Here is a 57,095-nt window from a genome sequence, read left to right as displayed (position 1 = left end):
GCAGCGTGATGTTGATGAGCGGATTGGCGACGACGGCCACGCCGCTCTGCGCGATCAGCGGCAGCAGCTTGCTCACGTAGTAGTTGTCCATCGAGTGCATGGAGGTGCAGTGCGAGCCCGTCACGCGGCCCTGCATGCCGAGGCGCTGCGCCTCGAAGGCCAGCGTCTCGATGTGGCGCGAGAGCGGGTCGTCCGACTCGTCGCAATGCATGTCGACCAGCTTGCCGCGTTGGGCGGCGATCTCGCACAGAAGCTTCACGCTGGCCGCGCCATCGGCCATGGTGCGCTCGAAATGCGGAATGCCGCCGACCACGTCCACGCCCTTGTCGAGCGCGCGCTCCAGGTTCTCGACGCCGCTGCGCGAGCGCAGCACTCCGTCCTGCGGGAAGGCGACCAGCTGCAGGTCGAGGTAGGGCGCGACCTTGCGCTTGACTTCGAGCAGCGCATCGACCGCGAGCAGGCTCGGGTCGCTGGTGTCGACGTGAGAGCGAACGGCCAGCAGCCCCTTGGCCACGGCCCAGTCGCAATAGGCCAGGGCGCGCTCGATGAGCGCGTCGGCCGTGAGCAGCGGCTTCAGCTCGCCCCACAGTGCGATGCCTTCGAGCAGCGTGCCGCTTTCGTTGACGCGCGGCAGGCCGTAGCTCAGCGTGGCGTCCATGTGGAAATGCGGGTCGACGAAATGGGGCGCGAGCAGCAGGCCCTGCGCATCGAGCTTCTCGTGCGCCGGTGCATCGAGGCCTGCGGTGACTTCGGCGATGCGCCCGCCCTGCACGGCGATCGACATGCCGGTGCGGCCGTCGGGGAGCGTGGCGTTGGTGATGAGGAGGTCGAGCATCGTGGTGGGTCTCTGGCAGCCGGGCGACGAAGGCCCGATGGATATCGGATTGCCGCTATTTTCCTTCGGCATTGCGTCGCAGTGTCAGCGATGTCAACGCAGCGAGCGCGCCGAGCGCGGCAGTGGCCAGAAATGCCGCCCGGCAGCCCTGCAGCTGGCGTGGACCGTAGCCCACCATCTGCTGGAGCACGATAGAGATGAAGAAGGTCGATGCCGTCATATTGCCGATGTGCTCGGCGTATGCCACGCCGAGCAACTTCATCGCGATGTGCAAGCGCAGCTTCGGGGATTCGCCGGCGCGCTATTTCGCGCAGCGCGGCGAATCGTGCTAACTGGCGAGCCGGGAAGTCAGCGCATGCGCTGTCCCCGATAGCGGTACTGTCCCGCCGCCGGCCCGACCTCGATGGTCACGCGGCGCAGCTTGTCGTCATGCCCGGACGTCGCCTTCGCCGTCACCACGATGCCGCGCGGCGTGGCGCGGCAGGTGAGGTCGGTGAGCGCGATCTCGGCATGGTCGTTGTCGAGTTCGGCAATCGCTACCGTGTGTTCGGCATGCAGGCCGCCATTGGCATCGCGCGCCATCCACTGCACATAGAGGAAGGACTGCGCGTACTGGTCGGCATGGATGACGCGGTACGTGCCCTGATGGGTCTTGCCCCAGGTGCCGCACAGCTGTACCCAGCTGACCGAATCGGGCGTCTTGAAGGTGTCGTAGCTGTAGTCGCTGCCCAGTGCGTTCGCGCCTGTGCCGGCAAACGTCAACAGCGCGCCAAGCAGCGTTGCAGCGGTTGTTTTCACCATCAGCGTTCCCCTTTGCGATAGGGCTTCATCAGCGCCTGCGGATAGCTGGCCTTGCGCGCCACCAGCACCAGCGCCAGGATCGACAGCAGGTACGGCAGCATCAGGTACAGCTGGTAGGGCAGCATGGCATCGCCCGATTGTTGCAGCCGCAGCTGCAGCGCGTCGAAGAAGGCGAACAGCAGCGCGCCGACCAGCGCCTTGCCCGGACGCCACGAGGCGAACACCACCAGCGCCACGCAGATCCAGCCGCGGCCGTTCACCATGTTGAAGAAGAAGGCATTGAAGGCAGACAGCGTGAGGAACGAGCCGGCCACGCCCATCAGCGCCGAGCCCGCGACGATGGCGCCCGTGCGCGTGGCCGCAACCGACACGCCCTGGCTCTCGGCCGCCTGCGGGTTCTCGCCGACCATGCGCAGCGCGAGGCCGAGCGGCGTGCGGTACAGCACCCAGCCGATGATGGGCACCAGCAGCAGCGCGAACAGCGTGAGCGCGGTCTGGGCATTGAGGATCGGAATGGGCAGCCAGTCCATCGGCGCAAAGGGCGTGATGGTCGGCGGTGTGTTCACCTTTGGAAAACTCACGCGGTAGCCGAAGTAGCTGAGCGCGGTCGCCAGCAGCGTGATGCCCAGCCCCGAGACATGCTGCGAGAGCGCCAGGCCTACGGTAAGAAAGGCGTGCAGCAGCCCGAACACCAGGCCCGTCAGCGCGGCCACGCCCACGCCGACCCACAGCGGCGCGCCTGCATACACCGCGAGCCAGCCGGTGAAAGCGCCCGCGACCATGATTCCTTCGATGCCGAGGTTGAGCACGCCCGCGCGCTCGCACAGCAGCACGCCGAGCGTGCCCAGAATCAGCGGCGTGGCGATGCGCAGCACCGCGACCCAGAAAGCCGGGTTGGCGAGGATGTCGAGCAGGTCGGTCATGCTGTATTCCTCGCTCCCCTTCCGGGGGAGGACTGGGGTGGGGGCAAGATCGGGAAGGGACATGCTGTCATTTGAATCGCACCCGGTATTGCGTCAGCAGCGTTGCCACGAGCACCGCGATCAGCGAGGCGGCGACGATCACGTCCGCAATGTAGGTCGGCACGCCGACCGCGCGGCTCATGGTGTCGGCGCCGACCAGCACGCCCGCCACGAACACGCCGGCCGCGATCACGCCCAGCGGATGCAGCCCCGCCAGCATCGCGATCACGATGCCCGTGTAGCCGTAGCCCGGCGACATGTCGAGCGTGACGTAGCTCGTGCGGCCCGCCACCTCGATCGCGCCCGCCAGCCCGGCCAGCGCGCCCGAGAGCAGCGCCACCATCACCACGGTGCGCGTCACCGGCACGCCGGCGAAGGCCGCGGCGCGCGCATTCGCGCCCACGGCGCGAATGTCGAAACCCAGCACCGTGTACTTGAAGACAGCCCACACCGTCACGGCGAGCGACACGGCCCACAGCAGTCCAGTGTGCACGCGCGTCTGCGCGATGAGCTTGCCCAGTTCGAGGTCGGACTGCAGCGACACGCTCTGCGGCCAGCCCATGGCGCTCGGGTCTTTCATCGGCCCGTCGAGCAGCGCCGAGACGCCGAGCAGAACGATGAAGTTGATCAGCAACGTGGTGACGACCTCGTCCACGCCCAGCCGGTTCTTCATGAGCGCCGGGCCCAGCAGCATCAGTGCGCCCGCGATGGCGGCAGCCAGCATCATCAGCGGAAACAGCAGCCAAGGCGACAGCTCGAAACCGGTGCCGCCATGCATACCGCCCACCGCCACGGCGGCCAGCGCGCCAGCGTAAAGCTGGCCCTCGGCGCCGATGTTGAACAGCCGCGCCTTGAATGCGACCGTGGCCGCCAGCCCGGTGAGGATCAGCGGGATCGCGCGCGTCAGCGTTTCGCTCCACGCGAACACCGAGCCGAAGCCGCCCTGCAGAAGCAGCGCATAGGTGCGACCGACCGGAGCGCCGGCCCACAGCACCAGCAGCGCACTGACCGCCATGGTGAAGACGACCGCGCCGATGGGGGCAAGCACCAATGCGGCGCGCGAGGTCTCGTGGCGTCGTTCGAGCCGCATCATGTTGCGGCTCCTTTGGATCGAGGCGCCGTCGCGCCGGCCATGGCCAGCCCGATGGCTTCACGCGTCCACGCGGTGGCCGGGCGGGCTTCGCCCAGGCGGCCGCCATGCATCACGGCCACGCGGTCGCCGAGCGCGAGCACTTCGTCGAGGTCATCGGAGATCAGCAGCACGGCCGCGCCTGCGTCGCGTGCTGCAATCAGTTGCTGCTGCACATAGGCCACCGCGCCGATGTCGAGGCCCCAGGTCGGCTGGTGCGCGACGATCAGGCGCGGCGCGCGGTTCGGGTGCTTCCTGTTGTCGTCGCCTTTGGCCGCTTCGGGCTGCTCAGGCGCGAGCAGTGCACGCCCCAGGATCAGTTTCTGCATGTTCCCGCCGGAGAGAGAACGGGCCGGGGCCATCAGGCCGGCGCCGCGCACGTCGAATGCCTTCTCGATGCGCCGCGCATGCAGCCGGGTGGCGGTGCGTTTCACGAGCCACGACCAGTGCGAGAACACCGGGCTGCGCAGCCGTTCCGACACCGCGTTCTCCCACACCGGCAGATCACCGACCACGCCGACGGCATGCCGGTCTTCCGGAATGCGCGCGACGCCGCGCTGCACCAGCCGGGCCGGCGAGGGCGGCAATGCGCGGCCCATGAATTGGGCGGTGCCAGAGATGGCGCGGCGCGTGCCGCTCAGCAACTCGGCGAGCGCGACCTGGCCGTTGCCGGAGACCCCCGCAATGGCGGTGATCTCGCCCGCGCGCAGCGTCAGCGATACCTCGCGAAGGCCGGCCGAATGGTCCTGCCCGCCGTCCTTGTCCGATACGGTGCTCACGTGATCGAGCACACAGACCGCATCGCCCACTGATCTGGCCGGCCGCCGCTGCGGCGCCTCGACCGCATGCCCGACCATCCACAGCGCGAGCTGCGCCTGCGTGGTGTCGGCGGTGCGCGCCTCGGCTACCAGCTTGCCGCCGCGCAGCACGGCCACGCGGTGCGACACGCGCAGCACCTCGCCGAGCTTGTGGCTGATGAAGATGACCGACAAGCCCTGCGCCACCATCTGCGCGAGCGTGGCGAACAACGCCTCGCTTTCCTGCGGCGTGAGCACGGCGGTCGGCTCGTCGAGGATCAGGATGCGCGCGCCGCGGTACAGCGCCTTGAGGATTTCCACGCGCTGGCGCTCGCCGACCGAGAGGCTGCCGATCTGCACATCAGGCTGCACCGGCAGGCCGAAGCGCCGGGCCACCTCGAGCAGCCTGGTGCGTGCGGCGGCGCGGCGCGACACGGGGAGCCACAGCGGCTCGGTGCCCATCATCACGTTGTCGAGCACGCTGAGGTTGTCGGCCAGCGTGAAATGCTGGTGCACCATGCCCACGCCGGCGGCGAGCGCGGCCTTCGGGTTGCCCGGCGGCAGCGGTGCACCGAAGACTTCGATGCTGCCTTCGTCGGCGACGTAGTGGCCGAACAGGATGGACATCAGCGTCGATTTGCCGGCGCCGTTCTCCCCAAGCAGCGCGAGCACCTCGCCGGCCTGCAGGTCGAGGGAGATGGCGTCGTTGGCGACGAGGGAGCCGAAGCGCTTGGTGATGCCTTCGAGGCGGAGAACGGTCGTGGTGTTCATGAAGGCCTTGCTCTTTCCCCCGGGAAGGGAGGGAGAGGACGCGGGATCACTTCCACGCAGCGAGGAACGCGAGCATGACCTTTGCGGAGTTGTCCGCCGCAATGCCCATGAAGGTGCCCATCTCGTTCTCGCCGTCGCCGCCGCCCGCGAGGTCGCTGAGCGAGCGGAAGGCGATGTAGGGCACGCCATTGGCATAGGCGACCATGCCCACGGCCGCAGTTTCCATGTCGAGCACGTTGGCCTGGAAGGTCTTGTAGGTGTATTCGCGGTAGGCCTTGTTGTCCATGAAGGCCTGGCCCGAGACGCCGTTGCCGCCGACCACCAGCTGCGGCTTGCGCGGCAGGCACTTGCCGGCGCTGCAGTTGGCAAGGTCTACGCTGCGGATGCCACGCGCCACGTCGAGCATCTTCGGGTCGGCCTCGAACCAGAACTTGCGCTGGATCTCGGGGCGCGCCGCCGATCGCACCTCGACCGGGCGCGGGAACATCATGCCGAAGTTCGGCCGCGTGGCGTCGGTGATGAAGGGCGGCGCCGTGTACTTGCCGGGTGCGGTTTCGCGCGCCATCAGCACCTCGAGGTACTGGCCCCACTGGGCCGGCACCGTGACGTCGCCGACGTGCAACGACGGATTCACGCCGCCCGCGATGCCGCTGAACACGATGTTCGTGACACGGAATCGGTCGAGCACGAGCTGCGTGTTCATCGTCGCGTTCGTCATGCTGATGCCCGACAGGAACAGCACCACGGGCTTGCCTTCGAGCGTGCCGGTGGTGAATTCCACGCCGTTCACGCTGTACTTCACCGGGCCTTGCAGGCGCGTCAGCAGCAGCTTGAGCTCGGGTTCGAAGGCCGAGAGCACCGCGATGCGCGGCGTGCTGTCCAGGCGCGTGCTGCTGTCGGTGCTGACGACAGCGGGCGACCTGTAGACGCCGACGCAACCCGAGAGCACGAGGCCGAGCGTGGCGGCAAGCACCGGACCCCGCAGGCGTTGCAGCAATGAAGTGTGGTGGGTCGTCATGAGTTGGTGGGTGGTAGTGCAGGGCGATGCGCGGCATCGGGCGTGGCGATCCAGGCCTGCAGCGCGGGAGCACGCGGGTGCTTTGGCGCCAGGCCGACGAAGGTGGTGTAGGCGGCGAGCGCCTTGGCGTCGTTGCCGGCCTGCAGCTGCGCATCGCCGAGGTTCAGGTAGGCGAGGGCACGGCTGCCGTCCATGTCGATGGCCTGCTCGAACCAGCGCGCAGCCTCGACCGGCTTGCCGCGCTTGAAGTACAGGAAGCCGAGGTTGTTGGCCGCCAGCGCGAAGCGCGGCTGCTGCTTGAGCGCCTCGGTGAAGGCGGCTTCGGCCTCCTCGTAGCGGCGCTCGCGGTACAGCTGCAGCCCGCGGTCGTTGGCGCGCTGGGCCGCCACGCGCGGCGGCAGCGGCGCGGCGGCCGGCATCGTCAGCCTGGCCTCGGCGCCGTCCAGGTTCTTCACCACCACCTCGATGGCGGCGGCGGCCTTGGGCGTCGCCGCGGCGGCATGCACGGCCTGCTCGTTGGCCTCGTCGATGCGCTTGTTGACCTGGCTGGCCGAGGCATCGAGCTGCACGACGTCGCCGCTGAGGCCTTCGCGCTCGGTCGGCAGTGCGAACACGAACTCGCCGCCCTCCGAGCCCGGCAGGCTGCCGAAGGCAGGCGTCTGCCGCGCGATGGCCGAGACGGCAGGCGCCACGTAGGCTGCGAGCTCGGTGCTGGTGATGACGCCGTCGCCATTGAGGTCGGCCTTGCCCGACAGCGCCTGCAGCACCGTCCAGGTGAAGACCGAATGGCCGCCGGGGCCGTCGTCTGCCACCTGCTGGTCGGCGCCGCCGGCGGTGATCATCTGGCGGCCGATGCGGCGCGCGTTGTCGCTCAGGAAGTTCTTGCTGCCGCGCGGCCCGCCGCCCCGCGTGAGGCCCAGGCCCGAGTAGCAGGCGTCCACCATGAACAACACGTGCTTGGCCGACAGCGCCTCGGCCACTTCCTGCAGCTGCGGCATGGAGATGGCGTCGGCCGCCAGGTCGTCGAGCGACGCATCGACCGGGATGATGTAGCCGACGTCGCGCCCGCTCGCGAGCTTGCGGGTGCTGCCATGGCCGGCGAAGAACACCAGCACGCGGTCGTCGCGTTTCACGCGCTTGCTGTCGGTCAGCTTGTCGTTGAGCGTGCGCAGGATGTTGGCGCGCGTGGCGTCGCCGTCGTACAGCGCCGTGACGTTCTCGGGCTTGAAGCCGAAGCGCGTGACCAGCGCCTGTTCCATGGCCTTGCCGTCGAGCACCGCGTGATGCAGACCGGGCCACCTGGCGTACTTGTCGATGCCGATCACCAGCGCGTAGCTTTCGCGGTAGAGCGTGTCGCCGGCAGCGGCGGCGGCAATGCCGTCGTCCGGTGCCGCGCGCTTGGGCGCATTGACGACGAACTTGCCGTCGCGCCAGGTGGCGAAGCGGTAGCCGTCGGCCACCAGCTGGTCGAGCACCGTCGGCAGCGCCTGCACGGTGCGGCCCTGGATGTCGTGGAACAGGATCACGCCGTGCTTGGCCTTGTCGACCTCGGCCAGCACGCGGTCGGCGATCGACTTGGGCACCGGGTCGGCCCAGTCCATGGAGTCGACGGTCCACATCATCGAGCGCAGCTTGAGCGCCTCGACCGTGCTGAGCTTGTCTTCGTTGCGCGCGCCGTAGGGAAAGCGGAACAGCGTGGATTGCGGGCGGCCGGTGACGTCGAGCAAGGCCTCGGTTTCGGTGGCCTCGGTGCGCACCGCGTCGTCGCTCATCTTCGCCATCATGCCGTGGCTGAAGCTGTGGTTCGCCAGCACATGCCCCGCGGCCAGCACGCGCTTGGCCACAGCGCCGTTGGCGCCGAGCTGGGCCTTGCCCTGGGCATCGAGCTTGCCGAGGTTCTGGCCGAGCTCGAAGAAGATAGCCGGCGCGTCGTAGCGCTTGAGGATCTCGAGGATCTCGTCCGTGTGCTTGGCGTGCGGGCCGTCGTCGAAGGTCAGCACCACGGTCTTCGGGGGCAGCGAGGTGCCGAAGATCTCGCGCGAATCAGCGGCGCTTTCCTTGGCACCACCCGCGGGCTGGGTGTAGGGGACGATGGCGCCGAAGTCCTTGAGGATCTTCTCGCGCGAATAGATGCCCTGGAGCTTGGCCACGTAGTCGGCCCATTTTTCCCGCTTGGGCTCAATGCCGCGCTGCGCGAAGCGGCCGAACACGTCCTTCAGTTCACGGTCGTAGGCCTGCTCGATCTCGGCGAGCACGACCAGGTCTTCGCTCGCGCGGCGGCCGAGCTTGAGGCCGGACAGCGACTGCGCCTGGCCGTAGCGCGTGCTCAGCTCACCGAGGAATTCCTTGAACGCGAGGCGGTCGGCATCGAACCAGCTCGGCTCGCTTTCGATGCGGTCCAGCAGCGCGTTCAATGCGGGCACCGTGGCCGGATCGGATTCCTCGCCGGCCTGGGCGACCAGTGCACGCTGGCGCTCCTGCATGTCATGGAACAGCAGTTGCCCAACCGCGCCGACCGCGCGCTTCTCGGCCGCGTCGAGCGTGCGCTCGCCGGTCATCAGCACGATCATCTGCCGGTGGGCGGCGAGCAGGGCATCGGCACGCTCCTGCAGCTGGGGCGGGATGCCGACCGGCGACGCGGCCACTGGGGGTGCTGCCGCCGATGCGGCCATCGCAGGAGGCGTGGCCGCCGCGGCGGGCGCCGCCGCAGCCACGGGTTGCTCACGCTGGCACGCGGCGAGGCCGAGCGCCAAGGCCACGACAGCCACGGCCTGGCTTGCGGTCTGCCACCGCACACGATTCATTTGCATTCGACGATGCCTACTTTGCGGTGGACTTGGGCTGGCTGTCGTCCACCTTCACCGTGAACTTGCCCGACAGGATGTCGGCCTGCCTGGCCTTCACCTTGGCGACGATGTCTGCCGGCACCTTCTTCTCGAAGGTGCCCAGCGGCGCGAGCTCGGAGCCCTTGTGCTTCATCTGTGCGTACACGCCGTAGTCTTCGGCAGCGAACTTGCCTTCCTTCACGAGCTTGATCGCGCGGTCGGCAGCGGGCTCGAAGTTCCACAGGGCGGAGGCGACCACCGTGTCGGGGTACTGGCCTTGCGTGTCGATCACGTTGCCGATGGCGAGCTTGCCCTTTTCCTTGGCCGCGTCCGAAACGCCGAAGCGCTCGGCGTACATCACGTCCGCGCCCTTGTCGATCATGGCGAAGGCTGCTTCCTTGGCCTTCGGCGGGTCGAACCAGCTGTTGATGAAGCTCACGCTGAACTCCACCTTCGGGTTCGTTTCCCTGGCGCCTGCCATGAAGGCGTTCATCAGGCGGTTGACCTCGGGAATCGGAAAGCCGCCGACCATGCCGATGCGGTTGCTCTTCGTCATGCCGCCCGCGACCATGCCGCTCAGGTAGGCCGGCTCCTGGATGTAGTTGTCGAACACGCTGAAGTTGGGTGCCTGCGGCTTGAGCGACGAGCCCATCAGGAAGGCCACCTTGGGAAAGTCCTTGGCCACCTTGCGCGCAGCCGCCTCCACGCCGAACACCTCGCCCAGGATCAGCTGGTTGCCGCCGGTGGCGTACTCGCGCATCACGCGTTCGTAGTCGGCGTTGCTGACGTTCTCGGTGGCCTTGTATTCGATCTCGCCGCGCGCCTCGGCCGCCTTCAGCGCCTTGTGGATGCGGCCCACCCATTGCTGCTCGAACGGCACGGTGTACACCGCCGCCACCTTGAGCTTGGCCTGTGCGAACGCCAGGCCGGGCGCGCCCGCCGCAAGCGCTGCGGCGATGGCGACGGAACGAATGATCAACTGACGGCGTGCTGTCACGGTGCTTCTCCTCGGTCTATGAAAAAAACGTGGCCTCGATGGCGCATCTGTTCGGGGCACACCGCAGAACCGGCTTTGCCGGGCCGCTGGTGTTGCCCCCGGTAGGGGGAAGGCGAAGCGACACGAAGTGCGCGCAGCCTGGGGGCGAGCCTTACTTCGTGCCGAAGATCCGGTCGCCCGCGTCGCCGAGGCCGGGCAGGATGTAGCCGTGGCTGTTCAGCTCGCGGTCGATCGCGGCCGTGTAGATCGGCACGTCCGGATGGGCCTTCTGCATGGTTGCGACGCCTTCGGGGCAGGTCAACAGGCAGACGAACTTGATCGACTTGGGGTTCAGCTCTTTCAGGCGCTCGACTGCGGCCACGGCCGAGTTGCCGGTGGCCAGCATCGGGTCGACCACGATCACGTCGCGGTTCTCCATCTCGCCCGGCATCTTGAAGTAGTACTCCACGGCCGTCAGCGTCTTGGGGTCGCGATACAGGCCGATGTGGCCGACGCGCGCGCCCGGCACCACGGTCAGCATGCCGTCCAGGATGCCGGTGCCGGCACGCAGGATCGACACCAGCACCAGCTTCTTGCCGTCGATGACCTTGGCCTGCATGGTCTCGAGCGGGGTCTCGACCTCGATGTCCTGCATCGGCATGTCGCGCGTGACCTCGTAGGCCATGAGCATGCTGATTTCATTGAGGAGCCGGCGGAAGCTGTTGGTGGACGCGTCCTTGCGGCGCATCAGGGTGAGCTTGTGCTGGACGAGGGGGTGGTTGACGAGGTGGACGTTGCTCATTGGAATTTTTTCTATCGTTGCTGAAAACCGGGAGTCTAGAAGACAGTGCCGTCGCTCTCGATCAGCAGAGGCGGAGCACCGTCACGCAAGCGCTGTGCCAGAGCCCGGCCCGCCGCCCAGGTGCCGCCTTCCAGAACGCAGGCCAGCGGCAATTCTTCCTCGGTGCGGTCGAGCACCTTGCGCACGCGCGGTGCCACCTCGTCGAGCAGCGCCACCGTGAGAGCGCGCCATTCGACGATGAACTCGTCGCCCACCTTCCAGCGGCGCTCGAGGAAGGCGGGGTCCTTCGGCACGATCACGCCGCTGTCGATCAGCAGGCCGCCGTTGCGGTACTCGGGCAGGGCCGTGAGCGCGTCGAGGTGCCGCACCTTCACTCCGGCCCACTCGAAGGGCTCGAGCAGCGAGTACGTGAGCCACTGCGAAAGCTTGTGGAAGGGCATCCAGCCATTGGTGAGGCCGGGTCCGCGCACCGCGCTGTGCCGCCAGCAGTCGCCCAGCGCCAGCGCCGGGTCGCCCGAGCCGATGCCGCCTGCACTGTCGCTGCCGTCGGCGGCAATGCTGTCGACCGCGTTGGCCGCCGGCCAGATGCGCGAGAGCGTCTCCAGCAGCAGCGAAAGAATCTGGTGCGCGGTGATCTCGGCGGTGGGCGGCGTGGCGGCGCCGAAGGGCGCCACGAGGGCGTCGAACATGCCGGCGGGGCGGCCGTCCTCGCCGAAGGTCTCGGGCTGCTCGCTCATCGCTTCGCCAAGCCGGCGCAGCAGCACCGCGCGGCCCGCGAGGCCCACCAGCGGATTGACTTCGCTGACCTGGAACGCGTCGCCGAGCCGGTCGGTGACGAGGCCGCGCAGGCCGGCCGCATCGGCCTGGCAGGGATGGTCGGGGTTCGACGAGAAAAGTCCGCTGGTGAAGGCGTGGAAGCTCGCCACGCCCAGCCCTTCGGAACGCGTGAAGCGCGCGCCCGTGGCCGGCTCTGTGTAGCCCCAGTCGGGGCCTGCGCCGGCGTCGAGCAGCACGCTCACCAGCACGAGGTCGATGTGCGCGCGGGCGCGCTGCCGTGCATCGATGCGCGGAGCGAGCAACTCGTCCAGCTGCTTCAGCCGGTCGGCGCCCCCCGCCTCGAAATGGCGCCAGCGGCTGTGGTATGGGATGGTGTCCCACGGATAACGCTCGCGCGTGACCTCCGCGACGGTGCGTGCGGCGTCTTCGAGCGTGTCGTCGCCGCCGATGCGGAACCACTGCGATTCGCCCCGGCGCGCGCGCGCCAGCAGGGCGCCCGCGCGCTGCCGGATGGCGGCTGTGGTGCGCAGCAGGCTGGCAGCGCCGGCAGGGTGCGCGGTGTCGGCCGTGAATTCGATGGACGGGTCGATCTCGCCCGCGCCGCCCGGCGGCAAGCTGCCCGATCCGTCGACCGGCATGTTGTCGAATTGGTCGTGACTGTTGCTCATTCGGCGAGTCCCCGGCCTTTGGCCTTCTTGAGTTCGTCGGCGTCCGGCACCGGGCCGGGCGTGAAATAGCCGGCGGCCATCTTCGCGTCCATCTCGACGCGGGCGTCCGCTGGAATCAGCTCGTCGGGAATGTTCACCCGCTCGCCGATCTCGATGCCCGAGCCGGTGATCGCGTCGAACTTCATGTTGCTCATCGACACGAGCCGATGGATCTTCTTGATGCCGAGCCAGTGGAAGACGTCGGGCATCAGCTCCTGGAAGCGCATGTCCTGCACCCCGGCCACGCACTCGGTGCGCGCGAAGTACTGGTCGGCCGTGTCGCCGCCGACCTGACGCTTGCGCGCGTTGTAGACCAGGAACTTGGTGACCTCGCCGAGCGCGCGGCCTTCCTTGCGCGAGTAGGCGATCAGGCCGACACCACCGCGCTGCGCACCCTGGATGCACTCCTCGATGGCGTGCGTGAGGTAGGGCCGGCAGGTGCAGATGTCGGAGCCGAACACGTCGGAGCCGTTGCACTCGTCATGGATGCGCGCGGTGAGCTCAACGTCGGGATTGGCCAGGTCGCGCGGATTGCCGAAGATGTAGAGCGTCTGCCCACCGATGGGCGGCAGGAACACTTCGAGGTCGGAGCGCGTGACCAGCTCGGGGTACATGCCGCCAGTCTCTTCGAACAGCGTGCGGCGCAGGTCGGTCTCGGAGCAGCCGAAGCGCCGCGCCACCTCGGGCAGGTACCACACGGGTTCGATGGCGGCCTTGGTGACCATCGCGGCGCCACCGGCGGTGAGGAACTTGCCATCGGCCTTGAGGCGGCCGCTCTGCAGCGCCTCGATCACCTCGGGCAGGATCACGTGGGCCTTCGTGATCGCGATGGTCGGGCGGATGTCGTAGCCCGCCGCGAGTTCTGCAGAAAACACATCGGCCACCAGTGCGCCCCACGGGTCGAGCGACACGATGCGGCCCGGATCGCTCCACTGCGGATACGGGCCGATCACGTCGGTCGGCGCGGTGTTGGTCAGGTCGGCTTTGTGCTCGCGCTTGAGCGCCCCTGCCGCCACCGCCAACGCGCGGTACACGCTGTATGAACCGCTGTGCGTGCCGATGACGTTGCGGTGCGCGCGCTTGGTGGTGGTGCCGACGACCGGCCCTCGTTCGGTGGCCGTGGCCGCGCCCCACTGGATGGGCAGGGCGCCGAAGCCGCCCGCGTGCGAGGTAAGCCGGATGTGGCCGGTCGACGTCGAGGGATGGAGCGGGGGGAGGGGCGTGACGCCGCCGGGGACGGAAGGGATCGTTGTACTGTCTGCAGACATTGGAGGCCCTCAAAAAACACAATGTACCGATGGCGTGTGGCGCTTGCAAGCGGATGGCTTGGGCACAATCAGCCGGAATCTTTTTTCGACACGGCTGTAACCGGCCGGCCCGATGGCACGAAACACAATAAGCAGCAGGGTGAACCCGAGCGACGCGGAAGCGGCGCTGCGCAGCCTGTTCCTTCGCGGCCTCGACGGCGACGCGAAGGCCTACCGCGACTTCCTGCAGCGACTCAGCGCGCACCTGCGCGCCTTTCTGGGCAAGCGCCTCTTTGGCTGGCCCGATGAAGTGGAAGACCTCGTCCAGGAATGCCTGCTCGCCATGCACAACCAGCGCCACACCTACCAGAGCGACCAGCCGCTGACGGCCTGGGTGCATGCGATTGCGCGCTACAAGATGATCGACCTGCTGCGCGCCAAGTCGGTTCGCGAAGACCTGCATGACCCGCTGGACGACGACCTGGCTGTGTTCACCGAATCGGCCGAGGAGGCCAGCGATGCGAAGCGCGACCTCGGCGGCCTGCTCGAAACCCTGCCCGAGCGCCAGCGCCTGCCGATCGTGCACGTGAAGATCGAAGGCCTGTCGGTGGCGGAAACCGCGAGCCTGACCGGCATGTCGGAGTCGGCCGTGAAGGTCGGTATCCACCGCGGACTCAAGGCGCTGGCGGCGCGGTGCGGCAGCAATTGGGGAAGTGCGGCATGAAGACCGACGATCTCGTCGCGATGCTGGCGAATGGCGAGGTGGCCGCGCCGCGCCGCCGCGCCGGCCGGCGCATCGGGCTGGCGGTGCTGCTGGGCCTGCCGCTCTCGTTCGCGATCCTGTTCGCCGGGTATGGCGTGCGGTACGACATCGTGCAGGCCATGTTCTGGCCGATGTTCTGGGTCAAGGTGCTGTTCCCGCTGTGCATCGCAGCGGCCGGCTTCGTGGCCGTGGAGCGGCTTGCGCGGCCGGGTGTGGCGCCGCGGCGCGCCTGGGTCGGCGCGGCGCTGCCGGTGCTCGGGGTGTGGGTGCTGGCGGTGGTCGCCTGGTTCACCCTGCCGATGGAAGCGCGCATGCCCTCTCTGATGGGGCAGTCATGGCGCATCTGCGCGCTGAGCATCGGGCTGATGGCGCTGCCGGTGTTCGCGGCCACGCTGGTGGCGCTCAAGGGAATGGCGCCCACGCGGCCGGCGCTGGCGGGGGCCGCGGCCGGGGTGCTGGCCGGAGGCGTTGGTGCCGCGATCTATGCGCTGCACTGCATGGAACTCACCGCGCCGTTTCTCGCAGTCTGGTACGTGAGCGGGATCGCGGTGCCGGTGCTGGCTGGCGCCGCGCTGGGGCCGCGCCTGCTGCGCTGGTAGGCGGCCCCCGAGGGGGCATCCTCAGCGCTTCTTGCTGCCGAAGATCCCGCCCAGCACCCCGCGCAGGATCTCCTTGCCTACCGAGGTGCCCATCGTGCGCACCGCCGACTTGGCCATGGTCTGCACCAGCCCGTCGTGCTTCGCGCCGCGCGGTCCGGTGGTGCCGAAGAGCATGTCGTTGAGCATGCCGCCCATGCCGGAGCCGGACGATTCGGCCGCGGGCTTGCCACCCGCGCCAACCGCGGGCGCGTCGGGTGCGCTCTCGGCGCGGCCCTTGAGCTTTTCGTAGGCCGATTCGCGGTCCACCGTCTTCTCGTAGACGCCCGCGACCAGCGAGCCCGCGACCAGCGCCTTGCGCTGGTCGGGCGTGATCGGGCCGAGCTGGCTGCCCGGCGGCAGCACGAATACGCGTTCGGTCACGCTCGGTCGGCCCTTTTCGTCGAGGAAGCTCACGAGCGCCTCGCCGACCGCGAGTTCGGTGATGGCGGTTTCGATGTCGAGGCCCGGCTTCTGGCGCATGGTGCTGGCGGCCGCCTTCACGGCCTTCTGGTCGCGCGGGGTGAAAGCGCGCAGCGCGTGCTGCACGCGGTTGCCCAACTGGGCCAGCACCGTATCGGGAATGTCCAGCGGGTTCTGCGTGACGAAATACACGCCCACGCCCTTGGAGCGCACCAGGCGCACCACCAGCTCGATGCGTTCCACCAGCGCCTTGGGCGCCTCGTTGAACAGCAGGTGGGCCTCGTCGAAGAAGAAGGCCAGCTTGGGCTGCTCGGGATCGCCGATTTCGGGTAGCTGCTCGAACAGCTCCGACAGCATCCACAGCAGGAAGGTGGCGTACAGGCGCGGCGAGTTCATGAGCTTGTCGGCCGTGAGGACGTTGATGACCCCCTTGCCGCCCACGGTCTGCATGAAGTCGGCGATGTTGAGCATCGGCTCCCCGAAGAACTTGTCGCCGCCCTGGGTCTCGATCTGCAGCAGGCCGCGCTGGATGGCACCCACGCTGGCGGCGCTGATGTTGCCGTACTGAGTGGTGAACTGGCTCGCGTTCTCGCCCACGTACTGCAGCATGGCGCGCAGGTCTTTCAGGTCGAGCAGCAGCAGGCCGTTGTCGTCGGCGATCTTGAACACCAGGTTCAGCACGCCGGCCTGTGTTTCGTTCAGGTCGAGCATGCGGGCCAGCAGCAGCGGGCCCATGTCGGAGATGGTGGCGCGCACCGGATGGCCCTGTTCGCCGAACACATCCCACAGCGTGACGGGGCAGGCGGAGGGCTCGGGCAGATCGATGCCGCGTTCTTTCAGCGTGGCGGCCAGCTTGTCGCCGATAGTGCCCTTTTGGCTGACGCCCGTCAGGTCGCCCTTGACGTCGGCCATGAACACCGGCACGCCGATGCTGGACAGCTTCTCCGCGATGGTCTGCAGGGTGACGGTCTTGCCGGTGCCGGTGGCGCCGGTGATCAGGCCGTGGCGGTTGGCCAGGCTGGGGAGAAGATTGCACTCGATGGCTTCATGCCGTGCGATCAGAAGGGGGTCGGCCATGGGGCGCTCCGGGTCGTATCGAAGCGGGTAGTCTAGGGCCTGTGTACCCTGTGCAAGGGGGTCGCGAAGTTCGCCACAGCCAGCCCCTTTTCGAAGCAACGCGACCCCCTTGCACAGGGCGAACAGGCCCTAAGCGGCCCTCCTATAATCCACGACCCGCACGATAGTTCAGGCAAAAGTTTCAGGAGGTTTTTTTGTCATCGACTGCTCAGCCCCCCATTCCCGCCACTGGCGATGCCTCCGAACAGTCGCCGATCGAAAAAGAGCTGGCCGTGCTGCTCGTGAGCGCGCTGAATCTCGAAGTGGCCCCCGAGGACATCGTGCCGACCGAACCGCTCTATGGCGAAGGCCTGGGACTCGACTCCATCGACATCCTCGAAGTGGCGCTCGAAGTCTCGCGCCGCTATGGGTTCCAACTGCGTTCGGACGACGAACGCAACCAGCAGATTTTTCAGTCGCTGCGCACGCTCGCGACCCACGTCGCCCAGCATCGCGTAGCTTCCTGATCCCATGTCGCGATGGCGAATAGCACTCCTGTTGGTGGTGGGGGTTGCATATGCCGGCCTCTCTCACTGGATGACGCTGTTCCACGCCACGGAGCCATGGGCGGTGGTGGTGTTGCTCGGCCCGCTCTGGCTCGCCGCCATGGGCCTGGCCGCCAGCTGGTTCGGCCGCTGGGGCCTTGCCGCCGTGGCCGTGCTGGGCATTGGCGGTTTTTCGCTCGTCTTCCTTGGTGAGGCGGGCGATCCCAACCGGCTGTACGTGCTGCAGCACGTGGCCATCAACGCAGCCCTGTGCGGCTGGTTCGGCTCGACACTGCGCGGCCGCGGCCTGCCGCTGATCACCCAGTTCGCGCAGCGCGTGCATCCGCTCAAGGGCCACATGCTGGCCTACACCACGCAGCTCACGCGCATCTGGACCGGCTTCTTCGCACTGACGGTGCTGGCGTCGATCCTCATCTACCTGACACGGCCGTTCTCCGAGTGGTCGCTGTTCGCCAATGTGCTGTCGCCGGTGATGGTGACGCTGCTGTTCGTCGGCGAACACCTGCTGCGCTACCGGCTGCATCCCGAATTCGAACGCACGCGCCTCGTGGATGCGGTGCGCGCGTTCTACGGCACATCGTCGGTGGACACCAGCCCCGGCGGCCAATGACACAGGCGCTGCCAGCGTGACGACAGACCTTCGCTTCCTGCCACTGCTCGCGAACCGAGACCCCGACGCCCCCCTGGCGTGGCGCGCCGGTGTCCCCGTGAGCGCGCGGCAGTTCCTGGCCGACGTGGCCCGCTTCGCACCTGGGCTTCCGGGCGAGGGGCCGGCCGTCAATCTCTGTGCTGACCGATACGCCTTCGCCGTGAGCCTGGGCGCGGCGCTGGTGCGCGGCCATGCCAGCCTGCTGCCGCCCGACGCGCGGCCCGACACGCTCGCGCGCCTGCTCGAATCCGGCGGCCCGCATCTTTTTGCGCTCACCGATGACCCGAAGCTGCAGGCCCCGGGCATGCAGCGCGTGCTGTTCGAAAACCGCGCGAGTCCTGGCGGCGGTGCCGATGCCGATAGCGCGGTGCCCGCGATCGACGCGGCCATGCACGCAGCCAGCCTGCTCACCTCGGGCTCGACCGGCGTGCCGCAACCGCACGCCAAGACCTGGCGCACGCTGGTGGGCGACGTGGCGGTGGCCGTCAAGCGCCTGTGCCGGGTGCTGGAGCGTCCCTCGCTCGAAGGCCTCACGCTGGTCGCGACCGTGCCAGTGCAGCACAGCTACGGGCTCGAATCGTCGGTGCTGCTCGCAATGCTCGGCGGCGCAGCATTCGAAAGCGGCCGGCCGTTCTTTCCGGCTGATGTCGCGAAAACTCTGGCCTCGGTGCCGCGGCCCCGCGCGCTGGTCACCACGCCGTTCCATCTCAAGACATTGCTGCTCTCGGGGATCGAACTGCCGCCGGTCGACCTTATTTTGTCGGCCACCGCGCCGCTGTCGCCGCAGCTTGCGCAGCAGGCCGAGCAGGCCATGGGTGGCGTGCTGCTCGAAATCTACGGCAGCACCGAGTCGGGCCAGGTTGCCACGCGCCGCACCACCGACAGTGAAATCTGGGAGACCTTCGGCGAGATTCGCGTGCACGCCGAGCCCGCGGCCGACGGCGGCCCCGAGCGCTTCATCTTCAGCGGCGATTTCATGCCCGAGCCCACGCCGATGGCCGACGTGCTCGAACTGCTGGACGAACGCCGCTTCCGCCTGTTCGGCCGCGCCAATGACCTGATCCACGTGGCGGGCCGGCGCAGCTCGCTGGCGCACCTGAACTTTCATCTCAACAGCATCCCCGGCGTGGACGACGGCGCCTTCTGGCTGCCCGACGAGGTGGCCGACGGGGTCGTGCGGCCGGTGGCCTTCGTGGTTGCGCCCGAGCTCTCGGCCGGTGACATCATCGCGGCCCTGCGGCAGCGGCTCGAACCCGTGTTCGTGCCGCGCAGGGTGGTGCAGGTCAAGTCGTTCCCACGCGAAGGCACGGGCAAGCTCACAGTGCGTGCGCTGCGCGAATTTGCGCTGGCGCAACTCGCCGAAGACGACACACCAGTGCAGATGGCGCACATGGTGCCGGTGGATCACCCCGTATTCGCCGGCCATTTTCCCGGCCAGCCCCTGCTGCCTGGCGCACTGGTGCTGGCCGAGGTCATGGAGTCGATCCGGCGCGTGCCGGCGCTGGTGGCGCGGCTGGGCGCACATCCCACGCTCGCCGCGGCGAAGTTCCTGTCGCCGGTGCGACCGGGCGCCGCGCTATCGATCGAATTGCACCCGGAGGCCGGACCCGGCCGCGGCGTACGTTTCGACGTTCGCTGCGACGGCGTGGTGACCGTCACCGGCCGCTGGACGGCCGTGCAAGAGTCCGCGTGATGAAACACGCCGACGTTGAAGCGCGCGCCTTGAAAGAGGCTGCCCGGGCAGGGGAGGCGACCCCGAATGGCGAGCGCGGTGAAAGTGGGGGCTGGGCGCATGCGCCAGAGCGCAGCAACATGCTTGCGCTGCGTTTCATCGTCGGGATGGCGCTGGTGTGCGGGCGCCACGTCACGCGCCTGCTGCTGCCGCCCATCGCGCTCTACTTCCTGCTGTTCGCACCGGCGCAGCGCCGGCACATCAAGCGCTATCTGTTCAGGGCCATCGGCCCGCAGGCGGGTTGGGTCGACGGTTTCCGCCTGCTGTACGCCTTCGCTTCGACAGTGCTCGACCGCGTCTACTTCCTGCGCGGGCGCATGGACCTGTTCAAGGTCAGCATCGAGGGCAACGTGTCGATCGAGTCGGAGATCGCACAAGGGCGGGGCGCCTTCCTGCTCGGCGCCCACGTCGGCAGCTTCGAGGCGCTGGGCGCCTGCAAGCAGCAGACGCACCAGCGCAACCTGCGCCTGGCGATGCTGATGTACCCGGACAACGCGCAGCGCATCACGGCCATCCTCAACGCCATTGCGGTGCCTGAACTGCGGCCGCACGTCATCGCGCTGGGCCGGCCGCATTCGATGCTCGAACTGCGCGACTGGCTCGACGGCGGCGGCCTGGGCGGCATGCTGGCCGACCGTACGCTGCCGGGCAGCGAAGACCAGCCCGCGCACCAGCGCGGCAACAACATCGTGCTGCCATTCCTCGGGCAGCCGGCGGTTTTCAACGACGGACCCTTCCGGCTGGCGGCTCTGCTGCGCCGCAAGGTGTTCTTCATGGCCGGGCTCTACGGCGGTGGTGCCCGCTACGATGTCCGGTTCGACCCGCTGGCCGACTTCGGCGAGGCGGTCTGTAGCCCCGCGGAGCGCGAAATGCGCATCCGCGCGGCCGTCGAAGCCTATGTGGCACGCCTGGAAGCGCTGTGCCGCGCGTATCCCTACAACTGGTTCAATTTCCATGATTTCTGGCTCGAAGATGCGGCTTGACTGGCTTTGCAGGGCATGCGTGCTCGCGCTGGCCTTCTGCGCCGTGCCGGCCTGGGCGGCGTTCGACCTGCCCGAGCTGATGACGCTGCTGGCCAAGCAGAAGAGCGGGGAGGCTCGCTTCACCGAACAACGCTTCGTGCACGGCCTCGAAGGCCCGCTCGACGCCAGCGGCACGCTGAGCTTCGATGCACCCGACAAGCTGGTGCGCCGCACGCTGTCGCCGCGCATCGAGACCATGGCTGTCGAGGGCAACACGCTGACGCTTTCGCGCGGCGGCCGCACCCGCACGCTGGCGCTGGACAGCATGCCCGAGCTGCTCGGCCTGGTAGAGGCCATGCGCGGCACCCTCACCGGCGACGGCGCCACGCTGCAGCGCTATTTCCGCAGCACCGTGTCGGGCTCGGCTGCCAAGTGGACGCTCGACCTCGTCCCGATGGACAGCCGATTGGCCGCGCAGGTGCGCAGCATGCGCATCAGCGGCCGCGCGAGCGACGTGCTGGGGCTCGAGATGGAGTTCGTCGGCGGTGACCGCTCGGTCATGAACATCACACCGGGCAACGCGGCTCCATCCAGCGCGCCCGGACGCACCACGCCGTGATGCCGCAACAGCAGGCAGGCGGTCCGCCGGGCTGGCGGCGCAGAGCGGTCGTGCTGCTGGCGTGGCTGCTGGTGCTGCTGTGCGGTGCCGTCGTCATTGCGCGCACGCAGATCGGCGCGGATCTCTCCGCCTTCCTTCCCAAGAGCCCGGACGTGCGCCAGCGCGTGCTGATCGAGCAGCTGCAAAGCGGCGTCGCCTCGCGCACGCTGATGCTGGGCATCGAGGGCGGCAGCACCGAGCAGCGTGCCGCCGCGTCGCGTGCTGTCGCCAAAGACATGCGCGAGAGCAAGCTGTTCGATCTGGTCCAGAACGGCGACGTCGGCGACTGGAGCGAGGCGGGAGCCTGGGTGCTGCAGCACCGCTACCAGCTGTCGCCAGGCGTAGTGCCCGGGCAGTTCACCGCCGAGGGTCTGCGCGACGCCATCAACGAAACCCTGTCGATGCTTGGCACGCCGGCCGGCAACGTGATCAAGCCGTTTCTCGACCGCGACCCGACCGGCGAGACACAGCGCATTGCGATGGAGCTGGTGCCCGCCAGCGCGCCGCGCAGCGAAGACGGCGTCTGGATGTCGCGCGCCGCGCCGCGCGCGCTGATGATCGCCACCACGCGCGCCGCCGGCAGCGACCTCGACGCGCAGGCCGTGGCCATCGCACGCGTGCACGCCGCCTACGAGGCCGCGACGCGCGGCATGGGCGCAACGGCACCCAAGCTGCTGCTGAGCGGGCCGCCGGTGTTCTCGGTGATGAGCCGCGACAAGATCAAGACCGAAGCGATCCATCTCGCGGTGGTGGGCGGCATCGTCATGGGGGGGCTGCTGTTGCTGGCGTTCGCCTCGCCGCGTGCGCTGGTCATCGCCTTCCTGCCCGTGGCCACGGGCGTGGTGATCGGCACGGCGAGCGTGAGCCTCGTGTTCGGTTCGGTGCACGGCCTCACGCTGGGCTTCGGCAGCACGCTGATCGGCGAGACGGTCGACTACGCCATCTACTACCTCATTCAGGCGCGGGGCGCGGCCGTGGCTGGCACCGGCTGGCAGCGCTGGCGCGATCTGAACTGGCCGACCGTGCGGCTCGGCCTGCTGACCTCGGTGTGCGGCTTTGCGGCGCTGGTGTTCTCGGGCTTTCCGGGACTGGCGCAGCTGGGCGTCTTCTCCATCGCCGGCCTCGTCGCGGCCGCGCTGGCCACGCGCTACGTGCTGCCGGTGCTGGCGCCCGATGGCGCCACCGGCATGGGCATGCGCAGGTACATGGCGCAAATGGCCGGCGCGCTGGTGCGCGGCCTGCCGCGCCTGCGCTGGCCACTGGCGGCGCTGGGCGTGGCCGCGCTGGCGCTGGTGCTGTGGCAGGGCGGTCACCTGTGGCGCGCCGACCTGGGCGCGATGAGTCCGGTGCCCAAGGCGGCCCAGCAGCTCGACGAGATGCTGCGCAACGACATCGGCGCGAGCGATGGTGGCGTGCTGGTGGTTGCCTACGGCGACGACGAACAGGCCGCCCTGCGCAACACCGAGGCGGCCGCGGCGCGGCTCGATGCGCTGGTGGAGCAGGGCGAACTCGTCGGCTACGAAACCGTGACGCGCGTGCTGCCGAGCGTGGCGGTGCAGACGGCGCGCATCGCGAGCCTGCCGAACGCCGAAACGCTGCGCGCCAATCTGGCCGAGGCGACCAAGGGGATGCCGCTGCCGGCTTCGCGCCTGGGGCCATTCCTGGCCGACATCGAGGCGGCACGCAAGCTGCCGCCGGTGGAGCGCGCCGAACTGGCCGGTGGGCCGCTCGGTTCGATCCTGAACACGCTCATGTATCAGCGTCCGGGCGGCGGATGGGGCACGCTGGTCGTGCTGCACCCCGGCGCCAAGTTCGACCAGGGCCGTCTCGAAGCAGCCTTGGCCGGCCTGCCCGAAGTGCAGGTGGTCGACGTCGGCCGCGAACTCGCGGGCCTGTACCAGCGCTACCTGCACGAGGCCTTCGTGCAGGTGCTGCTCGGCGCGCTGGCGGTGGTGGTGCTGCTCGGCATCTACCTGCGTTCGTGGCGCCGGCTGCTCGCCGTGTGCCAGCCGCTGCTGTTCGCGGTGGTGCTCACGCTCGGCGGCATGGCCTTGCTGCAGGCGGCGCTCGGCATCCTGCATCTGGTGGGGCTGCTGCTGATCGTGGCGGTGGGGTCGAACTACGCGCTGTTCTTCGACCAGCTGCGCACGACCGGGCGGGCCGACGAAGACACGCTGGCGTCCCTGATGCTGGCCAACCTGACGACGGTGGTGTCGTTCGGTCTGATCGCGATTTCGGACATCCCGGCGTTGTCGTCCATCGGTCGCGTGGTTGCGCCGGGCGCGCTGCTGGCGCTGCTGCTGTCGGCGGCGTTTGCGCGGAGTGTGGCGCCTGCGAAAGCGGCGCGCCCCTGATGGGAAAATCGGCCCCCATGTCTTCCGTTCCTGCGTCCAAAGAATCCTGGCCCTGGCCGCCGGCCATTCGCGCCAGCGCGGCATGGCACGTCGCGGCCATCGGCGCGGGCGTGCTGGTGCCGGGCGCGTTGCCGTGGGCCATCGGCGCGATCGTGCTGAACCATGCGCTGATCACCGGCGCCGGCCTCACGCCGCGCAGCAGCCTGCTCGGCCCCAACGTCACGCGGCTGCCCGAAGCAGCTGCCGCGCGCCGCGAAGTGGCGATCACCATCGACGACGGGCCGGAGCCCGAGGTGACACCGCAAGTGCTTGACCTGCTCGATGTGCACGGCCAGCGCGCCACGTTCTTCTGCATCGCCGAGCGGGTGCTGGCGCATCCCGAACTGGCGCGCGAGATCGTCGCGCGCGGCCACAGCATCCAGAACCACACGGCGCAGCACCGGCACAACTTCTCTTTTCTCGGGCCGCGCGGCTTTGCAGCCGAAATTGCGCGGGCGCAGGACATCCTCGCCGACACCGTCGGCCAGCGCCCGACCTGTTTCCGCGCGCCGGCCGGCCTGCGCAACCCGTTCCTCGAACCCGTGCTGCACCGCCTCGGCCTCTCGCTCGTGAGCTGGACGCGGCGCGGCTTCGACACGCGCGAAGGCGACGCCGCCAAGGTGATGGCGCGCCTGAGCCACAACCTGCAGGCGCGCGACATCCTGTTGCTGCACGACGGCAATGCCGCGCGCACCGCCAAAGGACAACCCGTTTTGCTGGAGGTATTGCCCTTGTTGCTCGAACGTCTGCGCGCCGATGGATTGCGCGCTGTTACCTTGCCCGAAGGGCTGAAAGCATGAGCGCGGTGATGCCCTCGTCGTCGACCGACAACGCCTGGCGCGAGCTGCACGAGGCCGCGACCGTTCCCTACCAGAAGGGCGGCAGCTTCGCCTGGCACTTCGCACGCGGCAAGCTGGGTCGCGATCCGGTGTTTCGCGGCTTGCTCGAACATCGGCTGGTCGGCGCGCAGCACAGCCGCGTGGTCGACATCGGCTGCGGCCAGGGCCTGTTCGCAAGCCTGCTGGCGTCGATGAGCACGATGCAGAAGCAGGGCCGCTGGCCGTCGTCATGGCACGCCACCACGCACGGCGCAGACTACACCGGCATCGAGCTGATGCCGAAGGACGTGGCGCGCGCCGAGGCCTCCATCGGCCATCTGCAGCCTGCGCCGAAGCTGGTCTGCGCCGACATGTGCTCGGCCGCCTTGCCGGACTGCGACCTTGTCGTGATCCTCGACGTGCTGCACTACGTGAACCTTGAAGCGCAGGAAGGCGTACTGCTGCGCGTGCGCGACGCGCTGCGACGTGGCGCCAACCCGCAGGCGCGGCTGCTGCTGCGCGTGGGCGATGCGTCGAGCCGCCGCGGCTTCGCGATCAGCCAGTGGGTCGATCGCACCGTCACGCGCATCCGCGGCCACAAGGTCTCGCCGACCTGGGGCCGGCCGCTGGCCGACTGGACGGCGCTGCTGCGGCGCCTGGGCTTTCGCGTGCAAAGCATCCCGATGAGCGCGGGCACGCCCTTCGCCAACGTGCTGCTGGTGGCCGACCTGGAAGGGGCCGCATGACGGTGCCGCAGACGCTCGACCGTGCCGGCATTGCGCAGCGCATTCCGCACAGCGGCAGCATGTGCCTGCTGGAGCGGCTGGAGAGCTGGGACTCCGAGGCCATTCGCTGCAGCACCACCACGCACGCACAGGCCGACAACCCGCTGCGCACCGAGAGCGGACTGCTCGCGCCCAACGCCATCGAATACGCGGCGCAGGCCATGGCGCTGCATGGCGGCCTGCTGGCTGCCGAGGGCAGCACGCCGTCGGCGGGTTTCCTGGCGAGCGCGCGCAACGTGAAGCTGGCGGTGGCGCGCCTCGACGACGTGCCCGGCGCGTTGCAGGTGGGAGCCCGGCGCCTGTCGGGCGACGACCGCCAGATCCTCTACGAATTCACGGTGAAGGCGGACGATGGCCGCATGCTGGCCGAAGGCCGCGCCGTGGTGGTCCTGAACACACCGCTTGCTGCAGAAAGCATGACATCGCCATGAGTCTCGAAGGAAAACGCGCGCTGATCACCGGCGCCAGCGGCGCACTTGGCGCCGCCATGGCCGAACGCCTTGCGCGGGACGGCGCCACGGTCCTGCTGCACGCCAATTCGCGACCCGAGGCGATCGAGCAACTGGCCGCATCGATCACGGCGGCGGGCGGCAAGGCGGAGTGCCACGTGTTCGACCTGTGCAGCGACGAAGCCTCGGCGGCGGCGTGTGCGCGCATCCTGGAAGGCGGGCCGGTCCAGATCCTCGTCAATAACGCCGGCGTGCACGACGACGCCGTGCTGCCGGGCATGCGCGCCGAGCAGTGGCACAAGGTGATCGACGTATCGCTTAACGGTTTCTTCCGCGTCACGCAGCCGCTGCTGCTGCCCATGATGCGCACGCGGTGGGGGCGCATCCTGAATATCTCTTCCGTAGCCGCGATTGCGGGCAACCGGGGGCAGGTCAACTACGCCGCGGCCAAGGGCGCGCTGAACAGCGCGACCAAGGCGCTGTCGCTCGAAGTGGCATCGCGCGGCGTGACGGTGAACGCGATTGCACCCGGAATCATTGCATCGCCGATGGCGGATGCGGTGTTCGATCCCGCGGTCATCAACCAGATGGTGCCGGTGAAGCGCGCGGGGACGCCCCAGGAAGTGGCTGCGCTGGCCGCCTTCCTGGCGAGTGACGAGGCGGCCTACATCACGGGCCAGGTGATCTCGATCAACGGCGGGATGATCTGAAGATCTGCCGCCGGGATTTCTTTTACAGCGGCAAGGTGTCGAACGCCGCGTAGGCCGTAGCCAGCCAGGACTTCACGCGCTGCCGTTCCAGCAACCCCAGCGCATGCGGGCCTTCGCGGTCGTTCACGGCCTTCCAGAAGCTCGTGTTCTGCGCATCGATCTTGCGCATGCTCGCGTCGTGCAGGCGGGGCAGGGTGATCACGCGTGCGCCGTTCGCCGTCGCCTTCGAGAGCGATTGCGAGGCCAGCAGCATCCCGAAGTCGCTGCCGCGGCCGTAGTTCTGCACCACGATGTAGTTGGGCCGGTTGCCGAAGGTGTCGATGAGTGCGCCGAGCAGGTCGGTCGAGTCCTTGCCGTCGTCCAGCACGTGCCAGAAGTTGACGGTGACACCGATGTCGGCGAACACGTCGAACAGGTCCGACTCCTTGATCCAGCGCGACAGCGGTGCCAGCGTTTGCGCGGCAAGGTCGACGATCACGCTCTGCTGCGGGTTGGTCTCGAAGCCGTTGACGACCGTGTCGAGCCCTTCGAAGCTGTCGACCACCACCTGCGAGGCGAAGCCTTCGTAGAAGCGGGTGAACGAGCTGTGCGAGCGGTCGGTGTCGAAGCCCGTGAAAGGGCGGCTGTGGTCGATGAAATACTGCGCCAGCACGCGCGCCGTGACAGACTTGCCGACACCGCCTTTTTCGCCGCCGATGAAATTGATGGAGCTCATGAGTTGCTGCTGCCTCGAATGGGTTGAGGGGTGGAGGGCGGATTCATTCTAGGGGCCAGTTTTTCTACCGGCCGCGTTTTGCCATGGCTTGCAGCAAGGGATGTGCCTGCAAGCGCTGGTACAGCCGCTTCTTCCACGGCGCCGGCAGCGCCGAGGCGTCGATCATTGCAGGCCATTTGTCGCGGGCCAGCCGCGCGGTGTCGGCGACGACACGGCGCACCAGCGGCTCGTGCAGTCCCGTCGAGAAGCAGAAGGCGCGTACGTTGGCGGGCGTGAACAGGGCGGTGCGCCGGGCCGGGACCGCCGGCTCAGGCAACAGCGGCAGCGCGTGGCCGTCGACACCCTGCAGTGCGGCGTACGCGACGATGTCGTAGGCCGGCGCGAATCGCGGTGCAACGCCGTCTGGGTACAGCACGCCGAAGTTCTTGAGATGCGCGTCGGGGTTGCCGAGCAGGTCGTTCACTGCAAGGCGCCGCAGGAGCTCGAGCACCGCTTCGTCGCCCAGCGACGGAAACGCGCGCATCGCGAGCGCCATGTCGAGGTAGCTGCCGCCGTACTTGCGCATCGGGTCGATCGCCAGCACCTGCGCGAAGTCTTCGAAATGGATGCGGCGTGCGCCGTCGCGGTCGAAGCGCGTGACCGCCAGGAATTCGGGCTCGTCGGGCAGCGCATAGCTGTGCTCCGCGGCAATGGCCGAGAGCGGGGCGAGTTCCGCATGGCAAACCTCGACGCCCGCCGCGCCGGCCATCTGCAGCGACAGCATCTCGAGCTGCGGCATGTGCGGCCGGCCGGCGACCGGCAGCTTGGCGATCACCCGGGTGCTTGCGCCGGCCCGCGTGCGGGCCACGTACCGCCCGCCCTGGCGGCGCAGGCCCAGCTTGGGCTGTACGCCCGAGACCGATATGCCTTGCGGCATCGGCAGTTCGACCACCGACATCTCCAGCGCATCCTGGTCCTGCGTGATGAGGCGCTGCAGCGTGCCGCGGTCCACCGACACGGGCCGGGCACTCACTGCGCCGGGCAGGTCGCCGCCGCAGGCAGCGAGCAGTTCGAAATGATCGTTCTCGCGGCAGCCGCGCAGCTGCGCGATATGGCTGCGCAGCACGCCTTCGGGCAGCAGGTTCTGGAAAAAGCCCGGCAGCTGGCCCCCCTGGGCGTTGAACAGCGGGTTCTTGACGTCGCTCCAGAGTGCCGACTGGGCCGCGGGGTCGCTCGCCACCATCGAGAGCGACAGCACCTCGGCCGGCGGATTGGCGACCAGCTCGGGCTCCGCGACGAAACGGCACAGGTCGGCGTACTGGAACAGCTTGCCGAAGCGGCGTGTGCCGAGCGAAATCTCGAGGATCTTGACGTTCATGGCGGCGAACGGCGCTTGTTGAGGGGCGCGCCGGGCGCCTGCGCCACTGCATGGCCTACGCGCGTGGCCACGGGGCGATAGCCGGGATCGGTGGCCGTGGTTTCGCCAAAGCCCTTGGGCGCAAGCTGCAGTTCGAGACCCAGCGCATCTACCAGCGCCAGCAGGGACGACAGCTGCGGGTTGCCCTGCAGGCTCAGGGCGTTGCGCACGGAGCGCTCGGTGAGTCCCGAGCGCAGAGCGATTTCAGCATTCGAGATGCCGGCGGCATCGCGGCGAGCGGTCAGGGCGATGATGAGTTCCTGTTTATTCACGGAAATATATTACCGCAAATGAAGTTTTAGGAAACATCTTTCCTGACAACCTTCGCCGCTTCTTCCGCCGCTTTCACTTGGGTATCAGCGTGAAGAAGGGCATGACCACGCCCATCACCCAGTTCTGGCCGAAGTCGAGCGCCGCCCGGCGGTATTTCTCGTCGGCCTGCGCAGCCAGCAGGTCGAGCCGCGCCACGACCTTCGACAGTTCGCGGTCGGCCACGAGGTTGCGGCCGCGGTCGCTGATTTCGGTGGCCAGCAGCAGTGGCTGGCCATCGGGGCCGGTCTTGGAGGAAATGAGCCAGAGCGATATCTCGAAGTTGCGCGCGGCCCTGAAGCTGTTCTCGGCATTGATGCCGTCGATCATGGTCTGGTCCCAGGTGTCGCCGTTGGCCTGCTTGAGCATGGTGGCCCAGCCGTACACCAGCGCCGCGACGCGGTCGCCCTGGTAGCCCTGCGGCCCGGTATCGAAGGCCAGGCGGATCGCATCGATGCCGGCGGCGCCCTTCAATTCGGGCAGGGGCGGGCCCTTGAGCACGGCGTCCCAGGCGCGCTGGGCGGCCTCGTCCATGCTGGCTGCCGACTTGCGCCATTCGCGCGGGTTGCGCTTGTAGAGTGTGCTTTGCACGCGACGCACCGACTGAAGGTTGTCGCGCAGCGACAGGTTGGCGATGCGGTTGGCGCCGGACTGCATCCATTCGTGGCTGCTGTAGGGCTCGGCGCGCTGGGTGTCGCGCGTCGACGAGCAGCCTGCAAGGCCAAGCAGAACAGCCGTGCCCGCCAAGATGCCTCCAAGGAGGCAGGTACGTCGCATGGCGAGGGGAGAAACCAGGGAATCGCTCATGCCCTGACGTTATCATCCACGGCTGGGGCGGCGGCCTGCTGCAAGCTGCAGGCCCGTGCAATTTTCCTTACAAATCAATACCTTGGCGCTAGAGCCAAGCAGGCCGACAAGTCGTGCGTCTTAATTCCATCAAGCTTTCGGGCTTCAAGTCGTTCGCCGAACCCACCAACTTCCTGCTGCCGGGCCAACTGGTGGGCGTCGTCGGGCCGAACGGTTGCGGCAAGTCGAACATCATGGACGCGGTGCGCTGGGTGCTCGGCGAGTCGCGTGCGTCGGAGTTGCGCGGCGAGTCGATGCAGGACGTGATCTTCAACGGCACGACCACCCGCAAGCAGGCCAGCCGTTCGAGCGTGGAGCTGGTGTTCGACAACGCAGACCACCGCGCCGGCGGCCAATGGAACCAGTTCGGCGAGATCGCCGTGCGCCGCGTGCTCACGCGCGACGGCACCAGCAGCTACTACATCAACAACCAGCCGGTGCGCCGCCGCGACGTGCAGGACGTGTTCCTGGGCACCGGCCTCGGGCCGCGTGCCTACGCCATCATCGGCCAGGGCACGATCAGCCGGATCATCGAATCGAAGCCCGAAGAGCTGCGCCTGTTCCTCGAAGAAGCCGCAGGCGTGTCCAAGTACAAGGAACGCCGCCGCGAAACCGAAAACCGCCTGGGCGATACGCGCGAGAACCTCACGCGGGTCGAGGACATTCTTCGCGAGCTCAACGCCAACCTCGAAAAGCTCGAGAAGCAGGCCGAGGTGGCTGCGCGCTACAACATGCTGCAAGGCGACGCTACGAAGAAGCAGCACCAGCTGTGGTTCTTGAAGCGCAGCGAAAGCAACGCCGACCAGGCCAGGATCAAGTTCGACTCCGAAAAGGCGATCAACGACCTCGAATCGCGCATGGCCGACCTGCGCCACATCGAGGCCGAACTCGAAACGGTGCGCCAGGCCCACTACGGCGCCGGCGACCAGGTCAACCAGGCGCAGGGCAAGCTCTACGAGGCGAGCGCCGAAGTCGGCCGGCTCGAGGGCGAGATCCGCTTCGTGGTCGAAGGCCGCCAGCGCGTGGAGCAGCGCCTGGTGCAACTGCGCGAGCAGATGGGCCAGTGGGGCCGCCGCCGCGAAGAGGCCGAGGCCGAGATCGAAACGCTGGCCGGCGCCGGCGTGGACGCCGAGGAGCAGGCCATTTTGCTGGCCGCCCAGCTCGAAGAGCACGACGCGCGCATGCCCGAGCTCGAGGAAGCCGTGCAGCGCGCCCAGGACGAGGCCAACACCCAGCGCACGACCGTGTCGCAGGTACAGCAGCAGATCCAGGTGCTGGCCGCCGACCAGCGCAACATCGAAGAGCAGAGCCGCCAGCTCACGCAGCGCAGCGAGCGCCTGCGCGCCGACCAGAACGCGCTGGCCGCGCCTGACGAAGCCCGCCTGCTCGAGATGCAGGAGCAGCACGCCATGGCGCAGGAGGCCGCGAGTGAAGCCGACGCCCGCCTGCATGAGCTGCAGGAAGCCGTGCCGCAACTCGACGACGACCGCCGCGCGAAGCAGCAGGCCGTCAACACCGAAGGCGCCCGCCATGCCGAGTTCTCGGCCCGCCTCGAAGCGCTGCGTGCGCTGCAGGAAAAGGTCAAGACCGACGGCAAGCTGGCGCCCTGGCTCGCCAAGCACGGCCTCGACGGCCTGCAGGGCCTGTGGAGCCGAATCCACGTCGAGCAGGGATGGGAAAACGCGCTCGAAGCCGCGCTGCGCGAACGCCTGGGCGCGCTCGAAGTCAGCCGCCTGGAGATGGTGCGCGCCTTCGGCAACGACGCGCCGCCCGCCAAGCTTGCCTTCTACAGCCCGCCCACAGCCGGAGCGCCCGAAGGCACGGCCGCGCTGCCGCGCCTGTCCAGCCTGCTTCGCCTGAACGATGCCGGCCAGCAAGCCCTGCTGAACGGCTGGCTGCATGGCTGCTATACCGCCGCGAGCTTCGAGGAAGCGCTGGCCCAGCGTGCTGCGCTGCAGCCTGGCGAAGTCATCTACGTGCAGAGCGGCCACGCCGTGTCCTCGCACAGCGTCAACTTCTACGCGCCCGACTCCGAACAGGCCGGCCTGCTGGCCCGCCAGCAGGAAATGGAAAACCTGGAGCGCCAGCTGCGCGCCCAGACACTCATCAACGAAGAAGCGCGTACTGCCTTGGTTCGCGCCGAAGCTGCCTACGCCGATGCCGCACAGCGCCTCGTGACCGCACGTCGCGAAGCCGCCGAGACCCAGTCGCGCGCGCACGAACTGCAGGTCGAGACCCTGCGCATGACGCAGCTCGCCGAGCAGACCCGCGCGCGCAGCCAGCAGCTGGCCGCCGACCTCGGCGAAGTCGATGCGCAGCTCGAAGAACTGCAGGAGAGGCGCATCGCAGCCGAAGGCCGGTTCGAAGAGCTCGACATGCAGCTGGCCGACAGCCAGGAGCGCCACGCGCAACTCGACGAGCGCGTGATCGAAGCCGGCCGCGCGCTGAGCGCGAGCCGCGAGCAGCACCGCAGCCTCGAGCGCCAGGCGCAGGAAGCGACCTTCTCGCAGCGCACGCTCGAAGCCCGCCGCGGGGAGCTCAACCGTTCCATCGAAACCGCGGCGCAGCAGATCGTGGCGCTGACCGACGAAGACGAGCGCGCCCGGGCCGAACTGGCTCGGCTGTCCGATGCCGCTGCGCAGGCCGGCCTGCAGGATGCCCTGTCGCTCAAGCTCGAACGCGAAGCCGCGCTGGGCTCGGCGCGCAGCCAGTACGACGACCTCACGCTCAAGCTGCGCGCGAGCGACGAGCGCCGCCTGCAGCTCGAACGCGAGCTCGATCCGCTGCGCCAGCGCATCACCGAGTTCCAGTTGAAGGAACAGGCCGCGCGCCTGGGTGTCGAGCAGTACCAGCAGCTGCTCGACGATGCCGGCGCCGACCTCGAAGCCATCGAGCAGTCGATCGAAACTGACAAGGTCAAGCTCACGGGCCTGCAAGGCGAAATCGACCGCCTCAACCGCGAAGTGGTCGCGCTCGGCGCGGTGAACCTGGCGGCGCTCGACGAACTCGCCATCGCGAGCGAACGCAAGACCTTCCTCGACGCGCAGTCGGCCGACCTGAACGAGGCCATCGGCACGCTCGAAGACGCCATCCGCAAGATCGACGCCGAAACGCGCGACCTGCTGGGCGGCACCTTCAAGGTCGTCAACGAGCACTTCAGCCGCATGTTCCCCGAGCTGTTCGGCGGCGGCAACGCCAAGCTGATGATGACGGGCGACGAAATCCTCGACTCCGGTGTGCAGGTGATGGCGCAGCCCCCGGGCAAGAAGAACCAGACCATCCACCTGCTGTCGGGCGGCGAGAAGGCGCTCACGGCCATTGCGCTCGTGTTCGCCATCTTCCAGCTCAACCCGGCCCCTTTCTGCCTGCTCGACGAAGTGGATGCGCCGCTGGACGACGCGAACACCGAGCGCTATGCCAAACTCGTGACAGCCATGAGCCGCGAAACCCAGTTCCTCTTCATCAGCCACAACAAGATCGCCATGGAAATGGCCGAGCAGCTGATCGGCGTGACGATGCAGGAACAGGGCGTGTCGCGCATCGTTGCGGTCGACATGGAGTCGGCGGTCTCGATGGTCGAAGCCGCGTAAGCCGAGCGGCACCCATGAGCAGCCTCACTCTCGCCCTGACCATCCTCGGCGGCCTCGTTCTCGCGGCCGTCGTTGCCTACAACACGCTGATGTCGCGCCGCAATGCGCCGCGCCAGCCCGACGCGATCGACATTGCGCTCGATGAAGCCGAGCGCGCTTTGGCGGAGAGCGGCGGCGGCATGGAGCCGATGCTGCATGCCGATCCGCACCAGATACAGGGGGCAGACCGCCACGAGCCCCTGTTCGACCCCGACCTGCCGGCGCCCAGCGGCGTGCCCGTGGCGACCGGCGAAAGCCGCGGCGGGCTCGACCCGCTGATCGACGTGATTGCACCGATCTCGCTCGACGGCCTCGCCTCGGGCGATGCCGCCATCGCCGCCATGCCGCCGACACGGCGCGCGGGCAGCAAGCCAGTGGCCATCGAAGGCCTGAACGAACACACTGGCCAGTGGGAGCCGCCCGTGGCCGGCCAGCGCTACAGCGCTTTCCAGGTCGGCGTGCAGCTGGCCAACCGCACGGGTGCGCTCAACGAGATCGAGTACTCCGAATTCGTGGTCAAGGCCCAGGCCTTTGCCGACGCCGTCAACGGCGCGCCCGAGTTTCCCGAGATGCTCGATGAAGTGGCGCGCGCCCGCGAGCTCGACCAGTTCGCCAGCGCGCACGATGCGCAGCTGGGTTTTGTCCTGCGCGCATTGCATGCGGCCTGGAGTCCGGGCTATGTGCAGCAGAACGCGGCGCGGCTCGGCTTCGTGGCCGGCATCATCCCGGGGCGCATGGTGCTGCCGACCAGCGAAGCCGGCCTGCCGCCGATCCTCGGGCTGGCCTTCGACACGCAGGCGGCGCTGGCCGACGACCCGGCCCAGTCGGCCATCCGCGAACTCAGCCTGAGCCTCGATGTGCCGCAGGTCGACCGTGGCGAAGAGCCGTTCCGCCGCATGCGCGAAGCTGCCGCCACGCTGGCGCGCGAGATGGACGGCGTGGTCACCGACAGCGACGGCCAGCTGCTGCGCGACGAAACCATGGACGTGATCGGCGCCGACCTCGAGCAGCTCTACGACACGCTCGATGCGCGCGACCTCGCTGCGGGCTCGCCGCTGGCACGGCGCCTCTTCAGCTAACAACTCCGACCTCCGGGAGACACCCATGACGACGCGCGACGAAGCGGCACGCGAAGCCGCCGCACTGAGCGAACAGCTCCACCGCCACGCCCATCTCTACTACGTGCTCGACACGCCCGAACTGCCGGACGCCGAGTACGACAGGCTCTTCCAGCGCCTTCAGGCCATCGAAACCGAGTTTCCCGACCTGCGCACGCCCGATTCGCCGACACAGCGAGTGGGCGGCAAGGTGCTCGACGGTTTCGTCAAGGTGCGCCACAGGGTGCCGATGCTGTCGATCCGCACCGAGACCGACATCACGCCCGGCGGCGCGAGCGCCTTCGACGCGCGCGTGCGCAAGGAACTGGGTCTGCCCGAGGACGGACCGCAGGTCGCCTACGTCTGCGAGCTGAAGTTCGACGGCCTTGCCATGAACCTGCGCTACGAAAACGGTGTGCTGGTGCAGGCCGCCACGCGCGGCGACGGCGAGGTGGGCGAAGACGTCACGCAGAACATCCGCACCGTGCGCGAGATTCCGCTGCGCCTCAACGGTACGGCGCCGCCCGTGGTCGAGGTGCGCGGCGAGGTCTACATGAAGCGCGCCGATTTCGACGCGCTCAACGAGCGCCAGCGCCAGAAGATCGCGGATGGGCAAAAGAACGAGAAGGTGTTCGTCAACCCGCGCAATGCCGCCGCCGGCGCGGTGCGCCAACTCGACCCGGCGATTGCCGCGGCGCGGCCCCTGAGCTTCTTTGCCTACGGGCTGGGCGAGGTGACGCCAGCGGCCGAGGGCGGACCCGGCTGCCCGACGCAATTCGACTGGCTGCAGCAGTTCGATGCCTGGGGCTTTCCTGTGGCCAGGCAGACGGCGCGCGCGACAGGTGCGATTGAACTCATAGCTTTCCACGAGAACATCGGCCGCCAGCGCGACGCCTTGCCCTATGACATCGACGGCGTCGTCTACAAGGTCGACAGCATCGAACTGCAGCGGCAACTGGGCTTTGTCTCGCGCGAGCCGCGCTGGGCCGTGGCCCACAAGTACCCGGCACAGGAGCAACTGACCGAGGTGGTCGGCATCGAGATCCAGGTCGGCCGCACCGGCAAGCTCACACCGGTCGCCAAGCTCGCGCCGGTGTTCGTCGGCGGCGTGACCGTGACCAATGCCACGCTGCACAACGAAGACGAGGCACGCCGCAAGGATGTGCGCGTGGGCGACACGGTGATCGTGCGCCGTGCCGGCGACGTGATTCCCGAAGTGGTCGGCGTGGCACCGGACAGCCTGGCCAGGCCCGACGATCAGCGCGGCGCAGTCTTCACCATGCCGCACAAGTGCCCCGTGTGCGATTCGGAAGCCGTGCGCGAGGAGGGCGAGGTCGATTACCGCTGCAGCGGCGGCCTGTTCTGCGCGGCGCAGCGCAAGGAAGCCATCCTGCACTTCGCGGCGCGGCGTGCGGTGGATGTCGACGGACTGGGCGACAAGCTGGTCGAGCAACTGGTCGATGCCAACCTGATCCGCACCTTGCCTGATCTCTACAAGCTGGGTTTCACCACGCTGGCCGGGCTGGATCGCATGGCCGAGAAGTCGGCGAAGAACCTCGTCGACGCGCTCGAGGCCTCGAAGAAGACCACGCTGCCGCGCTTCCTGTTCGGCCTTGGCATCCGCCACGTGGGCGAAACCACCGCGAAGGACCTGGCCAAGCACTTCGGCAAGCTCGACGCGATCATGGACGCGAGCGAGGAGCAACTGCTCGAAGTGAACGACGTGGGTCCGGTGGTGGCGCAAAGCCTGCGCACCTTCTTCGATCAGCCGCACAACCGCGAAGTGGTCGAGCAATTGCGCGCCTGCGGACTGAGCTGGGAGGAGGGCGAGCCCGCCGCCAGGGCGCCGAAGCCTTTGGCGGGTCTGACCTTCGTCATCACCGGCACGCTTCCTACGCTGAGCCGCGACGAAGCGAAGGATAAATTGGAGGCAGCCGGAGCCAAGGTTTCCGGCTCGGTCAGCAAGAAGACCCATTACCTCGTGGCCGGCGAAGAGGCCGGGAGCAAGCTCGACAAGGCGCGTGAAAACGGCGTCGAGATCATCGATGAGGCGCGTATGCTGGAGATACTCGCCAACGGTGTTCCGACGGAGTAAGCCGCAGAGGTGCCGGACAGGCCCTTTACCGGCCGTTACGCGACTTCATCTGAGCGCAGTCAACAGGGTCTACAACCTGGCGTTGAAAACTAATCGAAGGCCACAAGGAGTCCCTCATGCAAAAAATTCGTGTTCTTGGTGCTTGCGCCGCGCTCGGCGGCGTTGCGTTGCTGAGCGGCTGCGTGGGCGTGCCCGCCGATCCCTACTATGGTGGCTACTCGTCGGGGCCTTACTACAGCGAGCCCGCGCCCGTGGTCGTTTCGCCCGCGCCGGTCTACATCCAGGGTGGCGGCTACTACGAGCAGCGGCGTCCGTACTACTACGACCGTCCGTACTACGGCCGTCCGGGCTATCCGGCCGTGCGCCCTGTCTATCCGAGTCCCGGCGTGGTCGGACGACCGTCAGGCAACTGGGGCGGTGGCCACCCGGGCGTCGCACCGCGCCCGCCCATTGCCGGTGGAGGACCGGGCTCCATCCCGACGCCGCCGCGCGGCAATGCGCGCCTGTGGACTTCGCCGGACTCCAAGACCCAGACGCCTCCCTGATCGCGGCGGCTGCGGGCCTGTCGCGATAATCCCGCCATGGCCATCCGCGAAATCCTGAAAATGGGCGACCCCCGGCTGCTGCGCATTGCGCAGCCGGTCGCCGCCTTCGACACCGACGAACTGCACCTGCTGGTGCGCGACATGTTCGAAACCATGCATGCAGTCAACGGTGCTGGCCTCGCCGCACCGCAGATCGGCGTGGACCAGCAGCTGGTGATCTTCGGCACCGATGTCGTGAATCCCCGCTATCCCGATGCGCCACCGGTGCCGCGTACCGTGCTGCTCAATCCCGTCATCACGCCGCTGGACGACGAGGAGGAAGAGGGGTGGGAAGGATGCCTGTCGGTGCCGGGCCTGCGCGGCGTGGTTCCGCGATTCGCCAACATCCGCTATACCGGGTTCGACCCCTACGGCGACCCGATCGACCGGGTCGCCACCGGCTTTCATGCGCGCGTTGTGCAGCATGAAGTCGATCATCTGCTGGGCAAGCTGTACCCGATGCGGGTGCGCGATTTCTCGCGCTTCGGCTACACCGAGGTCCTGTTTCCGGGCCTCGATGCGGCCGATGACGATTGAGCCCGCTCAGTTGTATTTGCTGCTGAGCGCGAAGCGGCCGCCGCCCATGAAGGCGAGGGCGAGCGCCGCGAACAGGAACATGCCCTGCGTTTCCAGCGCCCAGCCGCCTTGCTTGCCGAGCGAGGTCAGGTCCTTCGCGTGGACCAGCGTGAAAGCCACGAGCATGTTGATCGCGACGATCCATGCCGCCGGCCGCGTGTAGAGGCCGATGATCAGCAGCACGGGCGCCACCACTTCCCCGATATAGACCAGATAAGCCAGCGCGCCCGGCAGCCCGTGCTGGGCCAGCATGCCGGAAATGAAGCCGACGCCGCCCTGGAGCTTGGCGATGCCGTGCAGCAGGATCAGGACGCCAAGCGCGACGCGCAGGATGAACTTGCCGGTGTCGTCGGATTTGACCATTTGTGTGGATTCCAGTTGAAGTGATTCGAGGGCCGTATGGTAGTGAACCTGCAGCGTCTTCGGGCACCGGATTTGCGTCGGGCTACGGGCATATGCATCAAACCCGTGGTTCTTTGGCAGAGTCTCGTGTCGGCCCGTACACTGCCTTTTGCCTACTGTTGAGGAGAACACCAATGAACAATCGTTTCCGCCCGGCATTGCTTGCCGCCGCCTCCGTCATCGCGCTCGCCGCTGCCGCGCCGGCCTTCGCCGGGAAGACACTCGACGCGGTCAAGCAGCGCGGCACCGTCAAGTGCGGCGTGACCAACGGCGTGGCGGGCTTCTCCGCACCGGACACCCAGGGCAACTGGTCGGGCCTCGACGTCGACACCTGCCGCGCCATCGCGGCCGCCGTGCTCGGCGACGGCAAGAAGGTCGACTTCGTGCCGCTCAATTCGCAGCAGCGCTTCTCGGCCCTGCAGGCCGGCGAGATCGACATCCTCGCGCGCAACACGACCTGGACGCTCACGCGCGACGCCTCGCTGGGCTTCAACTTCACCACCATCACCTACTATGACGGCCAGGGCTTCCTGGTGCCGAAGAAGCTCAAGGTAACGAGCGCCAAGCAACTCAAGAACGCCACCATCTGCACGCAGTCGGGCACGACCAACGAGAAGAACGTGTCGGACTACTTCCGCGCGCAGAACATCCCGGTAAAGACCGTCGTCTTCGAAAGCTTCGAGGCTTCGTTCAAGGCTTTCTTCTCTGGCCGCTGCCAGGCCTTCACGACCGACGCCTCGGCGCTGGCCGGCCTGCGCAACAAGGAAGCGCCGAACCCCGACGACTACGTCATCCTGCCCGAGCTGATCTCCAAGGAGCCGCTCGCGCCGCTGGTGCGCCGTGGCGACGACGAATGGTTCGCCATCGCCAAGTGGGTGCCCAATGCGCTCATCGAGGCCGAGGAGTTCGGCGTCACGCAGGCCAATGCCGACGAGCTCAAGGCCGGCAGCAAGGATCCGGCGCAGCAACGCCTGGTCGGCACCGGTGAAGACCTCGGCAAGCTGCTGGGCCTCGACAAGGACTGGTCGTTCCGCGCGATCAAGGCCGTGGGCAACTACGGCGAGATGTTCGAGCGCAACGTCGGGCCGAAATCGGTGCTCAAGCTGCCGCGCGGCTCCAACAACCTCTGGAACAAGGGCGGCCTGATCTACGCACCCCCGGTTCGATGAGCGCCAGGGCCTCGCGCCGCGGGGTCTGGCTGGCATGGGCGGTCCAGGCGCTGCTGGTGCTGGCCGTCGTGGCCGGCGCGGTCTGGCTGGTTCACCATGCACTCGAGGTGCTGCGTGCACGCGGCGTGCGCTCCGGCTTCGACTTTCTCACCGAGCCCGCGGGCTTCTCGATCAGCGAAGGCTGGCTGGACTTCGACGCGAACCAGCCGTTCTGGCGCGCGTTTCTCGCGGGCCTGATCAACACGGTGCGCGCGGCGGTGCCGGCGGCCATCTTCTCGGTCGTGCTCGGTACGCTCATCGGCATCGGCCGGCTGGCGCCGCACGTGCTGCTGCGCGGCATCTGCACCGCATACGTCGAGTTGCTGCGCAACGTGCCGCTGCTGGTGCAGCTGCTGATGCTGGCCTTCGCGATGGCCAACCTGCTGCCCGACCCGACGGAGCCTGTTCGGTTGCTGCCCGGCGTGTGGCTCAGCAAGGGGGGGCTCAGCGTGCCATGGCCCGTGGCAGGCGAGGGCGGCTGGTGGCCCACGCATTTCGAGTTTCCCGAGCGTGGCGACTTCGGTGTGAGCGGCGGCGCTGCGCTGAGCCCCGAGTACGTGACCATCGTGGCGGGCCTGACCTTTTATTCGGCCGCGTTCGTGGCGGAGATCGTGCGCGCGGGCATCCTGTCGGTCTCGCAGGGGCAAGTGCTTGCGGGGCAGGCGCTGGGCCTGTCGCCGGTGCAGCAGCTCCGCATCGTGATCCTGCCGCAGGCGCTGCGGGTGATCGTGCCATCGCTCACCAACCAGCTGCTGAGCCTCACCAAGAACTCGTCGCTTGCTGTGGCCGTGGGCTATCCGGAGCTGGTGTCGGTGGCCAACACCACCATCGGTTCGAATGGCCGGGCCTTCGAGTGCATCGCGATCATCATGGCGGTCTATCTGCTGTTGTCACTGCTGATTTCGTTCGGCATGAACCGCTACAACGTGCGCGTTGCATTGCGAGGCTGGCAATGAGGAGCGCCACGCAGGAACCCATTGCGTGGCGCAGCGAACTCTGGGGTTCGCCGATGCGGGCACTGGCGACGGTGCTGCTGCTTGCGCTGCTCGCGTGGGGCGGCTTCCACGCCGTCGAGTGGGGCATCGTGCATGCGGTGTTCCGGCCCGACGCCGAGGCCTGCCGGGCCGTGCAGCATGGCGCCTGCTGGGGTGTGGTGGCCGAGAAGTGGCGGCCGATGCTGTTCGGACGCTTTCCGTATGAAGAGCAATGGCGCCCGGCCATCGCGGTCGTCGTGCTGTCCGCCGTCACCGTGCTCAGCGCCTGGCCGCGGAGCTGGCGCTGGTGGCTCGTGCCGCTGTGGATCGGTGCGCTGCTGCTGTTCGTGCTGCTGATGCGTGGCGGCGTCCTGGGACTGAGCCATGTACCGACGAGCCGCTGGGGCGGCCTGCCGCTGACCATCGGGCTCGCGGTGGTGGGGCTGGCGCTGGCCTTTCCGCTGGCCTTGTTGCTGGCGCTGGGCCGCCGCTCGGGCTGGCCCGTGGTGCGCACGCTGAGTGCGAGCTACATCGAACTGGTGCGCGGCGTGCCGCTGATCTCGGTGCTGTTCATGGCCTCGTTCCTGTTGCCGCTGCTGTGGCCGGCCGGATGGCAGCCCGACGTGCTGGTGCGGGTGCTCGCGGGGCTCACGCTGTTCGTGGCGGCGTACCTGGCCGAGATCATCCGCGGCGGCCTGCAGGCCGTACCGCGCGGGCAGACCGAAGTGGCGATGGCGCTGGGCTTCGGCCGCTGGCCGGTGCAGCGCGACATCGTGCTGCCGCAGGCGCTGCGCCTCGTGGTGCCGGCGCTGACCAACAGCGTGGTCGGTACGCTGAAAGACACCTCGCTCGTCACCGTGGTCGGCCTGTTCGAGCTGACCGGCGCGCTGGGCCTGGCGCTGGGCGGTGATCCGACGTGGCGGCCGTTCTATCTCGAGGGCTATCTCTTCATCGCGGCTGTGTACTGGGTGCTGTGCTTCGGGCTCTCGCGCTACAGCGTGTGGCTCGAAAAGCGGCTGTCGGCCGTGCGCTGAGCGGGGCACGGCCGGGCTCCTGTACACTCCGGGCCTTCATGTCGAGCCACGATTTCCACCCCGCATCCCACGCAGCCCTGATGGCTCGCATGATGCCGCCTGCCTCCGCGCAGGCGATGGTCGTTGCTCGAATGATTACCACCATTACCACCGCGGCCACCTGAGCACGCGCAGGTGGCCGTTCCGGCAGCCACCTGGTGTATCGCTCTCTCCCCGAACGAATGAACCCAGCTCTGGCAGCTGGGTTTTGTTTTTTCGTCTGGAGATGTCCATGTACCGCGATCCCGTTGAATCCCTCGAGCCCCTGCACAGCCGCCCTGCGCTGAACCGTACCCTGCGCGTGGGGATGATCGGTATCGGAACCGTGGGCTCGGGCACCTTCCGCGTGCTCGTGCGCAACCAGGCCGACATTGCGGCGCGGGCCGGCCGGGCTATCGAACTCGTGATCGTTGCCGCGCGCAACCTGGCGCGCGCCGCCGGCATCGTGGGAGAGGGCGTTGCGCTCACGGCCGACCCGATGCAGGTCGCCGCGCATCCCGACGTCGACGTGGTCGTGGAGGTGGCCGGCGGCACCGGGCCCGCACGCGACTGGGTGCTGGCCGCCATTGCGCATGGCAAGCACGTGGTCACGGCCAACAAGGCATTGCTCGCGGTGCACGGCGCCGAGATCTTCGCCGCCGCGCGAAAACAGGGCGTGGCCGTGGCCTACGAGGGGGCGGTGGCCGTGAGCATTCCCATCGTCAAGGCGCTGCGCGAAGGCCTGGCGGCCAACCGCATCGAGTGGGTGGCCGGCATCATCAACGGCACCACCAATTTCATCCTGAGCAAGATGCGCGATGAAGGCCTCGACTTCGCCGCCGCGCTCGCGCAGGCCCAGGCGCTGGGCTATGCGGAGGCCGACCCGAGCTTCGACATCGAAGGCATCGACGCCGCGCACAAGCTGTCTTTGCTGGCCGCCAACGCCTTCGGCATGCCGCTGCGCTTCGCCGATGTGCAAGTGGAGGGCATCACCGCCCTGCAAGGGCTGGACGTGGCCTGCGCCGAGCAGCTGGGTTACCGCATCAAGCTGCTGGGCGTGGCACGCCGGCAGGCGTCGGGTGTCGAACTGCGCGTGCAGCCCGCACTCGTGCCCGCCACGCATCTGATGGCACAGGTGAACGGTTCGATGAACGCCGTCATGGTCAAGAGCGATGCGGCGGGCCTGACGATGTACTACGGTGCGGGCGCCGGCTCGGAGCAGACGGCCTCGGCGGTGATCGCCGATCTCGTGGACGTGGCGCGGCTCGACGGCGTGAATGCCGCGCAGCACGTGCCGCACCTCGGCGTGCATGAGCACGCGACGAACGCGTTGGCGGTGTTGCCGCGTGCCGCCGTGCACACCTCGCACTACCTGCGGGTGCCGGTGCGCGCGGTCAGCCAGATCCAGGCGGTCACGGCCCGCCTCGCAGAGCAGAAGGTACCGGTGCGCCAGGTCGCGCTGGCGGCCGAACGCCCCGGCGTCGGCCCCCAGGTCTTGGTACTGACGGGGCCGGTAGCGCAGGGCACGCTGGACCTTGCCGTGCATGCGTTGCAGGCGCGTTCCGAGGTGGCAGGCGTGGTGGCGACGCTGTGCGTGGAGCTGCTCGAAGGTTGAGCCACGAACGCCGCGAGCGAAGCGCGCAGAAAGTCGCGCCTGCATTCCTTCAGGGCGCAGAGAGGGCCCCGTCCACCACGTGCTGCGCTTCTTCAAGAATGCGCGCGAGGTGGTCCTTGCCCTTGAAGCTCTCGCCGTAGATCTTGTAGATGTTCTCGGTGCCGGAGGGGCGCGCCGCGAACCAGCCGCTCTCGGTCACGACCTTCACGCCACCGATGGCCGCGCCATTGCCCGGCGCATGGCTCAGCACGTTGACGATCCGGTCGCCCGCCAGTTCGGTCGAGCGGATCTGCTCGGGCGACAGGCTCGACAACCGCTTCTTCTGTTCCACCGTGGCCGCGGCATCCACGCGATCGGACACCGGCTGGCCCAGCACCTGCGTCAGTTTGGCGTAGCGCTCGCCGGGGTCGCGCCCGGTGCGCGCGGCGATCTCGGCTGAGAGCAGGGCGGGCACGAGGCCATCCTTGTCGGTGGTCCACACCGAGCCGTCCTTGCGCAGGAAGGTCGCGCCCGCGCTTTCTTCGCCGCCGAAGGCCAGCGAGGCATCGACCAGCCCGTCGACGAACCACTTGAAGCCCACCGGCACCTCGTACAGCCTGCGGCCGAGCCGTGCCGTCACGCGGTCGATCATCTGGCTGCTGACCACCGTCTTGCCGACGGCTGCCTGCGCCGGCCAATGCGGGCGGTGCGTGTAGAGGTAGTCGATCATCACCGCGAGGTAGCTGTTGGGTTGCATCAACCCGGTGCTGCCCGAGACGATGCCGTGGCGGTCGTGGTCGGTGTCGCAGGCGAAGGCGATGCCGAAGCGGTCCTTCAATTCGATCAGCTTGTGCATGGCGTCGGGCGACGATGGGTCCATGCGGATGCGGCCGTCCCAGTCGAGCGACATGAAGCGGAAGGTCGGGTCGACTTCCTGGCTCAGCACGTTCAGGCGCGTGAGCTTGTAGCGCTCGGCAATCGCGGGCCAGTAGCGCACGCCCGCGCCGCCCAGCGGGTCGACACCCAGGTTGAGGTTCACGTCGCGGATCGCGTCCATGTCGAGCACCTGCGCCAGGTCTTCGACATAGGTGTTCAGATAGTCGTGCCGGTGCGTGGTCGATGCGCGCAGCGCCTGCGCGAGCGGCATGCGCTTCACGCCTTCGAGGTTGTTGGCCAGCATCTTGTTGGCCGCCGCCTCGACGGCCGAGGTGATGTCGGTGCCGGCCGGTCCGCCGTTCGGCGGGTTGTACTTGAAGCCGCCGCTCTCGGGCGGGTTGTGCGAGGGCGTGATGACGATGCCATCGGCCAGCCCCCCGGTGCTTCCGGTGCGTCCACGGTTGTAGACGAGGATCGCGTGCGACACGGCCGGCGTCGGCGTGTATTCGTCGTCCTTCGAGATCATCAGCTCGACCCCGTTGGCCGCGAGTACCTCGACCGCGCTGTTGAAGGCCGGTGTCGACAGCGCATGCGTGTCGATCCCGAGGAACAGCGGCCCGTCGATGCCTTTCTGCTTGCGGTAGTCGCAGATCGCCTGGCTGATCGCCAGCACGTGCCACTCATTGAACGCATCGTCGAACGAGGAGCCGCGGTGCCCCGAGGTGCCGAAGGCCACGCGCTGGCTCGGCACCGACGGGTCGGGCCGTCCGGTGTAGTAGGCGGAGATCAGGCGCGGTACGTTGACCAGCAGTTCGATGGGTGCGGGCTGTCCCGCGAGAGGGTTGATTGCTTGGCTCATGCGGGTGGAAAGTCGAGGTTGATGATGTCGCCGATGCGCTCGATGGCGATATCGGCGGGCGCATAGGCGGCGTTGGCCTGCGTGTCGAGCGCATAGTGCCCCTGCCGCACGAAGACCGTCGTCAGGCGCGATCCCCAGATGGCCTTCATGGCCGAGAGGATGCGCAGCTTGTCGTCGATCATCACGTAGTGCCGCGCGGGGTAGCACTGCTCGACGGCGTCGAGCATCTGTTCCTTGTGCACGTAGATCAGCACGCGGCCCTCGGTGGCGTCCCAAAGGCCGGAGCGCTGCACCTTGCGCGGCTGGAACACGACGTCGCCGTCGGACAGGATCACCGTGGGCCCGCGCTGGCGCAGGTGCTTCAGCGTCTCCAGCGCGCCGGGGTAGAGCCGGTCGGCAAAGGGGTAGTCGATGAGAAATTCCGACATCAGCAGCAGCCGCGAATCGCTCATGCCGCGGCTGCTTTCCTCGGCGCGGTAGCGCTGCAGGGCGCCGAGGTAGTCGACATAGCCGAGCTCGCTGCGCAATTGCTCGAAGGCCGTCCAGTAGCGGCTGGCGCTTTCGGCACCGAAGGACTGTTCGAGATGGGTGCGAAGGTCGGCAATGATGCCGTCGTTGTCGAGCAGGGTGTTGTCGACGTCGATCAGAAAAACGGTGGCAGAGGGCGGTGTCATGGTGTGTGGCGGATGGGCCTGAACTGCGCGCGTCGCTTCCAGCATACGCTTCGAATGCGACCCCGGACGGCCGCAGCGTGATTTTGTTGAGGCTCCGAGATCCATTGGCTTGAGCCGTGCCGGGGATCGGCCTCGGAATTGAATAAGCTCCTGCTCAGGTTGCAGTTTGAAGAAGGAGCAAGACAGATGCGCATCACCAACGGTCGCCACTGGATCGGCCTGCCGGCCATGGCCATGGGCCTTTTGCTGGCTGGCTGCCAGACGCCACCGGCCGACCGCCCCCTGACATCGGAAGTCCCCGAACCCCCGAGCTTCGTCACGCCGCCCGAAACCTGCCAGGCTGCTGCCGTGCGGTTTGGCCTGGGCCTGCGCGTCAGCCAGCAGTTGCTGGAAGAGATGCGCCAGCGCGCCGGCGCCCGCCTGGCACGTACGGTGCCCGCCGCGGAAAAAGCCGATCCGATGCAGGACACGGCGAGGCTCAACGTGCAGGTCGAACCGACCGGCCGCGTGGTGGGGGCCTATTGCGGCTAGGAGACGCGGCGTGGGCTCGGGTGTTGTGTGAATGCAGCGTTCATGTAACTAATATTAGCTAATAGGCACGCAATCGCCCCAATTGGGGGAACAATAGCCCGCGACCTCCGGAGCCCAGTCTTTTGTCGAACAAGCAACCCTCAGTCTCTTTGCCGTCGTACTACGACGGGTCGGCACGTCTCCCGCCGGACGAGGTGCTGCGCCCGTTGATGGACGACTGGGCCCGTGCAGGCAAGCGCCTGGCTGCCGTCTGCTACATCGACGTGGACCGCTTTGCCTTGCTGAATGACCGCCTTGGCATGGTGGCGGGCAATGTCGCCCTCAAGGAGGTGGCCCGCCGCATCAAGGCTCAGCTGCCGCGCGAGAGCGTGATGGCCCGCGTGGGCGGCGACGAATTCGCGGCCCTGTTCGCCGGCCTCGGAACCTCGCAGTGCACCCAGGTGCTGGAACGCATCCAGGCTTCCCTCGCCGAGCCCTGGAGCTGGCATGACCAAGCGGGCAGCATCGACGCGAGCATCGGCGCCATGCTGCTCGACAGCAATGGCCCGCCCCCTGAAACCGCGCTGCGCCAGGCGCAGCACGCCGCCTTCTTCGCCAAGCGCGCGGCCGACGGCAAGGTGCATTACTTCGACGCGCCGCAAGCGCGCGCCGACGAGCAGGTGGTGCGCGAGCGCCAGCGGATCCAGGAAGGCCTGCTGCAGGGCGAGTTCTTCCTGGTCTACCAGCCCAAGGTCGACATGCAGCGCGGCGTGGTGGTCGGCGTCGAGGCGCTGTTGCGCTGGCAGCACCCCGAGCGCGGCCTGCTGCCGCCGGCCCAGTTCGTGCCGCTGATCGAAGACGACGCGCTGGTCGAGCAGGTCGGCGACTGGGCCATCGCCACGGCCCTTTGGCAGGCGCACCAGTGGCGCCTGGCGGGCCTGCAGATGTCGGTGAGCGTGAACGTGGCACCACGCCACATGATGCGCTGGGACTTCGTTGAACGGCTCGCGCGGCACCTGTCGCAGTTTCCGAAGCTGGGTGCGGGCATGCTGGAGCTCGAGATCCTGGAAACCACGGCGATCAGCCAGTTCGCGAACGTCGCGCTGTTCGTCGAGGCTTGCAAGACGCTGGGCGTGGGCGTGACCATCGACGACTTCGGCACCGGCTACTCCTCGCTCACCTATCTGCGCCAGCTGCCGGTGTCGACCGTGAAGATCGACCAGTCGTTCGTGCGTGGCATGCTCGACAACGGCCAGGACCACGCCATCGTGCAGGGCATCATCGCGCTGCTCCACGCGCTCGGACTCACGGCGGTGGCTGAAGGCGTCGAAACGGTGAAGCAGGGCGAAGAGCTGCTCGCCCTGGGCTGCACGCTCGCCCAGGGTTACGGCATTGCCATGCCGATGGCGGCCAAGGACATCGTGCAATGGGTGGCGCAGTACGAGCGGGCTCCCCTGTGGGGTACCCACGCGGCGGCGCTGCCCGGCGCCTGAGCGCTGCGGCGGCGTCCGTTCAGCTGGACGCAGGAACCACGGCGTCGCGGACCATGGCCCGGCGGCTTTGCTTGACGGCGCGCATTGCGGTGTCGGCCTGGCGCAGGGCGGCCTCGGCAGAGACGGTGCGGGGGTCGACGGCCACCACGCCGACACTGGCGCCGCCGTAGTCGATCGTCAGGTGCCGCAGCTTCAGCTCGAAGATGGTGTTTTCCGCCAGACGGTCGGCCATGGCCCGCGCGCCCGTGCGCGGCGACTCGTCCAGCGCGGGCCCGAGGCCGATCACCACGAATTCGTCGGAGCCGAAGCGCGCCAGCATGTCGCTCGCGCGCACCGAGGCCGAGAGCTGTTTCGCCATGGCCGACAGGAACTCGTCGCCGACCTCGTGGCCGTGTGTGTCGTTGATCTTCTTGAAATTGTCCATGTCGATGAAACCGACCAGCACGCTCTGGCCGCCGCGCGCGCCCTGCGCCAGCATGCGCTGCAGTTCGTCGGTGAGCGCGCGGCGGTTGGGCAGGCCGGTGAGGGCGTCGGTCGCGGCGTGGGTGGCGAGCTGGGCCTGGGCTTTCTTGAGCTTTGCGACGAGCAGCTCGCGCTCCACCTGCTGGCCGATCAGCCGCGCGAAAAGCCGCAGCACCGGCTCTGCATGGGGCGGCAGCGGCAGCTTTTGTGAGCTGGCACCGCACAGGACACCGAAGAGGTCGCCGCTTCCGGCTGTCACCGGTGCGCTCACACAGGTCTGGATGCCGAGCCGGCGGGCGGCGTCGGCATCGCCCCAGCAGCCGCCGGCGTCGTCCGTATAGATGCGGCCTTCCTCCATGGCATGCCGGCAGAGCGTGTCGGCCCAAGGCACCGGCGCACCCTCGGGCAGGGACAATTCACCGGCGTTGTGGGCGAACAAGATGTGCTGGCGGCCCTTGTCGAGGTCGATGGTCGTGAGGTAAGCCGACTCCAGGCCCGTCGCCGTCTCGAGCATTTCGAGCATTGGGCGTGCGAGGTCTTCCAGCGTCTTGGCCGAGGAGACGGAGTCGGAAAGCTGTTCGATCAAGGATTCCATGGCCGACATTCTGATGGCATCGGTTGCGTTCGGGAGGGCAATTTCAAGAGGCCAGGGCTTCCATCAGCTCGGTTTCGATGGCCAGTTGCGTTTTTTGGCCCTGGAGTTCGGGGCCGCTGATCAGGAAGGTGTCTTCCACCCGCTCGCCCAGGGTCGTGACCTTGGCGAGCTGCAGGTTCAGGTGATGGCGCGCCAGCACCCGGGCCACCGAGTACAGCAGGCCGGCACGGTCGCTGGCCGAGATGTTGAGCAGCCAGCGCTGCGCCTTGTCGTCCGGCAGCAGGCTGATGCGCGGCTTGATCGGAAAGCTGCGCACCCGGCGCGAGACCCGGCCCATGCTGGGCGGGGGCAGGGCACCGGCCTCGGTGAGCGTCTGCGCCAGGCCCGACTCGACCATGCTGATCAGGTCGCGGTAGTGGTCCGGCACGAAGGTGGTCACCACCTGGAAGGTATCGAGCGCGTAGCCGTTGCTCGCGGTGTGCACCTTGGCGTCGAGGATGCTGAAGGACGCCTGGTCGAAGTAGCCGCAGATGCGCGCGAACAGGTCGGGCTGGTCGGGCGTGTAGACCACCACCTGCAGGCCTTCGCCCACCGGCGACAGGTGCGCGCGCACCACAGGCGGCGCCTTCGGGTCGACCGGCACGTTACTGGGCGGCACGAAGCGCGAGAGCTGCTTGGCGTGCCAGGCGATCTCGGTGGCGTCGTGGCGCATGAAGTAGCCCACGTCGAGCGTGTCCCACAGCGCCTTGTGCGCCTCGAAGCGCTGCGCGTGCAGGGCCAGTTGCACGAGCGCCTCGCGCTTGCGCGACTCGACCTCGGCATCCGGATCGGGCATGCGTCCGCCCAGTGCGCGCAGCGTGTAGCGGTACAGGTCTTCGAGCAGCTTGCCTTTCCAGGCATTCCACACGCGCGGGGAGGTGCCGCGGATGTCGGCGACGGTCAGCAGGTAGAGCGCCGTCAGGTAGCGCTCGTTGCCTACTCGCTTGGCGAAAGCGCCAATCACTTCGGGGTCGCTCAGGTCCTGCTTCTGCGCGACCTGGCTCATTACCAGGTGCTCGGCCACCAGAAATTCGATGAGCCTGGAATCTTCGCGGGCGATGCCGTGCTGCTTGCAGAAACGCTGAACGTCGCGCGCGCCGAGTGTGGAGTGATCGCCGCCGCGGCCCTTGGCGATGTCGTGGAACAGGGCGGCCACGTACAGGATCCAGGGCTTGTCCCATCCGGCCGCCAGCTGCGAGCAGAACGGGTATTCGTGCGCATGCTCGGCGATGAAGAAGCGCCGCACGTTGCGCAGCACCATCAGGATGTGCTGGTCCACCGTGTAGACGTGGAACAGGTCGTGCTGCATCTGCCCCACGATGCTGCGGAACACTCGCAGGTAGCGCCCCAGCACCGAGGTCTGGTTCATCAGCCGGAATGCATGCGTGATGCCGTAGGGCTGCATCAAGATCCGCATGAATGTGTCGTGGTTGACCGGGTCGTTGCGGAACTTGCTGTCCATGACGTGGCGCGCGTTGTAGAGCGCGCGCAGCGTGCGCGCCGACAGGCCCTGCACGCCGATGGTCTTCTGGTACAGCAGGAAGGTTTCGAGCACCGCATGCGGCTCGCGCTCGTACAGGTCGTCGCTGGCGATCTCGATCAGGCCGGCACGTTCGTAGAAGCGCTCGTTGATCGGCGTGTGCTGCTCGTCGATGGGCTGCAGGCGCTCGGCAATATTGAGCAGCAGGATCTGGTTGAGCTGCGACACCGCCTTGGCCGCCCAGTAGTAGCGCCGCATCAACGCCTCGCTCGACTTGCGCTGCGACTCGCCTTCGTAGCCGAAGCTTGCCGCCACGGCCGTCTGCAGGTCGAACACCAGCCGGTCTTCGCGCCGGTTGGCAATCACGTGCAGCCGGGCGCGGATCAACGAGAGCAGCGCCTCGTTGCGCTTGATCTGCTGCGCCTCGAACGGGGTGGCCAGGCCGTTCTTGGCGAGGTCGTCCCAGCGGCCGCCGTAGCCGGCGGCCTTGGTCATCCAGAGGATGGTCTGCAGGTCGCGCAGGCCACCCGGCGATTCCTTGCAGTTGGGCTCCAGCGCGTAGGGCGTGTTGTCGAACTTCTGGTGGCGATGCCGCATTTCCTGCGACTTGGCCACGAAGAAGGCCTGCGGGTCGATGGCGCGGGTGAAGCGGCGGCGGAAGGCGGTGAAGAGCTTCTTGTCGCCCACGATCAGGCGTGCTTCGAGCAGCGAGGTCTGAACGGTGACGTCCTTCTCGGCCTCGGCCAGGCATTCCTCGACCGTGCGCACGCTGGAGCCGATCTCGAGGCCCGCGTCCCAGCAATGGCCGATGAAGGCCTCGATGCGGGCCGGGTCGATTTCGCTCTCGTGGCCCTCGGGCGGCAGCAGCAGGAGCACGTCGACGTCGGAATACGGAAACAGCTCGCCGCGCCCGAAACCGCCCACGGCAGCCAGCGTGAGCGAGTCGCCGAAGCCGGCCTCGCGCCACAGGGTGCAGAGCGTTTCGTCGGCCAGCGCCGAGAGCTGGCGCAGCACCGCGTGCACGCTGCGGGTCGGTGCGCGCGCAAAGCGCAGGGTGTCGAACAGGGCGAGCTTCTTGGCGCGATAGGCTTCGCGCAGCGTCGCTACGTCGATCTTGGCTGCTTCGATCACGGCCGGGGAGCGCGTGTGCGCGTCAGGTTTTGGTCGAGGTGACGAAGGAGGGCGGCGGCGGGCTGCCCGCGGACAACGTCAACACCTCGTAGCCGGTCTCGGTGACGAGCACCGTGTGCTCCCACTGGGCCGACAGCGAATGGTCGCGCGTGACGATGGTCCAGCCGTCGTATTGGCCGCCCTTGAAGTCTTCCTTCACGTCGCGCTTGCCGGCGTTGATCATCGGCTCGATGGTGAAGATCATGCCGGGCTTGAGTTCTTCCATGGTGCCCGGGCGGCCGTAGTGCAGCACCTGGGGCTCTTCATGGAAGCGCTGGCCCACGCCGTGGCCGCAGAACTCGCGCACGATCGAGAAGCCCTGGCCTTCGGCGAACTTCTGGATCGCGTGGCCCACGTCGCCCAGATGCGCGCCGGGGCGCACCTGCAGGATGCCGTGCCACATGGCTTCGTAGGTGATGCTGCACAGGCGCTTGGCGGCGATGGAGGCGTCGCCGATCACGAACATGCGGCTGTTGTCGCCGAACCAGCCATCCTTGATGACGGTCACGTCGACGTTCATGATGTCGCCCTTCTTCAGGGGCTTGTCATTGGGAATGCCGTGGCAGACCACGTGGTTCACCGAGGTGCAGAGCGACTTCGGGAACGGGACGCTGCTCGCGCCCATGTAGCCCACCGTGGCGGAGGTGGTGCCCTGCTTGACCATGTACTCGGCGGCCAGCCGGTCGACATCGTTCGTTGTGATGCCGGGCTTGATGAAGGGGGTGAGGTAGTCCAGCACCTCGGAGCCAAGGCGGCAGGCGACCCGCATGGCTTCGATGCCCGCAGCGTCTTTGTAGTTAATGCTCATGCCCGAATTATCCCATTCACCAAGCTAAAATTCCGGGTTAACGCGGATGACCCCAGTCAGCGGCCATCCGCCTCGATTCCTTGAATTCCAACGCGGCCCCCGAGGCCCCCATCGACCGTGACGCAGCCCGCACCTCAAGCCCTTCCTGTCGTAACCATGTTCGAGGGCGGCAGCGCGCTCAGCGACTTCCGCGCGCGGCAGCTGCTGCCGAAGCTGCAGGCCATCGAGCCGCGCATCGAGGGCATTTCGGCCCGTTTTGTGCACCTTGTGGTCACCGATGCGGCGCTGGATGCGGCCGGCCGCGAGCGCTTTGCCGCGCTGCTGGCCTACGGCGAGCCCTTCGAGGCGCCGGCCAAGGCGGGCACCTCGGTGGTGGTCACGCCGCGCCTGGGCACCGTGTCGCCCTGGGCTTCCAAGGCCACCGACATCGCCCACAACTGCGGCCTGGCATTGCGCCGGGTCGAGCGCGTCACGCAGTACCACCTGAAGCTCAAGGCCCCGTTGATCGGCAAGGCGCCCGTGATCGAGGGCGACACGCTCGCCGCGGTGGCCGGCCCGCTGCACGACCGCATGACCGAATCGGTGCTGGCCACCGTCGAGCAGGCGGCCAGTCTGTTCAGCGAGCTGCCGGCCCAGCCGATGGCGCAGGTCGACGTGCAGAGCGGCGGTCGCGACGCGCTGGTGGCGGCCAACACCGGTTTCGGCCTGGCGCTGGCCGAGGACGAGATCGACTACCTCGTTGACGCCTTCACTCGCCTCGGGCGCAACCCCAGCGACGTCGAACTGATGATGTTCGCGCAGGCCAACAGCGAGCACTGCCGCCACAAGATCTTCAACGCCCAGTTCACCATCGACGGCAGGGCCCAGCCCCAGAGCCTGTTCTCGATGATCCGCCACACCGAGAAGCAGAACCCGCAGCACACGGTCGTCGCCTATGCCGACAACGCCTCGGTGATGGAAGGCGCGACCATCGAGCGCTTCATTCCAGCACACGGTTCGCAGAGCTATCAAAAAGATAGCGCCCTGAGCCACGTGCTGATGAAGGTCGAGACGCACAACCACCCGACCGCGATTTCCCCGTTCCCGGGCGCCTCGACCGGCGCGGGCGGCGAGATCCGCGACGAAGGTGCCACCGGCCGCGGCTCCAAGCCCAAGGCGGGCCTGACCGGCTTCACCGTGTCCAAGCTCTGGCCGCAAGAGGGCCACTACGGCAAGCCCGAACACATCGCGAGCCCGCTGCAGATCATGACCGAGGGCCCGCTGGGGGGCGCCGCGTTCAACAACGAATTCGGCCGGCCCAACCTGCTGGGCTACTTCCGGGAATACGAGCAGACCGTGGCGAGCGACCTTGATACCGTGCAGCGCGGCTACCACAAGCCCATCATGATCGCGGGCGGCCTCGGCAGCATCGACGCCACCCAGACGAAGAAGATCCAGTTCCCCGCCGGCTCGCTGCTGATCCAGCTCGGCGGCCCCGGCATGCGCATCGGCATGGGCGGCAGCGCCGCCAGCTCGATGGCCACCGGCGCCAACGCGGCCGAGCTCGACTTCGACTCGGTGCAGCGTGGCAACCCCGAGATCGAGCGCCGCGCGCAGGAGGTCATCAACCACTGCTGGCAACAGGGCGCGGCCAACCCGATCCTGGCGATCCACGACGTGGGCGCGGGCGGCCTGAGCAATGCCTTCCCCGAACTGACCAACGACGCCGGCCGCGGCGCGCGTTTCGACCTGCGCGCAGTGCCGCTCGAAGAGTCGGGCATGGCCCCCAAGGAAATCTGGTGCAACGAAAGCCAGGAGCGCTACGTGCTGGCCATCGCGCCGGAATCGCTCGCGCAGTTCAAGGCTTTCTGCGAGCGCGAGCGCTGTCCGTTCTCGGTGGTCGGTGTGGCGACCGAAGCGCGCCAGCTGCTGGTGGCCGACGAAGGCGCCGAGGTGCAGCCTGTCGACATGCCGATGGACGTGCTGCTGGGCAAGCCGCCCAAGATGCACCGCGACGTGAAGAGCGTGGCGCGCACGTTCAAGCCGCTCGACCTCACGGGCGTCGACCTGCAGAAGGCCGCCATCGACGTGCTCTCGCACCCGACCGTCGCCTCCAAGCGCTTCCTGATCACCATCGGCGACCGCACCGTGGGCGGCATGAGCCACCGCGACCAGATGGTCGGCCCGTGGCAGGTGCCTGTGGCCGACTGCGCCGTGACGCTGGCCGACTACAAGGGCTTTGCCGGCGAAGCGATGAGCATGGGCGAGCGCACGCCGCTGGCCGCGCTCGACGCGCCGGCTTCGGGACGCATGGCCGTGGCCGAGGCCATCACCAACCTGCTGGCGGCGCCCATCGAGCTCTCGCGCGTCAAGCTCTCGGCCAACTGGATGGCCGCCTGCGGCGAACCCGGCGAAGACGCTGCGCTGTACGAGACCGTCAAGGCCGTGGGTCTGGAACTGTGCCCGGCGCTGGGCGTGTCGATCCCGGTCGGCAAGGATTCGCTGTCGATGCGCACGCAGTGGAAGGACAACGGCGAAGCCAGGAAGGTCACCTCGCCCGTGAGCCTGATCGTCACCGCCTTCGCCTCGCTGGCCGATGTGCGCGGCACGCTCACGCCGCAGCTCGACGCCGAAGAAGCCGACACCACGCTGGTGCTGATCGACCTGGGCCGCGGCCAGCACCGCATGGCCGGCAGCATTCTGTCGCAGACGCTCAACCAGAGCGGCGACACCGTGCCCGATCTCGACGACCCGGCACAATTGGTCGCGCTGGTCGATGCCGTGAACGCGCTGCGCGCCGAGGGAAAGATCCTCGCGATGCACGACCGCAGCGACGGTGGCCTGTTCGCCACCGCTTGCGAAATGGCCTTTGCCGGCCACGTCGGCGTGGCGCTGAACGTCGACATGCTGGTCACCGAAGGCGATGGCATTTCCGACAGCCGCATGGAAACCGGCGACGCCAAGAACTGGGCGCAGCAGGTCAGTGCGCGGCGCGAAGAGCTCACGCTCAAGGCGCTGTTCAACGAAGAGCTGGGCATGGTGTTGCAGGTGCGCACGGCCGAGCGCAACGACGTGATGCAGGTGCTGCGCGCGCACGGCCTGAGCGCTCACAGCCACTTCGTCGGCAAGACCCGGCCTGCGAGTTCCACGATGGATGCCGGCAAGGGCAAGCTCGAAGTCTGGCGCGATGCCAAGCCGGTGTTCAGCGCGAGCCTGCACGACCTGCACCAGGTGTGGGACTCGGTCAGCTGGAAGATCGCCCGCGAGCGCGACAACCCCGCCTGCGCCGATGCCGAGCATGCCGCGGCAGGCGTGCCTTCGGACCCTGGCATGCATGTGTTTCTGCCGAATGCGCAGCCCGCGGCGCCGGCCATCCTGCAATCGCGCCCCAAGGTCGCCATCCTCCGCGAACAAGGCGTCAACTCGCACGTCGAGATGGCCTACGCCTTCACCGAAGCCGGCTTCGAGGCCTTCGACGTCCACATGACCGACCTGCAAACGGGCAGGGCAGACCTCGCCAATTTCAAGGGCGTGGTCGCCTGCGGCGGCTTCAGTTATGGCGACACGCTGGGCGCCGGCATCGGCTGGGCGCGCAGCATCACCTTCAACCCGAAGCTGGCCGAGCAGTTCAAGACCTTCTTCGGCCGCGCCGACACCTTCGGGCTCGGCGTGTGCAACGGCTGCCAGATGTTCGCCGAGCTGGCCGACATCATTCCGGGTGCCGAAGCCTGGCCGCGCTTCACCACCAACCAGAGCGAGCGCTTCGAGGCCCGCCTGTCGATGGTCGAGGTGCTCGAATCGCCGAGCATCTTCTTCCAGGGCATGGCCGGCAGCCAACTGCCGATCGCGGTCGCGCACGGCGAGGGCTATGCCAACTTCAAGCACCGCGGCGACGCCGCCAAGGCCATCGGCGCGATGCGCTTCGTGGACAACCACGGCCAACCGACCGAGCAGTACCCGTTCAACCCGAACGGCAGCGCGGGCGGCCTGACCTCCGTGACCACGCCGGACGGCCGCTTCACCGCCGTGATGCCTCATCCGGAACGGGTGTTCCGCAACATCCAGATGAGCTGGACGCCGAGCGACCGCAGCGAGCTGAGCCCGTGGATGCAGATCTGGCGCAATGCGCGCAAGTGGGTCGGCTGATCGACGCAGCAAGCCCGTTCGGCGGGCAACAAAAAAGCGGCCCACGGGGCCGCTTTTTTATTTCCAGAACACCGCGGAACCGGCTTTGCCGGGCCGCAGGTGTTGCCCCCTGCAAGGGGTGGCGTAGCGACGCGAAGTGCGCGAAGCCTGGGGGTGTGCCTTATTCCACCTTTGCCTTCGCGCGCAATTCTTCCTGATACTTCTGCAGGCGCTGCTGCTGCAGCTGCTGCGTGATCTGCGGCTTCACTTCTTCCAGCTTCGGCAGCTGGGCCTGGCGGATGTCGTCGACGCGGATGATGTGCCAGCCGAACTGGGTCTTGATCGGAGCGGGGGTGGTCTCGCCCTTCTTGAGCTTGATCATCGCTTCCGAGAACTCGGGCACGAAGCCCGCGGGGTTGGCCCAGTCGAGGTCGCCGCCGTTGGCGCCCGAGCCCGGGTCCTTGCTCTGCTTCTTGGCGATGTCTTCGAACTTGGCACCCTTCTTCAGGTCGGCCATGATCTTCTTGGCCTGGTCTTCGGTCTCGACCAGGATATGGCGCGCCTTGTATTCCTTGCCGCCGTTGGCAGCAACGAACTTGTCGTACTCGGCCTTCACGTCGGCGTCCGAGATGGGGTTGGTCTTGCGGTAGTTCTCGAACAGTGCGCGGATCAGGATGGCCTGGCGGGCGAGTTCGAGCTGGTTCTTGTAATCCTCGCTGGCGTCCAGGCCTTGCTTCTGGGCTTCCTGCATGAACACTTCGCGCGCCACGATTTCCTCACGCAGCTGGCTCTGCATCTCGGGCGTCACCGGGCGGCCTGCGGCGGCCAGCTGCTGCGCCAGAACTTCCATGCGGGCCTTGGGCACCGGCTTGCCGTTCACGATGGCTGCGTTCTGCGCCAGAGCCGCCACCGGAATGGCACCGATCAACGCTGCGGCCGCAACGGCCTGCAAGATGTGTTTTTTCATGAAATGAATATCAGGCTGGAGAAGAAATGCGCGTGTAGGAATAAGCGCGTGAAAGAAAGCGGGCAGAGGGCTCAAAGCACCTCGATGGCGATGGCGTGAAGGCCCTGCGCGATAAAAACCTGGAGGGCATCATACACAAGCCGATGCCGCGCCACGCGGGGCTTTCCGGCGAACAGCGGCGAGGCGATGCGCACTCGGAAATGGCTGCCCCGTCCTTGTGCATTGGCACCGGCGTGGCCCGCGTGGGCGCTGCTTTCGTCGATCACTTCGAGCTGCGTCGGGGCCAGCGCCTCGCGCAACGCGGCTTCGAGGTCGGCGGCGGTGGGGAGGGAGGC

General features: G+C 67.9%; 49 protein-coding genes (1 of these 49 running past the window's edge). 24 read left to right on the top strand and 25 right to left on the bottom strand.

Features of this window, described 5'->3' with window-relative positions; translation table 11 throughout:
• From ACCD11_RS08780 to ACCD11_RS08725, 12 genes are all read right to left on the bottom strand, one after another.
• Positions 1-835, bottom strand: the 5' portion of a protein-coding gene (locus ACCD11_RS08780) for an amidohydrolase family protein (protein ID WP_413313568.1). The gene continues 452 nt to the left of window position 1, outside the view; only the first 835 of its 1,287 coding nucleotides appear in the window; its start codon is at positions 833-835; its stop codon lies beyond the left edge, outside the window.
• A gap of 55 nt (positions 836-890) precedes the next feature.
• Positions 891-1,097: a hypothetical protein gene (locus ACCD11_RS08775; protein WP_413313567.1), complete on the bottom strand. Its 207-nt coding sequence runs from the start codon at positions 1,095-1,097 to the stop codon at positions 891-893.
• An 86-nt stretch (positions 1,098-1,183) separates the two neighbouring features.
• On the bottom strand, positions 1,184-1,636 hold the full coding sequence (locus ACCD11_RS08770) for a hypothetical protein (protein WP_007838849.1): 453 nt from the start codon (positions 1,634-1,636) through the stop codon (positions 1,184-1,186).
• A complete protein-coding gene (locus tag ACCD11_RS08765) occupies positions 1,636-2,559 on the bottom strand; it encodes an ABC transporter permease (RefSeq protein WP_007838850.1) in 924 nt (307 codons plus the stop codon). The genes ACCD11_RS08770 and ACCD11_RS08765 overlap by 1 nt, the downstream gene beginning before the upstream one ends.
• 67 nt (positions 2,560-2,626) lie before the next feature.
• Positions 2,627-3,688, bottom strand: a complete 1,062-nt coding sequence (locus tag ACCD11_RS08760) for an ABC transporter permease (protein ID WP_413313612.1) — start codon at positions 3,686-3,688, stop codon at positions 2,627-2,629.
• Positions 3,688-5,295, bottom strand: a complete 1,608-nt coding sequence (locus tag ACCD11_RS08755; RefSeq protein WP_413313566.1) for an ABC transporter ATP-binding protein — start codon at positions 5,293-5,295, stop codon at positions 3,688-3,690. Before ACCD11_RS08755 ends, ACCD11_RS08760 begins: the two co-directional genes overlap by 1 nt.
• Before the next feature lie 46 nt (positions 5,296-5,341).
• Entirely contained in the window at positions 5,342-6,313 is a 972-nt protein-coding gene (locus tag ACCD11_RS08750) for a 5'-methylthioadenosine/S-adenosylhomocysteine nucleosidase (protein ID WP_413313565.1), read from the bottom strand.
• Positions 6,310-9,123, bottom strand: coding sequence for a polysaccharide deacetylase family protein (locus tag ACCD11_RS08745; RefSeq protein WP_413313564.1), 2,814 nt, complete (start codon positions 9,121-9,123; stop codon positions 6,310-6,312). The genes ACCD11_RS08750 and ACCD11_RS08745 overlap by 4 nt, the downstream gene beginning before the upstream one ends.
• Positions 9,124-9,133: 10 nt before the next feature.
• Complete coding sequence (locus ACCD11_RS08740) at positions 9,134-10,135, bottom strand: BMP family protein (RefSeq protein ID WP_413313563.1); 1,002 nt, start codon at positions 10,133-10,135, stop codon at positions 9,134-9,136.
• Between the two features lie 151 nt (positions 10,136-10,286).
• Positions 10,287-10,916, bottom strand: coding sequence for a uracil phosphoribosyltransferase (gene upp / locus ACCD11_RS08735; protein WP_007837874.1), 630 nt, complete (start codon positions 10,914-10,916; stop codon positions 10,287-10,289).
• A 35-nt stretch (positions 10,917-10,951) separates the two neighbouring features.
• Positions 10,952-12,361 (bottom strand): URC4/urg3 family protein, encoded by a 1,410-nt coding sequence (locus ACCD11_RS08730; RefSeq protein WP_413313562.1) that lies wholly within the window; start codon positions 12,359-12,361, stop codon positions 10,952-10,954.
• Entirely contained in the window at positions 12,358-13,668 is a 1,311-nt protein-coding gene (locus ACCD11_RS08725) for a GTP cyclohydrolase II (RefSeq protein ID WP_007837869.1), read from the bottom strand. Before ACCD11_RS08725 ends, ACCD11_RS08730 begins: the two co-directional genes overlap by 4 nt.
• A 112-nt stretch (positions 13,669-13,780) precedes the next feature.
• Here ACCD11_RS08725 and ACCD11_RS08720 point away from each other — a divergent pair, with 112 nt between their 5' ends.
• Positions 13,781-14,371 carry a sigma-70 family RNA polymerase sigma factor gene (locus tag ACCD11_RS08720; RefSeq protein WP_007837861.1) on the top strand — a complete coding sequence of 197 codons (591 nt, stop codon included), beginning with the start codon at positions 13,781-13,783 and terminating at the stop codon, positions 14,369-14,371.
• Positions 14,368-15,009, top strand: a complete 642-nt coding sequence (locus ACCD11_RS08715) for an NrsF family protein (RefSeq protein ID WP_413313561.1) — start codon at positions 14,368-14,370, stop codon at positions 15,007-15,009. Before ACCD11_RS08720 ends, ACCD11_RS08715 begins: the two co-directional genes overlap by 4 nt.
• A gap of 21 nt (positions 15,010-15,030) precedes the next feature.
• Here the strand turns inward: ACCD11_RS08715 and ACCD11_RS08710 are convergent, their stop codons facing one another.
• Positions 15,031-16,545: a helicase HerA-like domain-containing protein gene (locus ACCD11_RS08710; RefSeq protein WP_413313560.1), complete on the bottom strand. Its 1,515-nt coding sequence runs from the start codon at positions 16,543-16,545 to the stop codon at positions 15,031-15,033.
• A 194-nt stretch (positions 16,546-16,739) separates the two neighbouring features.
• Between ACCD11_RS08710 and ACCD11_RS08705 the strand changes: the two genes are divergently transcribed.
• The 10 genes from ACCD11_RS08705 to fabG all read left to right on the top strand — a co-directional run bounded on the left by ACCD11_RS08705 (position 16,740) and on the right by fabG (position 26,246).
• The gene (locus tag ACCD11_RS08705) at positions 16,740-17,051 is read left to right on the top strand and encodes a phosphopantetheine-binding protein (RefSeq protein WP_007837856.1); all 312 of its coding nucleotides are present in this window, start codon (positions 16,740-16,742) and stop codon (positions 17,049-17,051) included.
• 70 nt (positions 17,052-17,121) lie between these two features.
• On the top strand, positions 17,122-17,700 hold the full coding sequence (locus tag ACCD11_RS08700; protein WP_235507914.1) for a hypothetical protein: 579 nt from the start codon (positions 17,122-17,124) through the stop codon (positions 17,698-17,700).
• A 16-nt stretch (positions 17,701-17,716) separates the two neighbouring features.
• Positions 17,717-19,432, top strand: coding sequence for an AMP-binding protein (locus ACCD11_RS08695; protein WP_413313559.1), 1,716 nt, complete (start codon positions 17,717-17,719; stop codon positions 19,430-19,432).
• A complete protein-coding gene (locus ACCD11_RS08690) occupies positions 19,432-20,454 on the top strand; it encodes an acyl-CoA synthetase (protein WP_413313558.1) in 1,023 nt (340 codons plus the stop codon). Before ACCD11_RS08695 ends, ACCD11_RS08690 begins: the two co-directional genes overlap by 1 nt.
• Positions 20,426-21,052, top strand: coding sequence for a LolA-related protein (locus tag ACCD11_RS08685; RefSeq protein ID WP_413313557.1), 627 nt, complete (start codon positions 20,426-20,428; stop codon positions 21,050-21,052). The genes ACCD11_RS08690 and ACCD11_RS08685 overlap by 29 nt, the downstream gene beginning before the upstream one ends.
• Positions 21,052-23,445 carry an MMPL family transporter gene (locus ACCD11_RS08680; RefSeq protein WP_413313611.1) on the top strand — a complete coding sequence of 798 codons (2,394 nt, stop codon included), beginning with the start codon at positions 21,052-21,054 and terminating at the stop codon, positions 23,443-23,445. Before ACCD11_RS08685 ends, ACCD11_RS08680 begins: the two co-directional genes overlap by 1 nt.
• Entirely contained in the window at positions 23,445-24,284 is an 840-nt protein-coding gene (locus ACCD11_RS08675; RefSeq protein ID WP_007837848.1) for a polysaccharide deacetylase family protein, read from the top strand. The genes ACCD11_RS08680 and ACCD11_RS08675 overlap by 1 nt, the downstream gene beginning before the upstream one ends.
• Positions 24,281-25,048 (top strand): class I SAM-dependent methyltransferase, encoded by a 768-nt coding sequence (locus tag ACCD11_RS08670; protein WP_007837847.1) that lies wholly within the window; start codon positions 24,281-24,283, stop codon positions 25,046-25,048. Before ACCD11_RS08675 ends, ACCD11_RS08670 begins: the two co-directional genes overlap by 4 nt.
• Positions 25,045-25,518 carry a hydroxymyristoyl-ACP dehydratase gene (locus tag ACCD11_RS08665; protein ID WP_413313556.1) on the top strand — a complete coding sequence of 158 codons (474 nt, stop codon included), beginning with the start codon at positions 25,045-25,047 and terminating at the stop codon, positions 25,516-25,518. Before ACCD11_RS08670 ends, ACCD11_RS08665 begins: the two co-directional genes overlap by 4 nt.
• Positions 25,515-26,246: a 3-oxoacyl-ACP reductase FabG gene (gene fabG / locus ACCD11_RS08660; protein ID WP_413313555.1), complete on the top strand. Its 732-nt coding sequence runs from the start codon at positions 25,515-25,517 to the stop codon at positions 26,244-26,246. Before ACCD11_RS08665 ends, fabG begins: the two co-directional genes overlap by 4 nt.
• A gap of 22 nt (positions 26,247-26,268) precedes the next feature.
• Here the strand turns inward: fabG and ACCD11_RS08655 are convergent, their stop codons facing one another.
• The 4 genes from ACCD11_RS08655 to ACCD11_RS08640 all read right to left on the bottom strand — a co-directional run bounded on the left by ACCD11_RS08655 (position 26,269) and on the right by ACCD11_RS08640 (position 29,413).
• Positions 26,269-26,961 (bottom strand): hypothetical protein, encoded by a 693-nt coding sequence (locus ACCD11_RS08655; RefSeq protein ID WP_007837844.1) that lies wholly within the window; start codon positions 26,959-26,961, stop codon positions 26,269-26,271.
• Between the two features lie 64 nt (positions 26,962-27,025).
• Positions 27,026-28,318: a type II toxin-antitoxin system HipA family toxin gene (locus ACCD11_RS08650; RefSeq protein WP_413313554.1), complete on the bottom strand. Its 1,293-nt coding sequence runs from the start codon at positions 28,316-28,318 to the stop codon at positions 27,026-27,028.
• Complete coding sequence (locus ACCD11_RS08645; RefSeq protein WP_413313553.1) at positions 28,315-28,629, bottom strand: helix-turn-helix domain-containing protein; 315 nt, start codon at positions 28,627-28,629, stop codon at positions 28,315-28,317. Before ACCD11_RS08645 ends, ACCD11_RS08650 begins: the two co-directional genes overlap by 4 nt.
• Positions 28,630-28,702: 73 nt before the next feature.
• Positions 28,703-29,413, bottom strand: a complete 711-nt coding sequence (locus ACCD11_RS08640; RefSeq protein WP_413313552.1) for a hypothetical protein — start codon at positions 29,411-29,413, stop codon at positions 28,703-28,705.
• 173 nt (positions 29,414-29,586) lie between these two features.
• Here ACCD11_RS08640 and smc point away from each other — a divergent pair, with 173 nt between their 5' ends.
• The 5 genes from smc to def all read left to right on the top strand — a co-directional run bounded on the left by smc (position 29,587) and on the right by def (position 37,454).
• Positions 29,587-33,102: a chromosome segregation protein SMC gene (smc, locus tag ACCD11_RS08635; RefSeq protein WP_413313551.1), complete on the top strand. Its 3,516-nt coding sequence runs from the start codon at positions 29,587-29,589 to the stop codon at positions 33,100-33,102.
• 14 nt (positions 33,103-33,116) lie between these two features.
• The gene (locus ACCD11_RS08630; RefSeq protein ID WP_413313550.1) at positions 33,117-34,220 is read left to right on the top strand and encodes a cell division protein ZipA C-terminal FtsZ-binding domain-containing protein; all 1,104 of its coding nucleotides are present in this window, start codon (positions 33,117-33,119) and stop codon (positions 34,218-34,220) included.
• Positions 34,221-34,245: 25 nt separating this feature from the next.
• Positions 34,246-36,333: an NAD-dependent DNA ligase LigA gene (gene ligA / locus ACCD11_RS08625; RefSeq protein ID WP_413313549.1), complete on the top strand. Its 2,088-nt coding sequence runs from the start codon at positions 34,246-34,248 to the stop codon at positions 36,331-36,333.
• Positions 36,334-36,449: 116 nt separating this feature from the next.
• Positions 36,450-36,878 (top strand): hypothetical protein, encoded by a 429-nt coding sequence (locus tag ACCD11_RS08620; RefSeq protein ID WP_007837832.1) that lies wholly within the window; start codon positions 36,450-36,452, stop codon positions 36,876-36,878.
• 36 nt (positions 36,879-36,914) lie between these two features.
• Positions 36,915-37,454, top strand: a complete 540-nt coding sequence (gene def / locus ACCD11_RS08615; RefSeq protein ID WP_056590568.1) for a peptide deformylase — start codon at positions 36,915-36,917, stop codon at positions 37,452-37,454.
• A 6-nt stretch (positions 37,455-37,460) separates the two neighbouring features.
• Here the strand turns inward: def and ACCD11_RS08610 are convergent, their stop codons facing one another.
• Complete coding sequence (locus ACCD11_RS08610; RefSeq protein ID WP_007837829.1) at positions 37,461-37,856, bottom strand: DoxX family protein; 396 nt, start codon at positions 37,854-37,856, stop codon at positions 37,461-37,463.
• 173 nt (positions 37,857-38,029) lie between these two features.
• On the opposite strand from ACCD11_RS08610, the gene ACCD11_RS08605 reads away from it, so the two are divergent.
• The 4 genes from ACCD11_RS08605 (at position 38,030) to ACCD11_RS08590 (ending at position 42,744) form a co-directional block, all read left to right on the top strand.
• On the top strand, positions 38,030-39,064 hold the full coding sequence (locus ACCD11_RS08605; RefSeq protein ID WP_413313548.1) for an amino acid ABC transporter substrate-binding protein: 1,035 nt from the start codon (positions 38,030-38,032) through the stop codon (positions 39,062-39,064).
• Positions 39,061-40,059, top strand: a complete 999-nt coding sequence (locus tag ACCD11_RS08600; RefSeq protein ID WP_413313547.1) for an amino acid ABC transporter permease — start codon at positions 39,061-39,063, stop codon at positions 40,057-40,059. Before ACCD11_RS08605 ends, ACCD11_RS08600 begins: the two co-directional genes overlap by 4 nt.
• The gene (locus ACCD11_RS08595; RefSeq protein ID WP_413313546.1) at positions 40,056-41,111 is read left to right on the top strand and encodes an amino acid ABC transporter permease; all 1,056 of its coding nucleotides are present in this window, start codon (positions 40,056-40,058) and stop codon (positions 41,109-41,111) included. The genes ACCD11_RS08600 and ACCD11_RS08595 overlap by 4 nt, the downstream gene beginning before the upstream one ends.
• A 271-nt stretch (positions 41,112-41,382) precedes the next feature.
• A complete protein-coding gene (locus ACCD11_RS08590) occupies positions 41,383-42,744 on the top strand; it encodes a homoserine dehydrogenase (protein WP_413313545.1) in 1,362 nt (453 codons plus the stop codon).
• Between the two features lie 49 nt (positions 42,745-42,793).
• On the opposite strand, the gene pgm is transcribed toward ACCD11_RS08590, so the two are convergent.
• A complete protein-coding gene (gene pgm, locus ACCD11_RS08585; RefSeq protein WP_413313544.1) occupies positions 42,794-44,458 on the bottom strand; it encodes a phosphoglucomutase (alpha-D-glucose-1,6-bisphosphate-dependent) in 1,665 nt (554 codons plus the stop codon).
• Positions 44,455-45,132 carry an HAD family hydrolase gene (locus ACCD11_RS08580; protein WP_413313543.1) on the bottom strand — a complete coding sequence of 226 codons (678 nt, stop codon included), beginning with the start codon at positions 45,130-45,132 and terminating at the stop codon, positions 44,455-44,457. Before ACCD11_RS08580 ends, pgm begins: the two co-directional genes overlap by 4 nt.
• A gap of 186 nt (positions 45,133-45,318) precedes the next feature.
• On the opposite strand from ACCD11_RS08580, the gene ACCD11_RS08575 reads away from it, so the two are divergent.
• Together ACCD11_RS08575 and ACCD11_RS08570 are read left to right on the top strand one after the other, a co-directional pair.
• Complete coding sequence (locus ACCD11_RS08575) at positions 45,319-45,663, top strand: hypothetical protein (RefSeq protein ID WP_413313542.1); 345 nt, start codon at positions 45,319-45,321, stop codon at positions 45,661-45,663.
• Between the two features lie 122 nt (positions 45,664-45,785).
• Positions 45,786-47,135 (top strand): putative bifunctional diguanylate cyclase/phosphodiesterase, encoded by a 1,350-nt coding sequence (locus tag ACCD11_RS08570; protein ID WP_413313541.1) that lies wholly within the window; start codon positions 45,786-45,788, stop codon positions 47,133-47,135.
• A 19-nt stretch (positions 47,136-47,154) separates the two neighbouring features.
• On the opposite strand, the gene ACCD11_RS08565 is transcribed toward ACCD11_RS08570, so the two are convergent.
• From ACCD11_RS08565 to map, 3 genes are read right to left on the bottom strand one after another with little or no spacing between them, the layout of a single operon-like run.
• Positions 47,155-48,192: a diguanylate cyclase gene (locus ACCD11_RS08565; RefSeq protein ID WP_413313540.1), complete on the bottom strand. Its 1,038-nt coding sequence runs from the start codon at positions 48,190-48,192 to the stop codon at positions 47,155-47,157.
• Between the two features lie 43 nt (positions 48,193-48,235).
• A complete protein-coding gene (locus tag ACCD11_RS08560; protein ID WP_413313539.1) occupies positions 48,236-50,842 on the bottom strand; it encodes a [protein-PII] uridylyltransferase in 2,607 nt (868 codons plus the stop codon).
• A gap of 22 nt (positions 50,843-50,864) precedes the next feature.
• Positions 50,865-51,689, bottom strand: coding sequence for a type I methionyl aminopeptidase (gene map / locus ACCD11_RS08555; protein ID WP_007837809.1), 825 nt, complete (start codon positions 51,687-51,689; stop codon positions 50,865-50,867).
• A 156-nt stretch (positions 51,690-51,845) separates the two neighbouring features.
• On the opposite strand from map, the gene purL reads away from it, so the two are divergent.
• Positions 51,846-55,814, top strand: a complete 3,969-nt coding sequence (purL, locus tag ACCD11_RS08550) for a phosphoribosylformylglycinamidine synthase (protein ID WP_413313536.1) — start codon at positions 51,846-51,848, stop codon at positions 55,812-55,814.
• A gap of 160 nt (positions 55,815-55,974) precedes the next feature.
• Here the strand turns inward: purL and ACCD11_RS08545 are convergent, their stop codons facing one another.
• Positions 55,975-56,760 (bottom strand): peptidylprolyl isomerase, encoded by a 786-nt coding sequence (locus ACCD11_RS08545; protein WP_413313534.1) that lies wholly within the window; start codon positions 56,758-56,760, stop codon positions 55,975-55,977.
• A gap of 71 nt (positions 56,761-56,831) precedes the next feature.
• Positions 56,832-57,059, bottom strand: coding sequence for a BolA family protein (locus tag ACCD11_RS08540; RefSeq protein WP_413313610.1), 228 nt, complete (start codon positions 57,057-57,059; stop codon positions 56,832-56,834).
• Between the last annotated feature and the right edge of the window lie 36 nt (positions 57,060-57,095).

This window comes from Variovorax sp. Varisp36 (genome assembly GCF_047304235.1).
Lineage (GTDB): Bacteria > Pseudomonadota > Gammaproteobacteria > Burkholderiales > Burkholderiaceae_C > Variovorax.
The sequence above is the reverse complement of the archived record's forward strand: the minus strand, read 5'-3'. Positions and strand labels throughout refer to the sequence as shown.

Coding starts and splice junctions, on each gene's coding strand:
- ACCD11_RS08675 (WP_007837848.1), top strand. CDS start 23,445: ATGGGAAAATCGGCCCCCATGTCTTCCGTTCCTGCGTCCAAAGAATCC.
- ACCD11_RS08720 (WP_007837861.1), top strand. CDS start 13,781: ATGGCACGAAACACAATAAGCAGCAGGGTGAACCCGAGCGACGCGGAA.
- upp (WP_007837874.1), bottom strand. CDS start 10,916: ATGAGCAACGTCCACCTCGTCAACCACCCCCTCGTCCAGCACAAGCTC.
- ACCD11_RS08595 (WP_413313546.1), top strand. CDS start 40,056: ATGAGGAGCGCCACGCAGGAACCCATTGCGTGGCGCAGCGAACTCTGG.
- ACCD11_RS08745 (WP_413313564.1), bottom strand. CDS start 9,123: ATGCAAATGAATCGTGTGCGGTGGCAGACCGCAAGCCAGGCCGTGGCT.
- ACCD11_RS08775 (WP_413313567.1), bottom strand. CDS start 1,097: ATGAAGTTGCTCGGCGTGGCATACGCCGAGCACATCGGCAATATGACG.
- ACCD11_RS08590 (WP_413313545.1), top strand. CDS start 41,383: ATGTACCGCGATCCCGTTGAATCCCTCGAGCCCCTGCACAGCCGCCCT.
- ACCD11_RS08730 (WP_413313562.1), bottom strand. CDS start 12,361: ATGAGCAACAGTCACGACCAATTCGACAACATGCCGGTCGACGGATCG.
- ACCD11_RS08665 (WP_413313556.1), top strand. CDS start 25,045: ATGACGGTGCCGCAGACGCTCGACCGTGCCGGCATTGCGCAGCGCATT.
- ACCD11_RS08710 (WP_413313560.1), bottom strand. CDS start 16,545: ATGGCCGACCCCCTTCTGATCGCACGGCATGAAGCCATCGAGTGCAAT.
- pgm (WP_413313544.1), bottom strand. CDS start 44,458: ATGAGCCAAGCAATCAACCCTCTCGCGGGACAGCCCGCACCCATCGAA.
- ACCD11_RS08565 (WP_413313540.1), bottom strand. CDS start 48,192: ATGGAATCCTTGATCGAACAGCTTTCCGACTCCGTCTCCTCGGCCAAG.
- fabG (WP_413313555.1), top strand. CDS start 25,515: ATGAGTCTCGAAGGAAAACGCGCGCTGATCACCGGCGCCAGCGGCGCA.
- ACCD11_RS08770 (WP_007838849.1), bottom strand. CDS start 1,636: ATGGTGAAAACAACCGCTGCAACGCTGCTTGGCGCGCTGTTGACGTTT.
- ACCD11_RS08685 (WP_413313557.1), top strand. CDS start 20,426: ATGATTTCTGGCTCGAAGATGCGGCTTGACTGGCTTTGCAGGGCATGC.
- ACCD11_RS08760 (WP_413313612.1), bottom strand. CDS start 3,688: ATGCGGCTCGAACGACGCCACGAGACCTCGCGCGCCGCATTGGTGCTT.
- ACCD11_RS08650 (WP_413313554.1), bottom strand. CDS start 28,318: ATGAACGTCAAGATCCTCGAGATTTCGCTCGGCACACGCCGCTTCGGC.
- ACCD11_RS08545 (WP_413313534.1), bottom strand. CDS start 56,760: ATGAAAAAACACATCTTGCAGGCCGTTGCGGCCGCAGCGTTGATCGGT.
- ACCD11_RS08670 (WP_007837847.1), top strand. CDS start 24,281: ATGAGCGCGGTGATGCCCTCGTCGTCGACCGACAACGCCTGGCGCGAG.
- ACCD11_RS08750 (WP_413313565.1), bottom strand. CDS start 6,313: ATGACGACCCACCACACTTCATTGCTGCAACGCCTGCGGGGTCCGGTG.
- ACCD11_RS08680 (WP_413313611.1), top strand. CDS start 21,052: ATGCCGCAACAGCAGGCAGGCGGTCCGCCGGGCTGGCGGCGCAGAGCG.
- ACCD11_RS08580 (WP_413313543.1), bottom strand. CDS start 45,132: ATGACACCGCCCTCTGCCACCGTTTTTCTGATCGACGTCGACAACACC.
- ACCD11_RS08765 (WP_007838850.1), bottom strand. CDS start 2,559: ATGACCGACCTGCTCGACATCCTCGCCAACCCGGCTTTCTGGGTCGCG.
- ACCD11_RS08690 (WP_413313558.1), top strand. CDS start 19,432: ATGAAACACGCCGACGTTGAAGCGCGCGCCTTGAAAGAGGCTGCCCGG.
- purL (WP_413313536.1), top strand. CDS start 51,846: ATGTTCGAGGGCGGCAGCGCGCTCAGCGACTTCCGCGCGCGGCAGCTG.
- ACCD11_RS08610 (WP_007837829.1), bottom strand. CDS start 37,856: ATGGTCAAATCCGACGACACCGGCAAGTTCATCCTGCGCGTCGCGCTT.
- ligA (WP_413313549.1), top strand. CDS start 34,246: ATGACGACGCGCGACGAAGCGGCACGCGAAGCCGCCGCACTGAGCGAA.
- ACCD11_RS08600 (WP_413313547.1), top strand. CDS start 39,061: ATGAGCGCCAGGGCCTCGCGCCGCGGGGTCTGGCTGGCATGGGCGGTC.
- ACCD11_RS08605 (WP_413313548.1), top strand. CDS start 38,030: ATGAACAATCGTTTCCGCCCGGCATTGCTTGCCGCCGCCTCCGTCATC.
- ACCD11_RS08655 (WP_007837844.1), bottom strand. CDS start 26,961: ATGAGCTCCATCAATTTCATCGGCGGCGAAAAAGGCGGTGTCGGCAAG.
- def (WP_056590568.1), top strand. CDS start 36,915: ATGGCCATCCGCGAAATCCTGAAAATGGGCGACCCCCGGCTGCTGCGC.
- ACCD11_RS08620 (WP_007837832.1), top strand. CDS start 36,450: ATGCAAAAAATTCGTGTTCTTGGTGCTTGCGCCGCGCTCGGCGGCGTT.
- ACCD11_RS08755 (WP_413313566.1), bottom strand. CDS start 5,295: ATGAACACCACGACCGTTCTCCGCCTCGAAGGCATCACCAAGCGCTTC.
- ACCD11_RS08725 (WP_007837869.1), bottom strand. CDS start 13,668: ATGTCTGCAGACAGTACAACGATCCCTTCCGTCCCCGGCGGCGTCACG.
- ACCD11_RS08715 (WP_413313561.1), top strand. CDS start 14,368: ATGAAGACCGACGATCTCGTCGCGATGCTGGCGAATGGCGAGGTGGCC.
- ACCD11_RS08700 (WP_235507914.1), top strand. CDS start 17,122: ATGACGCTGTTCCACGCCACGGAGCCATGGGCGGTGGTGGTGTTGCTC.
- ACCD11_RS08575 (WP_413313542.1), top strand. CDS start 45,319: ATGCGCATCACCAACGGTCGCCACTGGATCGGCCTGCCGGCCATGGCC.
- ACCD11_RS08630 (WP_413313550.1), top strand. CDS start 33,117: ATGAGCAGCCTCACTCTCGCCCTGACCATCCTCGGCGGCCTCGTTCTC.
- map (WP_007837809.1), bottom strand. CDS start 51,689: ATGAGCATTAACTACAAAGACGCTGCGGGCATCGAAGCCATGCGGGTC.